At 62.3% G+C, this 56,401-nt stretch carries 57 protein-coding genes and 1 tRNA gene (1 of these 58 cut by a window edge); 27 read left to right on the top strand and 31 right to left on the bottom strand.

The window, feature by feature from the left end:
- Positions 1–123: the end of a MarR family winged helix-turn-helix transcriptional regulator gene (locus tag AKL28_RS00280; RefSeq protein WP_050466058.1), read on the top strand. It extends 384 nt beyond the left edge of the window; 123 of the gene's 507 nt are visible here — the last part of the coding sequence; its start codon lies off the left edge, out of view; its stop codon occupies positions 121–123.
- 171 nt (positions 124–294) lie between these two features.
- On the opposite strand, the gene pip is transcribed toward AKL28_RS00280, so the two are convergent.
- Both pip and AKL28_RS00270 read right to left on the bottom strand, forming a co-directional pair.
- Complete coding sequence (gene pip / locus AKL28_RS00275; protein WP_050466057.1) at positions 295–1,281, bottom strand: prolyl aminopeptidase; 987 nt, start codon at positions 1,279–1,281, stop codon at positions 295–297.
- Between the two features lie 59 nt (positions 1,282–1,340).
- Positions 1,341–1,802: an Lrp/AsnC family transcriptional regulator gene (locus AKL28_RS00270; RefSeq protein WP_050466056.1), complete on the bottom strand. Its 462-nt coding sequence runs from the start codon at positions 1,800–1,802 to the stop codon at positions 1,341–1,343.
- 194 nt (positions 1,803–1,996) lie between these two features.
- On the opposite strand from AKL28_RS00270, the gene AKL28_RS00265 reads away from it, so the two are divergent.
- The 4 genes from AKL28_RS00265 to fnr all read left to right on the top strand — a co-directional run bounded on the left by AKL28_RS00265 (position 1,997) and on the right by fnr (position 6,367).
- A complete protein-coding gene (locus tag AKL28_RS00265; RefSeq protein ID WP_050466055.1) occupies positions 1,997–3,064 on the top strand; it encodes a 1-aminocyclopropane-1-carboxylate deaminase in 1,068 nt (355 codons plus the stop codon).
- A 282-nt stretch (positions 3,065–3,346) separates the two neighbouring features.
- A complete protein-coding gene (locus tag AKL28_RS00260; protein ID WP_082221300.1) occupies positions 3,347–3,976 on the top strand; it encodes an OmpW/AlkL family protein in 630 nt (209 codons plus the stop codon).
- Positions 3,977–4,146: 170 nt separating this feature from the next.
- Positions 4,147–5,226, top strand: a complete 1,080-nt coding sequence (locus tag AKL28_RS00255; RefSeq protein WP_050466282.1) for a fatty acid desaturase — start codon at positions 4,147–4,149, stop codon at positions 5,224–5,226.
- A gap of 295 nt (positions 5,227–5,521) precedes the next feature.
- The gene (gene fnr, locus AKL28_RS00250) at positions 5,522–6,367 is read left to right on the top strand and encodes a fumarate/nitrate reduction transcriptional regulator Fnr (RefSeq protein WP_050466053.1); all 846 of its coding nucleotides are present in this window, start codon (positions 5,522–5,524) and stop codon (positions 6,365–6,367) included.
- Positions 6,368–6,376: 9 nt separating this feature from the next.
- On the opposite strand, the gene AKL28_RS00245 is transcribed toward fnr, so the two are convergent.
- The 11 genes from AKL28_RS00245 to hemN all read right to left on the bottom strand — a co-directional run bounded on the left by AKL28_RS00245 (position 6,377) and on the right by hemN (position 17,114).
- Entirely contained in the window at positions 6,377–6,631 is a 255-nt protein-coding gene (locus AKL28_RS00245; protein WP_050466052.1) for a hypothetical protein, read from the bottom strand.
- 97 nt (positions 6,632–6,728) lie between these two features.
- Positions 6,729–7,277, bottom strand: a complete 549-nt coding sequence (locus AKL28_RS00240) for a FixH family protein (protein WP_050466051.1) — start codon at positions 7,275–7,277, stop codon at positions 6,729–6,731.
- Positions 7,278–7,303: 26 nt separating this feature from the next.
- Positions 7,304–8,737 carry a cytochrome c oxidase accessory protein CcoG gene (gene ccoG / locus AKL28_RS00235; protein WP_050466050.1) on the bottom strand — a complete coding sequence of 478 codons (1,434 nt, stop codon included), beginning with the start codon at positions 8,735–8,737 and terminating at the stop codon, positions 7,304–7,306.
- Positions 8,738–8,791: 54 nt separating this feature from the next.
- On the bottom strand, positions 8,792–9,724 hold the full coding sequence (gene ccoP / locus AKL28_RS00230) for a cytochrome-c oxidase, cbb3-type subunit III (RefSeq protein ID WP_050466049.1): 933 nt from the start codon (positions 9,722–9,724) through the stop codon (positions 8,792–8,794).
- Complete coding sequence (locus tag AKL28_RS00225) at positions 9,717–9,914, bottom strand: cbb3-type cytochrome oxidase subunit 3 (protein ID WP_050466048.1); 198 nt, start codon at positions 9,912–9,914, stop codon at positions 9,717–9,719. The genes ccoP and AKL28_RS00225 overlap by 8 nt, the downstream gene beginning before the upstream one ends.
- A 4-nt stretch (positions 9,915–9,918) precedes the next feature.
- A complete protein-coding gene (ccoO, locus tag AKL28_RS00220) occupies positions 9,919–10,533 on the bottom strand; it encodes a cytochrome-c oxidase, cbb3-type subunit II (protein ID WP_050466047.1) in 615 nt (204 codons plus the stop codon).
- Between the two features lie 12 nt (positions 10,534–10,545).
- Entirely contained in the window at positions 10,546–11,973 is a 1,428-nt protein-coding gene (ccoN, locus tag AKL28_RS00215; RefSeq protein ID WP_050466046.1) for a cytochrome-c oxidase, cbb3-type subunit I, read from the bottom strand.
- Positions 11,974–12,144: 171 nt separating this feature from the next.
- On the bottom strand, positions 12,145–12,318 hold the full coding sequence (ccoS, locus tag AKL28_RS00210) for a cbb3-type cytochrome oxidase assembly protein CcoS (RefSeq protein WP_050466045.1): 174 nt from the start codon (positions 12,316–12,318) through the stop codon (positions 12,145–12,147).
- Positions 12,318–14,825 carry a heavy metal translocating P-type ATPase gene (locus AKL28_RS00205; protein WP_050466044.1) on the bottom strand — a complete coding sequence of 836 codons (2,508 nt, stop codon included), beginning with the start codon at positions 14,823–14,825 and terminating at the stop codon, positions 12,318–12,320. The genes ccoS and AKL28_RS00205 overlap by 1 nt, the downstream gene beginning before the upstream one ends.
- Positions 14,822–15,643, bottom strand: coding sequence for a sulfite exporter TauE/SafE family protein (locus AKL28_RS00200; protein WP_050466043.1), 822 nt, complete (start codon positions 15,641–15,643; stop codon positions 14,822–14,824). The genes AKL28_RS00205 and AKL28_RS00200 overlap by 4 nt, the downstream gene beginning before the upstream one ends.
- 19 nt (positions 15,644–15,662) lie before the next feature.
- A complete protein-coding gene (gene hemN / locus AKL28_RS00195) occupies positions 15,663–17,114 on the bottom strand; it encodes an oxygen-independent coproporphyrinogen III oxidase (RefSeq protein WP_050466042.1) in 1,452 nt (483 codons plus the stop codon).
- Positions 17,115–17,442: 328 nt separating this feature from the next.
- Here hemN and AKL28_RS00190 point away from each other — a divergent pair, with 328 nt between their 5' ends.
- Positions 17,443–18,099: a 7-cyano-7-deazaguanine/7-aminomethyl-7-deazaguanine transporter gene (locus AKL28_RS00190; RefSeq protein ID WP_050466041.1), complete on the top strand. Its 657-nt coding sequence runs from the start codon at positions 17,443–17,445 to the stop codon at positions 18,097–18,099.
- Between the two features lie 125 nt (positions 18,100–18,224).
- Entirely contained in the window at positions 18,225–19,382 is a 1,158-nt protein-coding gene (locus AKL28_RS00185) for an MFS transporter (protein WP_050466040.1), read from the top strand.
- A 76-nt stretch (positions 19,383–19,458) separates the two neighbouring features.
- On the opposite strand, the gene argE is transcribed toward AKL28_RS00185, so the two are convergent.
- A complete protein-coding gene (gene argE, locus AKL28_RS00180) occupies positions 19,459–20,667 on the bottom strand; it encodes an acetylornithine deacetylase (protein ID WP_050466039.1) in 1,209 nt (402 codons plus the stop codon).
- A gap of 442 nt (positions 20,668–21,109) precedes the next feature.
- On the opposite strand from argE, the gene AKL28_RS00175 reads away from it, so the two are divergent.
- Positions 21,110–22,045, top strand: a complete 936-nt coding sequence (locus tag AKL28_RS00175) for an acyltransferase family protein (protein ID WP_050466038.1) — start codon at positions 21,110–21,112, stop codon at positions 22,043–22,045.
- 150 nt (positions 22,046–22,195) lie between these two features.
- Here AKL28_RS00175 and AKL28_RS00170 read toward each other — a convergent pair whose 3' ends face one another.
- From AKL28_RS00170 to AKL28_RS00160, 3 genes are all read right to left on the bottom strand, one after another.
- Positions 22,196–22,435 (bottom strand): hypothetical protein, encoded by a 240-nt coding sequence (locus tag AKL28_RS00170; protein WP_050466037.1) that lies wholly within the window; start codon positions 22,433–22,435, stop codon positions 22,196–22,198.
- A gap of 173 nt (positions 22,436–22,608) precedes the next feature.
- Entirely contained in the window at positions 22,609–23,670 is a 1,062-nt protein-coding gene (locus tag AKL28_RS00165) for a glycosyltransferase family 8 protein (protein ID WP_082221298.1), read from the bottom strand.
- Positions 23,671–23,974: 304 nt separating this feature from the next.
- A tRNA-Met gene (locus tag AKL28_RS00160) sits at positions 23,975–24,051 on the bottom strand.
- A gap of 193 nt (positions 24,052–24,244) precedes the next feature.
- Here AKL28_RS00160 and AKL28_RS00155 point away from each other — a divergent pair.
- From AKL28_RS00155 to AKL28_RS00140, 4 genes are all read left to right on the top strand, one after another.
- Complete coding sequence (locus AKL28_RS00155; protein WP_050466035.1) at positions 24,245–24,811, top strand: NUDIX hydrolase; 567 nt, start codon at positions 24,245–24,247, stop codon at positions 24,809–24,811.
- Positions 24,812–24,829: 18 nt separating this feature from the next.
- Positions 24,830–25,573, top strand: a complete 744-nt coding sequence (aat, locus tag AKL28_RS00150; RefSeq protein ID WP_050466034.1) for a leucyl/phenylalanyl-tRNA--protein transferase — start codon at positions 24,830–24,832, stop codon at positions 25,571–25,573.
- 105 nt (positions 25,574–25,678) lie between these two features.
- Positions 25,679–26,407, top strand: coding sequence for an arginyltransferase (locus tag AKL28_RS00145; RefSeq protein ID WP_050466033.1), 729 nt, complete (start codon positions 25,679–25,681; stop codon positions 26,405–26,407).
- Between the two features lie 96 nt (positions 26,408–26,503).
- Positions 26,504–27,568, top strand: coding sequence for a quinone-dependent dihydroorotate dehydrogenase (locus tag AKL28_RS00140; RefSeq protein ID WP_050466032.1), 1,065 nt, complete (start codon positions 26,504–26,506; stop codon positions 27,566–27,568).
- A gap of 77 nt (positions 27,569–27,645) precedes the next feature.
- Here the strand turns inward: AKL28_RS00140 and AKL28_RS24275 are convergent, their stop codons facing one another.
- Together AKL28_RS24275 and AKL28_RS00135 are read right to left on the bottom strand one after the other, a co-directional pair.
- The gene (locus AKL28_RS24275; protein ID WP_156226194.1) at positions 27,646–27,789 is read right to left on the bottom strand and encodes a hypothetical protein; all 144 of its coding nucleotides are present in this window, start codon (positions 27,787–27,789) and stop codon (positions 27,646–27,648) included.
- A gap of 175 nt (positions 27,790–27,964) precedes the next feature.
- On the bottom strand, positions 27,965–29,593 hold the full coding sequence (locus AKL28_RS00135) for a methyl-accepting chemotaxis protein (protein WP_050466031.1): 1,629 nt from the start codon (positions 29,591–29,593) through the stop codon (positions 27,965–27,967).
- Positions 29,594–29,985: 392 nt separating this feature from the next.
- Here AKL28_RS00135 and AKL28_RS00130 point away from each other — a divergent pair, with 392 nt between their 5' ends.
- Together AKL28_RS00130 and AKL28_RS00125 are read left to right on the top strand one after the other, a co-directional pair.
- Complete coding sequence (locus AKL28_RS00130) at positions 29,986–30,594, top strand: gamma-glutamylcyclotransferase (RefSeq protein ID WP_050466281.1); 609 nt, start codon at positions 29,986–29,988, stop codon at positions 30,592–30,594.
- 57 nt (positions 30,595–30,651) lie between these two features.
- Positions 30,652–31,071, top strand: a complete 420-nt coding sequence (locus AKL28_RS00125; protein WP_174525371.1) for an NAD-GH domain containing protein — start codon at positions 30,652–30,654, stop codon at positions 31,069–31,071.
- A gap of 354 nt (positions 31,072–31,425) precedes the next feature.
- Here the strand turns inward: AKL28_RS00125 and AKL28_RS00120 are convergent, their stop codons facing one another.
- On the bottom strand, positions 31,426–31,608 hold the full coding sequence (locus AKL28_RS00120; protein ID WP_156484690.1) for a hypothetical protein: 183 nt from the start codon (positions 31,606–31,608) through the stop codon (positions 31,426–31,428).
- 166 nt (positions 31,609–31,774) lie between these two features.
- Between AKL28_RS00120 and AKL28_RS25265 the strand changes: the two genes are divergently transcribed.
- On the top strand, positions 31,775–31,906 hold the full coding sequence (locus AKL28_RS25265) for a hypothetical protein (RefSeq protein WP_269432155.1): 132 nt from the start codon (positions 31,775–31,777) through the stop codon (positions 31,904–31,906).
- A gap of 93 nt (positions 31,907–31,999) precedes the next feature.
- Here the strand turns inward: AKL28_RS25265 and AKL28_RS00115 are convergent, their stop codons facing one another.
- Together AKL28_RS00115 and AKL28_RS00110 are read right to left on the bottom strand one after the other, a co-directional pair.
- Entirely contained in the window at positions 32,000–32,854 is an 855-nt protein-coding gene (locus tag AKL28_RS00115) for an alpha/beta hydrolase (protein ID WP_050466280.1), read from the bottom strand.
- Positions 32,855–32,912: 58 nt separating this feature from the next.
- A complete protein-coding gene (locus tag AKL28_RS00110) occupies positions 32,913–34,385 on the bottom strand; it encodes an HdeD family acid-resistance protein (RefSeq protein ID WP_050466028.1) in 1,473 nt (490 codons plus the stop codon).
- Positions 34,386–34,548: 163 nt separating this feature from the next.
- On the opposite strand from AKL28_RS00110, the gene AKL28_RS00105 reads away from it, so the two are divergent.
- The 4 genes from AKL28_RS00105 (at position 34,549) to AKL28_RS00090 (ending at position 38,636) form a co-directional block, all read left to right on the top strand.
- A complete protein-coding gene (locus AKL28_RS00105) occupies positions 34,549–35,304 on the top strand; it encodes a YdcF family protein (RefSeq protein ID WP_050466279.1) in 756 nt (251 codons plus the stop codon).
- Between the two features lie 208 nt (positions 35,305–35,512).
- Positions 35,513–37,300: a methyl-accepting chemotaxis protein gene (locus AKL28_RS00100; protein WP_050466027.1), complete on the top strand. Its 1,788-nt coding sequence runs from the start codon at positions 35,513–35,515 to the stop codon at positions 37,298–37,300.
- Positions 37,301–37,511: 211 nt separating this feature from the next.
- Complete coding sequence (locus AKL28_RS00095) at positions 37,512–38,162, top strand: DUF1120 domain-containing protein (protein WP_050466026.1); 651 nt, start codon at positions 37,512–37,514, stop codon at positions 38,160–38,162.
- Between the two features lie 285 nt (positions 38,163–38,447).
- Positions 38,448–38,636, top strand: coding sequence for a hypothetical protein (locus AKL28_RS00090; RefSeq protein WP_050466025.1), 189 nt, complete (start codon positions 38,448–38,450; stop codon positions 38,634–38,636).
- A gap of 40 nt (positions 38,637–38,676) precedes the next feature.
- Here the strand turns inward: AKL28_RS00090 and AKL28_RS00085 are convergent, their stop codons facing one another.
- Positions 38,677–39,582, bottom strand: coding sequence for a LysR family transcriptional regulator (locus AKL28_RS00085; protein WP_050466024.1), 906 nt, complete (start codon positions 39,580–39,582; stop codon positions 38,677–38,679).
- 160 nt (positions 39,583–39,742) lie between these two features.
- Between AKL28_RS00085 and AKL28_RS00080 the strand changes: the two genes are divergently transcribed.
- A complete protein-coding gene (locus AKL28_RS00080; protein ID WP_050466023.1) occupies positions 39,743–41,125 on the top strand; it encodes an NAD(P)H-dependent oxidoreductase in 1,383 nt (460 codons plus the stop codon).
- Between the two features lie 46 nt (positions 41,126–41,171).
- Here AKL28_RS00080 and AKL28_RS00075 read toward each other — a convergent pair whose 3' ends face one another.
- The 6 genes from AKL28_RS00075 to AKL28_RS00050 form a co-directional block, all read right to left on the bottom strand.
- Positions 41,172–43,484: a TonB-dependent receptor gene (locus AKL28_RS00075; RefSeq protein ID WP_082221297.1), complete on the bottom strand. Its 2,313-nt coding sequence runs from the start codon at positions 43,482–43,484 to the stop codon at positions 41,172–41,174.
- Between the two features lie 87 nt (positions 43,485–43,571).
- On the bottom strand, positions 43,572–43,892 hold the full coding sequence (locus AKL28_RS00070) for a DUF2946 family protein (protein ID WP_050466021.1): 321 nt from the start codon (positions 43,890–43,892) through the stop codon (positions 43,572–43,574).
- Positions 43,893–44,201: 309 nt separating this feature from the next.
- Entirely contained in the window at positions 44,202–44,552 is a 351-nt protein-coding gene (locus AKL28_RS00065) for a DUF3325 domain-containing protein (protein ID WP_050466020.1), read from the bottom strand.
- Positions 44,549–46,189: a PepSY-associated TM helix domain-containing protein gene (locus AKL28_RS00060; RefSeq protein ID WP_050466019.1), complete on the bottom strand. Its 1,641-nt coding sequence runs from the start codon at positions 46,187–46,189 to the stop codon at positions 44,549–44,551. Before AKL28_RS00060 ends, AKL28_RS00065 begins: the two co-directional genes overlap by 4 nt.
- Positions 46,186–46,488, bottom strand: coding sequence for a DUF3649 domain-containing protein (locus AKL28_RS00055; protein WP_050466018.1), 303 nt, complete (start codon positions 46,486–46,488; stop codon positions 46,186–46,188). Before AKL28_RS00055 ends, AKL28_RS00060 begins: the two co-directional genes overlap by 4 nt.
- A 42-nt stretch (positions 46,489–46,530) precedes the next feature.
- Complete coding sequence (locus AKL28_RS00050; protein ID WP_050466017.1) at positions 46,531–47,253, bottom strand: cobalt ABC transporter substrate-binding protein; 723 nt, start codon at positions 47,251–47,253, stop codon at positions 46,531–46,533.
- Between the two features lie 640 nt (positions 47,254–47,893).
- Here AKL28_RS00050 and AKL28_RS00045 point away from each other — a divergent pair.
- Positions 47,894–48,454 carry a gamma carbonic anhydrase family protein gene (locus AKL28_RS00045; protein WP_050466016.1) on the top strand — a complete coding sequence of 187 codons (561 nt, stop codon included), beginning with the start codon at positions 47,894–47,896 and terminating at the stop codon, positions 48,452–48,454.
- Positions 48,455–48,527: 73 nt separating this feature from the next.
- Here the strand turns inward: AKL28_RS00045 and uraH are convergent, their stop codons facing one another.
- Positions 48,528–48,881 carry a hydroxyisourate hydrolase gene (uraH, locus tag AKL28_RS00040; RefSeq protein ID WP_050466278.1) on the bottom strand — a complete coding sequence of 118 codons (354 nt, stop codon included), beginning with the start codon at positions 48,879–48,881 and terminating at the stop codon, positions 48,528–48,530.
- 225 nt (positions 48,882–49,106) lie between these two features.
- On the opposite strand from uraH, the gene puuE reads away from it, so the two are divergent.
- From puuE to AKL28_RS00020, 4 genes are all read left to right on the top strand, one after another.
- Positions 49,107–50,063, top strand: a complete 957-nt coding sequence (gene puuE, locus AKL28_RS00035; RefSeq protein WP_050466015.1) for an allantoinase PuuE — start codon at positions 49,107–49,109, stop codon at positions 50,061–50,063.
- 197 nt (positions 50,064–50,260) lie between these two features.
- Complete coding sequence (locus AKL28_RS00030; RefSeq protein WP_050466014.1) at positions 50,261–51,079, top strand: outer envelope protein; 819 nt, start codon at positions 50,261–50,263, stop codon at positions 51,077–51,079.
- Positions 51,080–51,163: 84 nt separating this feature from the next.
- Entirely contained in the window at positions 51,164–51,922 is a 759-nt protein-coding gene (locus AKL28_RS00025; RefSeq protein ID WP_050466277.1) for a class II aldolase/adducin family protein, read from the top strand.
- 43 nt (positions 51,923–51,965) lie between these two features.
- Entirely contained in the window at positions 51,966–52,148 is a 183-nt protein-coding gene (locus tag AKL28_RS00020) for a 4-oxalocrotonate tautomerase (RefSeq protein WP_050466013.1), read from the top strand.
- 72 nt (positions 52,149–52,220) lie between these two features.
- Here the strand turns inward: AKL28_RS00020 and AKL28_RS00015 are convergent, their stop codons facing one another.
- Positions 52,221–54,434: a TonB-dependent receptor gene (locus AKL28_RS00015; protein ID WP_050466012.1), complete on the bottom strand. Its 2,214-nt coding sequence runs from the start codon at positions 54,432–54,434 to the stop codon at positions 52,221–52,223.
- 321 nt (positions 54,435–54,755) lie between these two features.
- On the opposite strand from AKL28_RS00015, the gene AKL28_RS00010 reads away from it, so the two are divergent.
- Together AKL28_RS00010 and AKL28_RS00005 are read left to right on the top strand one after the other, a co-directional pair.
- The gene (locus tag AKL28_RS00010) at positions 54,756–55,439 is read left to right on the top strand and encodes a Fe2+-dependent dioxygenase (protein ID WP_050466276.1); all 684 of its coding nucleotides are present in this window, start codon (positions 54,756–54,758) and stop codon (positions 55,437–55,439) included.
- A complete protein-coding gene (locus tag AKL28_RS00005; RefSeq protein ID WP_050466011.1) occupies positions 55,436–56,200 on the top strand; it encodes a tetratricopeptide repeat protein in 765 nt (254 codons plus the stop codon). The genes AKL28_RS00010 and AKL28_RS00005 overlap by 4 nt, the downstream gene beginning before the upstream one ends.
- Positions 56,201–56,401 lie beyond the last annotated feature (201 nt).

The following is a 56,401-nucleotide window of genomic DNA, read 5'->3' as shown; positions in this document are numbered from 1 at the left end:
ACCGCCCAGCTCGCCCAGTTGCTGGGCAAGCTCAACAGCAGGCTGGGGGAACTGGAGCAGGAGCTGGCGGAAGAGGTTGCCGCCGCAAAACCGGAAGACGGTACCCGGCGCAAGAAAAAGTAAGCGGATTGCGGCGGTGGACGTGGCCGCAATCGCTTGAGATTGTTGACAGGTCGGATGGACAGCTGTGCGCTTTGAATGCGGACAGGAGAGACGCTCAACGCCGCCGGGTCCTGACTTTCGTCAGGACGACGGCGCTTGCCGTTTGCACAGCAACGTCACATCCCCATCATTTCACCGATCCGCAAACTCATCGGTAGCCCGGATCAGCTTATCCAGTATCCCCGGTTCGCTATAGGCATGTCCGGCACTGCCGATCAGGTGCAATTGCGCATCCGGCCAGGCCTTGGCCAGATCCCATGCCGACCTTGCCGGCGTCGCCAGGTCATAACGCCCCTGCACGATCACCCCCGGTATCCCCTTCAGTCGCGAGGCATTGGCCAGCAACTGCCCTTCTTCCATGAAACCGCGATTGAAGAAGTAATGGTTCTCGATGCGCGCAAAGGCCAGTGCGAACAAGGCGTCGTTGAAGGAATCGATCATCTTCTCGTCGGGCACCAGCGTGATGGTACTGGCCTCCCAACGGCTCCAGGCGCGCGCCGCTTCCAGCTTGGCGGCCTCGTCGGCGCCGGTCAGGCGCTTGCGGTAAGCGGTCACCAGGTCGCCGCGCTCGGCCTCGGGAATCGGCGCCAGGAATTCATCCCAGCGATCCGGCGCCATCCACGACGCGCCCTCCTGGTAGTACCAATCCAGTTCTGCCTTGCGCAGCAGGAAGATGCCGCGCAACACCAGCTCGGTCACGCGCTCGGGATGGGTCTGGGCATAGGCCAGCGCCAGCGTGCTGCCCCAGGAGCCGCCGAACACTTGCCACTTCCCGATCTTGAGCATCTCGCGCAGGCGTTCGATATCGGCCACCAGATCCCAGGTGGTATTGGCTTCCAGGTAGGCATGCGGCAGCGAACGTCTGCAACCGCGCTGGTCGAACAGCACGATGCGGTATTTCTCCGGATTGAACAGGCGCCGGTGCGAAGGGCCGCTGCCACCGCCGGGGCCGCCATGCAGGAACACCACCGGCTTGCCGTGCGGATTGCCGCACACCTCCCAATACACGCGATGGCCATCGCCCACATCCAGCAAGCCCTTGTCGTAAGGCTCGATGGGCGGGTAGAACGTGCGCAGTTGCGATTCGGATGATGAGGCAGGGGTGGCGGCAGATGTCATTGGTGAAATCCTCGTGGGTGGGATACAAGCAAACAGTATAGGTCTTGTCCGCAGATCCTTCACTCGACCACAAGTTCGTAGCTGTTCTTGACTTCATTGAGCACAAAGAAGGAACGCAACTGGCGCACGCCCGGCAGGCGCAGCAGCACGTTGGCATGCAGCCGGTTGAAGGCCTGCAGGTCTTTCACGCGCAGCTTGATCCAGTAATCGAATTCGCCGGCCAGCAGCAGGCACTCCTGCACGGCCGCGATATCGCGCACTGCCTTCTCGAACTCGGCGAAGCTTTCCGGCGTCGAGCGGTCCAGCACCACACCCACAGTCACCAGTACCGGCAGCCCCAGCTTTTCCGGATCGAGGATGGCGCGCACTTCCCTCACATATCCCTCATCCATCAGCCGTTTGGTGTGGTTCCAGCAGGCCGTGGCGCTCATGCCGACCTTCTTCGCCAGCTCGGCGTTGGCAATGCGGCCGTCCTTCTGCAGCGCCTTGAGGATGCGCTTGTCCATGCGATCGAGCGACATGATGAAAATTTCCCTATTTTTTAAATTTAAGGATTTTTATTTCGACAAACTAAATTTCTTCACTTTATCAAACCAGATAATCTCATAAATTCGGAAGCACCATTTAAAACGCCAAGCGTAAAGTTGATCCCGGCGATTCGACATGGATCGGAGCCATTTTTGAACCCGAACTGAACCTGAACCGGAGCACTCTCATGCTGGCACTCGACAAACTGTTCCCGCGCAAGACGCTGGGCTTCTTCCCCTCCCCCCTCCATAAACTGGAACGCCTGTCCGCGATGCTCGACACCGAAATCTGGGCCAAGCGCGACGACGTCTCGTCCGGCCTGGCCTTCGGCGGCAACAAGATCCGCAAGCTGGAATGGCTGGTGGCCGACGCGCTGGCCAAGGGCTGCGACACCCTGGTCTCGATCGGCAACATCCAGTCCAACCACACGCGGCAGGTATGCGCCGCCGCGGCAGCGGTCGGCATGAAGTCATACACCGTGCAGGAAACCTGGCTGGAATGGGACGACCCGGTGTACGACAAGGTCGGCAATATCCTGCTGACCCGCATCATGGGCGGCAACCCGATCATGGGCGGCTACGGTTACTCGACCACGGAAAAAGACACCTGGGCCAAGGCACTGGAAGAAGTGCGCGCCAAGGGCGGCAAGCCCTACCCGATTCCTGCAGGCGCTTCGGACCACCCGCTGGGCGGCCTGGGCTACGCCAACTTCGCCGATGAAGTGGCGATGCAGGAGCAGCAGCTGGGCATCTTCTTCGACAACATCGTGGTAGCGACCTGTACCGGTTCGACGCAAGCCGGCATGGTGGTTGGCTTCGCCGCGCAGGAAAAGCGCCGCCGCGTGATCGGCATCGACACCGCCGACGACGAAGCGATGACCCGCCGCGCCGTCACCAAGATCGCCAACGACACCTGCGAGCTGATCGCTTCCAAGGGCGGCAAGAAGGTGGTGTTGAAAGACGCCGACATCGAGATCATCCCCGACTACAGCGGCCCGGCCTACGGCCTGCCGAGCGAGCAGACCATCGCCGCCATCCGCACCGCCGCCGAAATGGAAGCGATGCTGACCGACCCGGTGTATGAAGGCAAATCCATCGACGGCCTGATCGACATGGCCAAGAAGGGCCACTTCAAGGGCCAGCGCGTGCTGTACGCCCACCTCGGCGGCGCTCCGGCGCTGAACGCCTATTACAAGGCCTTCGAAGATCCGGAGAACCTGACCAAGCTGGCGCGTGAAGCGCGTTACAAGGAATAAGCGGCGAGCAGGACCTGCAAAACAAAAGCGGCCCGCAAGATTGCGGGCCGCTTTTTACATTTCCCAATGGGATTGAACTCTGTGTTCAGAAGAGCACGTCGAGGCTGCCCGTCTCCAACGTATCGAGCAAAGTGCACATCATCCTGCAGCAAAACACTACATCTTTGCCGATTGCACCGACATTTCCGTTTCCATCGAATTCCCGCCGCTTGATCAGCATCAAAGTCCCTGTCTCACTTCACGCGTACCTTTCGTCCATCATCACTCGTCAGGTAAACAGCCGTGAAAAAACTCGTGACCATCGCTGCCGCCGCTGCGGCTTTCGCTTCCTCCTTTGCCGCTCCCGCCGCCTTCGCGCAGGAAGCGCAAAGCCCCTGGCTGGTGCGCCTGCGCGCCGTCAACATCAGCCCCGACAACAAGTCCGACCCGGTCGCCGGCGTGACTACCCAATCGGACCAACTGACCGTCAGCTCCAAGACCATCCCGGAAATCGACATCAGCTACTTCTTCACCCCGAACATCGCGGCTGAGCTGATCCTGACCTATCCGCAGAAACACGACGTCCGCCTCTCCGGCCAGAACATCGGCAGCTTCAAGCAACTGCCGCCGACCCTGCTGCTGCAATACCACTTCACGCCGGAATCGCGCTTTTCGCCTTATGTCGGCGCCGGCATCAACTACACCCGCATCTCCAACGTGAACGTGCTGGGCGGCGCGGCCGAGCTGGATAACCACAGCATCGGCGGCGCCCTGCAGGCCGGCCTGGACATCAAGATCGACAAGCACTGGCTGATCAACTTCGATCTCAAGAAAGCCCAGATCCAGAGCGACGTGAAAGTCGGCGGCACCAAGGTCAGCACCGTCAAGATCGATCCGTGGCTGTTCGGCGTCGGCGTCGGCTATCGCTTCTGATCGCCAGTACCCGACGCACGACGCGGCGCGATCGGTCATTCCCGATGACCGGTCGCGCTGTTGCATATCTAAAGCGCGCGTTTCACCTGCTCCACCGTTCCATAGCAAGAAGAGGTTCCATCACGATGCCGACAACTTCGCATACCACGCCGGTGGCACCCGGCGCACCGATGCCGCACCGCAAGGTCATCCGTTCCTGGGTGATCCCGATCAGCCAGCGCAGCACCTCCATCGCGCTCTGGCTGTCGGCCATCGATTACTGCCTGTTCGGCCTCGGACTGGCAGCCATCGTCTGGATGCCGTGGATGATCGGCAAGATCCTGCTGGGCATGGCAACCGGTTTCGTCATCGGCCGCCTGTTCATCCTCGGCCACGATGCCTGCCACCAGAGCTTCACTCCCAACCGCAAACTCAATACCTGGCTGGGCCGCATCCTGTTCATGCCATCGCTGACGCCATACAGCCTGTGGGCGATCGGCCATAACGTGGTGCACCACGGCTACACCAACCTGAAGGGGTTCGACTTCGTCTGGCAACCGCGCACCATCGAGGAATTCCGCGCCCTGCCGCGCTGGCGCCAGCGCCTGGAGCGCATCTACCGCAGCGGCTGGGCGCCGGGCCTGTACTACATGGTGGATATGTGGTGGAAGCGCATGTACTTCCCCTCGAAGAAGCAGATGCCTACCCGCCGCGCCGAGTTCATGTGGGACGGTCTGCTGGTCAGCCTGGCGGCGGCGGCGTGGATCGCCGGCCTGGCCTGGGCGGCGCAGGCCACCGGCCAGTCGTTCTGGGGCCTGTTCATTACCGGTTTCGCCATTCCCATCCTGTTCTGGAAGGCGATGATCGGGTTCGTGGTCTATGTGCACCACACGCATACCTCGGTGGCGTGGTACCAGGACAAGCTCACCTGGGCCGCTGCCCAGCCCTTCGTCTCCACCACCGTGCACCTGACCTTCGGCCGCCGCTGGGGCGCGCTGCTGCACCACATCATGGAGCACACCGCGCACCACGTGGACATGAGCGTACCGCTGTACCGCCTGAAGCAGGCGCAGAAGAAACTGGAAACCATGCTGCCCGGCCGCATCGTGATCCAGAAGTTCTCGTGGCGCTGGTACTTCGACACCGCGCGCCGCTGCAAGCTGTACGACTTCAACCGCCTGTGCTGGACCGACTTCCGCGGCCGCCCCACCAGCAAGCCGTTGCCGATGCCTGACATGCCCGCGGCGGCAACCACGGCAAGCCAGGCCTGAGCAATGCCTGCAGTTTAACTTTCAACAACAAGACGGTCGCATGGAAGGGCAGTCGCGGATCCCCGGTAACCCCGCGATACCGCCCAATCCCCCCATCAAGACCGCCCCTCCCTCTTCTTTTTATTGTGCCCCCCGCACTTGCCCACCTGGCCGATAACTTCTCCCGATTACTTGCCGCTTGTTTGATCTGGAGCAAGAAATGCCGTCTGATTCCGCAATAGCACCGCTTCGCGCCTGTCCTGCAGACTTAAAATGGGGACCATCAAAGATCGCAACATGCCGCCGGGAACATCGTATGAACCAGTCTTGCCACTCCGCCCTGAACGCCGCATCTCCTGCCGTTGCCAACGCTGCCGCTCCGCTGCATCAGGTGTCGACCCTGACCGCTGCGCGCGAAGCCGCCAGCAGTTCGTCCCTGCGCAGCTGCACCGCCTGCGGCATGCACCAGTTGTGCTTGCCGATGGGCCTGGACGAGTCCGACATGAAGCGCTTGGACAAGATCATCGGCCGCCGCAAGGTGGCGCGCGACGATTTCCTGTACCGCATCGGCGACCGCTTCACGGCGCTGTACGCAGTACGCGTGGGCCACTTCAAGACCTACCAGGAAAACCTCGACGGCGACCGCCAGATCACCGGCTTCCAGATGCCCGGCGAACTGCTGGGCATGGATGCCATCAGCACCGAACGCCACCAGTGCGACGCCGTGGCCCTGCAAGACAGCGAAGTGTGCGAGATCCCGTTTGCGCGCCTGGAACAATTGTTCGGCCAGATCCCGCACCTGCTGCGCCATTTCCACCGCATCATGAGCCATGAAATCACCAGCGAGCAGAACGTCATCATGCTGCTGGGGAACATGCGCGCCGAACAGCGCTTCGCGGCCTTCCTGGTCAATTTGTCTTCGCGCTACGCGGCGCGCGGCTATTCATCGACCCGCTTCCAATTGCGCATGACGCGCCAGGATGTGGGCAACTACCTGGGCCTGACCATCGAAAGCATCAGCCGCCTGATCTCCAAATTCCGCAAGCAGGGATTATTGGCGGTGGAGCAGCGCGATGTGGAAGTGGTGGACCTCGCGGCACTGAAGAAGCTGGCTGCCGGCGTGGACGCCTGCGTACCGCCAGGCGCACGCGCGACGACCTGATCGCATCCCTTACGCCGGATGACGTGGCCGCTCCTTTGGAGCGGCTTGCGTCAGCCGCACGGCCAGCAGGCCGGACGCGGCGAAACTTCCCCAGAAACAAAAGAATCCTATCGTGTAGGCGCCCAGCGCATCCCACTCGCGGTGGCCCGCGGCCAGCGCCAGGCCGGTCGGATCGAACATGGAAAAGAACAGCCCCTCCGCTGCGATGGCCATGAGAAACGCCATCCAGCCGACGATGGCGTAATTGCGTAGATTCCTGCGCATTGCCTTCTCCTTTGCATTGTTGTCTGCGCCCGCGGTTGGGACACGTTCCGGTCTTGCCGCCGGCTTGCCGTACTTAACGCCTGTAATGCATTACCGTTTATTCCGCCGGCGCGTAAGCCTGCGCACTCATCGCCATTTCACGTTGCTGCGGCCAGGCCCAGTTGCCATGCAAGCGCCAGGCGCGGCTGCCGTCTTCGGCCACCAGGCGCCAGCGTGCCGGCTCCAGTTCGTCCAGCGGCACGGCGAAACTGCCGTCGACGGCGGGCCGGGCGACCAGCGCACGGTCGCGGGCCGGCTGGGTCGGATGCACCAGGCTCAGAAAGAGCACGCTACCCGCCTCACCCGCCGCCGGCTTTTCCGTCATGCGCAAGCGGCCGCGCAACATGCCGGCCGCCGGGTCATAGGCCAGGCGGATATCCGCGCCCAGGCGCAAGGCCTCATGGTCGCGCCGCAAGTCCTGGTTGATGGCCTTGCCCTGCTTGTAATAATCGTCGGCCACTAGCGCGTCGCCGCGCACGACCGCCAGCCAGACGGTGAACAGGCCGGCCACCACCACCACGGCCGGGCCCGCCATCAATAGCCAGGGCCAGCGGTGGCGATACCAGGGAATGGAAGCGGCGGACAGGGTCTGGACGTTCGGATGCATGGTCGGTTTTTCCTTCACGAAAATGGTCAGCGGCGCGGCACGATGAAGACGGCCTTCTCGCTCACATGCAGCGCCTGATTGTCTTCAGCCTGTAGTTCAAAGTGGATCTTGTTGGAACCTCTCTCGCCGGCTCCGTGCGGCGCACGCACACGCACCGGCACCGACAGGGTCTGGGTGGCCGCAACCTCGATCACGTCGGACGGCGCCACCGTCAACCCGGCAATGCCGCCGACGGTGATGCGGTAGCGGTGGCTGCGCTCATCGGTGTTGATGACTTGCAGCCGGTATACGTTCTCGATGATGCCCTCTTCCACTTCGCGCCCCATCGAGCCGCGATCGCGGATGACATCCAGCTTCACCGGCATGCGTACCCACAGCGATGCGGAGAACAGCGCCACTACCGCCGCCAGGATGGCGCTGTAGATAAGGATGCGCGGACGCAGCAGCCGGCGCCTGATCGCCGATGCCGGCAAGCCTTGCTCTATCGCATTCTCGGTCGAATAACGGATCAGCCCGTGCGGACGCTTGATCTTGTCCATCACGCTGTCGCAGGCATCGACGCAGGCCGCGCAGCCGATGCACATGTATTGCAAGCCCTGGCGGATATCAATGCCTGTCGGGCATACCTGCACGCACATCGTGCAATCGATGCAATCGCCCGCCCCGTCCTTCCCGGTTGCCCTGGCTTGCGGCATGCGCGGCTCGCCGCGCTGCGCGTCATAGGTGACGATGAGCGAGTCGCGGTCGAACATGGCGCTCTGGAAACGCGCATAGGGGCACATGTACTTGCACACCTGCTCGCGCATCCAGCCCGCATTGCCGTAGGTGGCGAAGCCGTAGAACAGGATCCAGAAGATTTCCCAGGGGCCGAAGGCAAAGGCCGCCAGCTCGGGCAGCAGTGCGCGCATGGGGGAGAAATAGCCGACGAAGCTGACGCCGGTCCACAGCGCCACCGCGCCCCAGGCCAGATGCTTGGCCGACTTGCGCCACAGCTTTTCAAACGACCATGGCTGGCGGTCCAGGCGCATGCGGGCGCTGCGCGTGCCTTCGATGCGGCGCTCTATCCACATGAAGATTTCTGTATAGACCGTCTGCGGGCAGGCGTAACCGCACCACACGCGCCCCGCCACTGCAGTAAACAGGAACAGGCCGAAGGCGCAGATGATCAGGAGCGCCGCCAGCCAGATGAAATCCTGCGGCCACAGCACCAGGCCGAACAGGTAGAACTTGCGCGTCACCAGGTCGAACAGCACGGCCTGGCGGCCGTTCCAGTTCACCCAAGGCAAGCCGTAGAACACCAGTTGCGTCAGAAAGACGCACAGCCAGCGCAGGCTGGCGAAACGTCCCTTGATCTCGCGCGGGTAGATCTGCTCGCGCGCCTGGTACATGCGGATGACGGCGAATTGTTCTTGTTCCTTGCCGGGAGGAGGTTCACCGCCCTTTGCTTGCTTGGAGATCATTTCTTGCCTTCAAAATACCGTCGTCCCTGCAACAGCAGGGACGACACCATGGCGTTACTTCGCCCCTGCGTTGCTCGGCCGGTTCGACAGGCTCCACACATAAGCCGCCAGCACATGCACCTTGGGCTCGCCGAGGAATTCGCCGAAGGCCGGCATGGTGTTGTCGCGCCCCTTGGTGATGGTTTCCTTGATGGTGTCGATGCTGCCGCCATAGAGCCAGATCTTGTCGGACAGGTTGGGCGCGCCCAGCATCTGGTTGCCCTTGCCGCCGGCGCCGTGGCAAGCCATGCAGGCGCCGAACTTGGACTTGCCGAGTTCGGCCTTGATCGGATCATGGGTCGAATCCGACAGGCTCAGCACATAGTTGGCGACGTTATCGACATCCTTGTCCGAACCCAGCGCGGCGCCCATCGGAGGCATCACGCCGTGGCGGCCCTTCATGATGGTTTCCTTGATGGTTTCGGGCGCGCCGCCGTGCAGCCAGTCATCGTCGGTCAGGTTGGGAAAGCCCTTGTTGCCGCGCGCGTCGGAGCCGTGGCACTGCGCGCAATAAGTCAGGAACAACCGCTCGCCGATGGCGCGCGCCTGCGGGTCGGCGGCGACCAGCTTCAGGTCCTGCTTCATGTAGTGGTCGAACAGCGGACCGTACCTGGCATTGGCCGCACGCACGTCGCCATCGTGCTCGGAGGTCGATTGCCATCCCAGCGTACCGGCGAAGTTGCCCAGGCCCGGATACACCACCAGGTAGCCGACCGAGAAGATGATGGTCAGATAGAACAGCCACATCCACCAGCGCGGCAGCGGGTTGTTCAGCTCGGTCAGGTCTTCGTCCCAGACGTGGCCGGTGGTGGAACCGGCGACAGGCTGCTCGCCCTTCTTGACCTTCCAGGTCGATTGCTGCCACAGCAGCAAGGCGCAGCCGATGATGCCCAGCACGGTGAGCACGATGATCCAGATGTTCCAGAAACCGCTGGTGAAATCAGCCATGGCGCGCCTCCCCGTCCTGCTCGGCGGCGGCCGGCTGGCCGATGTCGCCATCGGCGAAAGGCAGCATGGCGGCCTGGTTGAAATCGGCTGGCTTGTGGCTGACGTAGGCCCACCAGATGATGCCGGCGAAGGTGACAAAGCTGGCCAGCGTGATGAGGCTGCGCGCGTCGGTCAGGAAATCGATGTTCATGCTCTTATCTCTCCGCCTTGATCTGTATGCCCAGTTCCTGCAGGTAAGCGATCAGCGCGTCCTGCTCGGTCTTGCCGGCCAATGCGGCCGGGGCGTCCTTGATCTCTGCTTCGGTATAGGGGTCGCCCAGGCGCTTCAGTGCGCGCATGCGCGAGACGATGTCGTAGTTGTCCAATCGGGCCTGCTCCAGCCACGGGTAGGCCGGCATGTTGGACTCCGGCACCATGTCGCGCGGGTTGTGCAGGTGGGCGCGATGCCATTCGTCGCTGTAGCGGCCGCCCACGCGGGCGAGATCAGGGCCGGTGCGCTTGGAGCCCCACTGGAACGGGCGGTCATAGACCGACTCGCCGGCCACCGAGTAATGGCCGTAGCGCTCGGTCTCGGCGCGCAGCGGACGGATCATCTGCGAATGGCAGTTGTAGCAGCCCTCGCGGATGTAGATGTCGCGTCCGGCCAGGCGCAGCGCCGAATAAGGCTTCAAGCCGGCGATCGGCTCGGTGGTCGACTTCTGGAAGAACAGCGGCACGATCTCGGCCAGGCCGCCGATGCTCACCACCAGCACCACCAGCCCGATCAGCAGCCAGGGATTCTTTTCGATCCATTCATGCGAAAACTTCATTCTTTCCCCCAATCAGTGCGCGGTGTTGGCCACGGCAGGAATCGGCGCGTGCGCCAGCTTGGTGCCCCGCATGGTGCGCACCGTGTTGTAGGCCATGACCAGCATGCCGGACAGGTACATCAGGCCGCCGATGAGGCGGATCACGTAATACGGATAAGTGGCCTTGACGCTTTCGACGAAGGAGTAGGTCAGCGTGCCGTCGCTGTTGACCGCGCGCCACATGAGGCCCTGCATCACGCCGGCGATCCACATGGCGGCGATGTACAGCACGATGCCGATGGTGGCGACCCAGAAATGGATTTCGATCAGGTCGCGGCTCCACATCTCGGTCTTGCCGGACAGCCGGGGGATCAGGTAATACATCGACCCCATGGTGATGAAGCCGACCCAGCCTAGCGCGCCGGAATGGACGTGGCCGATGGTCCAGTCGGTGTAGTGCGACAGCGCGTTGACGGTCTTGATGGCCATCATCGGGCCTTCGAAGGTGGCCATGCCGTAGAAGGACAGCGACACCACCAGGAACTTGAGGATGGGATCGGTGCGCAACTGGTGCCAGGCGCCCGACAGCGTCATCATGCCGTTGATCATGCCGCCCCAGGACGGCGCCAGCAGGATCAGCGAGAACACCATGCCCAGCGACTGGGTCCAGTCCGGCAGCGCGGTGTAGTGAAGATGGTGCGGACCGGCCCACATGTAGGTGAAGATCAGCGCCCAGAAGTGCACGATCGACAGGCGATAGGAATACACCGGTTTATTGACCTGCTTGGGGATGAAGTAGTACATCATCCCCAGGAAGCCCGCCGTCAGGAAAAAGCCCACCGCGTTATGGCCGTACCACCACTGGATCATCGCGTCCTGCGCGCCGCTGTAGGCCGAGTAGGACTTGGTCAGCGTGGCCGGCATGCTGATACCGTTGACGATGTGCAGGATGGCCACGGCGATGATGAAAGCGCCGTAGAACCAGTTGGCCACATAAATGTGCTGCACGCGGCGCTTGACGATGGTGCCGAAAAACACCACCGCGTAGGCCACCCACACCACCGCGATCAGGATGGTGATGGGCCACTCCAGCTCGGCGTATTCCTTGCCGCGGGTCAGCCCCATCGGCAAGGTGATGGCCGCGGCCACGATCACGACCTGCCAGCCCCAGAAAGTGAAGGCGGCCAGGAAGTCGGAAAACAGCCGTACCTGGCAGGTGCGCTGCACGACATAGTAGGAAGTCGCCATCAGCGCGCTGCCGCCGAAGGCGAAGATCACCGCATTGGTATGCAAGGGCCGCAGCCGGCCGAAGCTCAGCCAGGGAATCCCCATGTTCAGTTCAGGCCACGCCAGTTGGGCGGCGATGACCACCCCCACCAGCATCCCGACTACGCCCCACAGGATGGTCGCCACCGAAAACTGGCGAACCACCTTGTAGTTGTAGCTATTTTCTTTGCTCACGAAACTCTCCCCGCTCTGTTGAGTACTTGTCCGGCACCAGCTTACGGGGCGTGTCCCGGTGCGGTATTGACGTGTATCAAAATGGGGAGAAGCGGGAAGAAAATGGTACGGAATAGGCGATGGCTCGGCCCGGACGAGGCCTATTCCGAGAGCAATGGAAACAAGAACCGGCTATCCCGCAGTCTTGTCATCGGAAACGGCCGCCCTGTCGTCGTCATGCAAGATCCTCAATGCCGGCCCTTCCAGGTCGTCGAACTGCCCACCATCGCTGGCCCGGAAGAAAACCCAGATCGCCAGGAACACCAGCAAGGTACTCAGTGGAATAAGCAGGTAAAGCGCTTCCATCAACGCCCTCCTTCGAAGGCCGGCGCCCCTGCGATGCGCTCCGCCGGCAAACCGGCCGGTACACGCCGCGCCCGGCTCAGGCGCAAGGCATTGCCCACCACCAGCAGCGAACTCAAGGACATTCCCACCGCCGACATCCAGGGATCCAGCCAGCCGAACGCCGCCGCCGGAATCGCCAGGAAATTGTAGGCTGCAGCCCACGCCAGGTTTTGCCGCACTACGCGCATGGCGCGCGCGGCCATGTCGGCGCAATCGGCCACCGACTGCAGCCGGTCCGACATCACTACCGCATCGGCGCTGGCCTGTGCCAGCGCAGCGCCGCGCCCCATCGCGAAGGAGACGTCGGCCGCGCGCAGCATGGCGGCGTCATTGATGCCGTCGCCGACGATGGCTACCACCGCTCCGCCCGCCTGCAGGGCTTTCACGTGGTCGAGCTTCTGCTGCGGCGAGCATTGTGCGATCACCTGGTCGACACCGGCCTTGGCGCCGATCTCGGCGCATACGTCAGCCTGGTCGCCGCTCAGCAGGACGGTGCGCAAACCCCGCGCGCGGAAGGCGGCGATGGTGGCGGCGGCATCTGCACGCAAGCTGTCGGCCAGGTCGAAACGCGCCAGCCAGCCATGCCCGTCGCCCAGATAAACACTGCCGGCGCCGGGCATGACCGGGGCGAGCAGGCGCGGCGGCAGCAGGTTTCCGCTCAACTCGGCGACAAAGGCTTGCGAACCGATGCGATGGCGGCGTCCGGCGATCTCGCATTGCATGCCGGCGCCGGTGAAGGACTGCAGATGCTCGCAGGGGGCGGCAGCAATCCCGCGCCGCTCAGCCTCCGCATTCAATGCCCGCGCCAGCGGATGCAGGCTGCCGCTTTCCATCGCCGCGGCAATTGCCAGCGCCTGGTCCTCATCCAGCAAGCCTGTACGTAACGATTGCATCAGATGCGGCCGCCCCTGCGTCAGCGTGCCGGTCTTGTCGAACACCACGGTATCGGCGCGGCGCAAGGTTTCCAGCACATTGCCGCGCACCACCAGCGTCCCTTCGCGCAACAGGCGATCGGTGGCGGCAGCCAATGCAGAAGGCGTGGCCAGCGACAAGGCGCACGGGCAGGACACCACCAGCACCGCAATGGCGGTCGGCCAGGCCTGCGCCGGGTCGATGAAATGCCAGGCGAGGAAAGTCATCACTGCCAGCATCAGCAGCGCCAGCACGAAACGCGAGGCCACGATGTCGGCCCACTGCGCCAGGGCCGGCTTGCCGGCGCCGGCTTGCTCGGCCAGGCGGGTAATTGCCGCCAGTGTGCTTTCCTGCGTGGCGCGGGTGACTCGCAGCAGCAGTGGATGATGCAAATTGACCGCGCCGCCCGGCGCCTCCTGTCCAGCCTGCAGGCGTTGCGGCCGGCTCTCGCCGGACAGCAGCGAGAGGTCCAGTTCGGCCGCGCCTTCGATCAGTTGCGCATCGGCGGCGATGGCGTCGCCCGGGCGCGCCAGAATGACATCGCCGGAGTTGAGCTGCGCGGCCGGCACCAGTGTGGTCTCGCGGCTATGCGGATAGTCTGCCAACAGCAGCGCCGACGCCGGGAAGGCCTGATGCATGCGCTCCAGCGCGCCGGCCGAGCGGCGCCGCGCCGCCGCTTCAAGGTAGCGGCTGGCCAGCAGCAGGAAGATGAACATGCTGACGCTGTCGAACCAGACCTCGCCTTCGCCGCGGAAGGTAGCGACCGTGCTGGCGGCGAAGGCGGCGGCGATGCCGATGGCCACAGGCAGGTCCATGCCGGGCGAGCGTGCGCGCAGCCCGGCCCAGGCGCCGGAAAAGAACGGCAGGGCCGAATAGAACACGGCAGGAATGGTCAGGAACAGGCTGGCCCAGCGCATCAGCGCCATCATGTCGGCATCGACGCCGTCGCTGCTGAGGTAGGCCGGCACCGCATACATCATCACCTGCATCATCGACATGCCGGCCACGAACATCTGGCGGAACAGCCGCCGTGTGGCGCGCCGTGCCTGCTCGCCCTGGCGCAGCGGGTCGAAGGGATAGGCCGTATAGCCGAGCCCGCGCAGGCCGCGCAGCACCGACGACGCCGGACACAAAGACGGGTCGCGTCGCACGCGCAGGCGGCCGGTGGCGACGTTCATCTCGGCCTCAAGCACGCCGGGCAGGCGCGCCAGATAACGTTCGATCAGCCAGACACAGGCCGAGCAGCGCAGGCCGTCCACCGACAGCAGCAGCTCGGCCGCCCCGCCGTCACTCGCAACGCCGGTATTGGCGGGCAAATCGGCCAGCGCCAGTTCGGCTGGCAGCAGTTGCTCCGGATCGACGCGTGCCGATGGCGCGCTGCGCCGCAGGTAGAAATCTTCGCAGCCGCTGTCGACGATCAGTTGCGCCACGCTCCGGCAGCCGACACAGCACAGCTCACGTGGCACGCCACCGATGGCCAGACGCAGCGATTCGCCGGCAGGCACCGGCTGGCCGCAATGGAAGCACAGCCGCCCACCTTCTGACACCGTACTCATCGCACACCGCCGTGCGGCGTGACGCACAGCACATCGAGCCATCCTTGGGCGATGCCAAAGCCGCCGATTCCGGCTACGCGCAACAGGCCCAGCACGCCGAAGGACAGCACCACAAACCCGGCGCCGCGACGCCAGGACGGATGCGCTGCCAGCGCACGCAAGCGCTCGCCCGAGAGGCCGGCCGCAACCAGCACCGGCAAGGTGCCGATGCCGAATACCAGCATGGTGAGCGCGCCGCTCGATGCATCGCCGGCCAGCATGGCGGTCAGCAAGACGCTGTAGACCATGCCGCACGGCAGCCAGCCCCACAGGCTGCCCAGCAGCAGGGCCTTGGCTGGCGTATCGACAGGAACCAGCCTCATGGCCAGTGGCTGCAGCCGGGCCCACAACGCCTGCCCAAGATGTTCGATGCGCACCAGTGCACTCCACCATTGCGTGAGATAGAGGCCCAGCAACACCAGGATCAGGTTGGCCGCGATGTAGGCCGCACGCTGCAGCGGCACCAGCCAGCCCAGCACATCGGCCCCGCGCAGCAGGCCGGAGGCGATGCCGCCCGCCAGCGCGCCGGCGATGGCGTAGCTGGCCAGGCGCCCGGCGTTGTAGCACAGCACGCGCGCCAGTTCGCCGGCAGCGGGGATGGCCTTGATGGAGATGACGCGGGCCGTGCCCAGCGATGCGGCGGGTGCATATTCAGGCAACCGCGCAGTAGGCGCCCGCCTGGGCGCCGCGGAACTGAGCGCTCCGACGATGCCGCCGCACATGGCGACGCAATGGACGCTGCCCATCAGGCCCACCAGAAAGACCGGGAAGAGGTTCAAGGATGACGCTCCGGCCGGCTCAGACCGTCTGCGAATAACGCTGCGGCGCATCCTTCTGTCCGCGCGCCGCCCTCTCGCGGTCCTGCGCCAGATAGCGGTCGAACACCATGCAGATGTTGCGGATCAGGAGACGCCCCTTGGGTTCGACCGTGATCCATTCCGGCTCGATCCTGATCAGGCCATCCGCTTCCAGCGCCTGCAGCTTCTCCATCTCGGCCGCGAAGTATTCACGGAAGACGATCGGATAGGCGATCTCCAGCGAGCTGATCGACAACTCGAAATTGCACATCAGGCGCTGGATGATCAGGCGCCGCAGCACATCGTCCATACCGAGCTGGATGCCGCGGGCGATCGGCAGCGTGGCGTTCTCCAGATGCGCGTAGTAGCCGTCCAGGGTCTTTTCATTCTGGCTGTAGCTGCCGCCCACGGCGCTGATGGCAGAGACGCCGCAAGCCACCAGGTCGGTTTCCGAGTGGGTTGAATACCCCTGGAAGTTGCGGTGCAGGCGGCCCTGGCGCTGGGCGATGGCGAGGTCGTCGGTAGGCTTGGCGAAATGGTCCATGCCGATGTAGACGTAACCAGCCGCGGTCAGCTGGCGGATGCACAGCGACAGCATGTCGAGCTTGCTGTCGGCGCTGGGCAGGTCGTCTTCATTGATCTGCCTTTGCGTCTTGAACAGCTGCGGCATGTGGGCATAGTTGTAGACGGCGATGCGGTCAGGGCTGGCAGCGACCACCTTGGCCAGCGTGCGCGACATCGACATCACGTTCTGCTTCGGCAGGCCGTAGATCAGGTCGATGCTGACCGAGCGGAAGCCGGCCTCGCGCGCGGCGCGGATGATCTCCAGCGTCTGCTGCTCGGATTGCACGCGGTTGACGGCGCGCTGCACGTCGGGGTCGAAATCCTGCACGCCCAGGCTGATGCGGTTGAAGCCCTGCGCGCGCAGCGACTGCACGCGCTCGACCGACACGGTGCGCGGGTCAATCTCGATGGAGTATTCGCCCACATTGTCCGGCGCCAGCGTGAAGCACTTGCGGATATGCGCCATCAGGTCGCCCATCTGCGCATCCGACAGGTAGGTCGGCGTGCCGCCGCCGAAATGCAACTGTTCGACCTGGTTCATGCCGGAGAACAGCGAGCCCTGCATGCTGATCTCGCGCTTGAGGTAACTCAGGTAGAGCGCGGCCTTGGCACGGTTCTTGGTGACGATCTTGTTGCAGGCGCAGTAGTAGCAGATGGTGTCGCAGAACGGGATGTGCAGGTACAACGACAGCGTGCGCCAGGCGCCCATGCTACGGCGGTCGGACACCGCGTGCAGGTAATCGGCAACGGCAAAGTCGCCGGAGAAGCGGTCGGCGGTCGGATAGGACGTGTAGCGCGGGCCGCGCTGGTCCATCTTGCGCAGCACGCTCTTGTTCATGCCTGCCAGGCTGGCGGAATCGGGCGTCAATGACGGATGGGCGACTTGCATGGAGTGCTCCTGGCCGGCCGCCCGGGCGTGTGGCCGGCAGGATGCGCGACAGGCGCAATGCACCGCGAGCCGCTTCGTCGAGCGAACAGGGATTGATTGGAGACTGCAGGATAGGCGCGCAGGGAAATGCGCGCCTTGATATGCATCAAAATGGCCGCTGGCCGCCAATGTGGTGTCCGGTGGGCCGATGCCGCTCCGCTTCTCTCTTCGGGGGCGCAATCCGTGAAATCGGTACGGTATGGTAAAGTAGCGACTCTTCACGTCCCGCGCTGCATGCGCGGGATTTTCGTCCATGGGTTCCCTAACCCCATTCATCAAAAAGGTCCATATGACAACTATTGATCTGCGCCGGCACACGGCCGTGCTGGCTTGGCTTTCGCTATTCCATCTGCTGGTGATTACCTCCAGCAATTATCTGGTGCAGTTGCCGGTGTCTATCTTCGGCTTCCATACCACCTGGGGCGCATTCAGCTTTCCGTTCATCTTCCTGGCGACCGACCTGACGGTGCGCTTCTTCGGCGCGCCGCTGGCCCGGCGCATCATCCTGGCGGTGATGTTGCCGGCGTTGCTAGTTTCCTATGTGGTGTCGTCGCTGTTCTATATGGGCCAGTGGCAAGGCTTCGACGCGCTGACGCATTTCAACCTGTTCGTGGCGCGTATCGCGGCGGCCAGTTTCATGGCTTATGCGCTGGGCCAGATCCTTGACGTGCATGTATTCAACCGCCTGCGCGCCAGCCGGCGCTGGTGGCTGGCGCCTTCGGTGTCCATGCTGTTCGGCAACGCCAGCGATACGCTGGCCTTCTTCTCGATCGCCTTCTGGCGCAGCAGCGACGCCTTCATGGCCGAGCATTGGGTGGAAATCGCGGTGGTCGACTACTGTTTCAAGATCATCATCAGCCTGGTGTTCTTCCTGCCGGCATATGGCGCGATGCTGTCCATGCTCAAGAACTGGATGGCGCGGCCGCTGGCGGCCGACCCGGCCTGAATCCCGTCCCTGTTGTTAAATGGCGGCGGGCTTGCTTACCGGCCTGCAATATTTCCCGCCAGACGGTAAACTTGCGGCTTCGCGCGGCGATTCCCGCTGCGCTTTCCTTCCTCCCTGGAATCCGCATGAACTGGCCCTTGTTCGCCCTCGCCGTTGCCGCCTTCGGCATCGGCACCACTGAATTCGTCATCATGGGCCTGTTGCCCGATGTCGCAAGCGATCTCGGCGTCTCGGCGCCGGCGGCCGGCATGCTGGTGTCGGGCTATGCGCTGGGGGTGGCCGCCGGGGCCCCGATCCTGGCCATCCTGACGGCCAAGTGGCCGCGCAAGCAGGCGCTGGTCGGGCTGATGAGCCTGTTCATTCTTGGCAATATCCTGTGCGCGATCGCGCCCAATTACGGTTTCCTGATGGTGGCGCGCGTCGTCACGGCGTTCTGCCACGCGGCGTTCTTCGGCATCGGGTCGGTGGTGGCGGCCGAGCTGGTAGCGCCCGACAAGCGCGCCCAGGCGGTGGCGCTGATGTTCACCGGGCTGACGGTGGCCAACATTCTCGGCGTCCCCCTGGGTACGGCCTTCGGCCATGCAACCGGCTGGCGCTCGACCTTCGGTGCGGTGACCGTCATCGGCGTACTGGCGGCGATCATGCTGTGGACCATGCTGCCGAAAAAGATCGCCATGCAAAGCGGCAACATCTTCCAGGAGTTCCGCGCCATCATGGCCACGCAGGTGCAGCTCTCGCTGCTGACCTCGACGCTGGCCTCGATCAGCATGTTCAGCGTGATCACTTACATCGCCTACATCCTGCTGGACGTGACCGGCTTCACCGCACAGCAGGAGAGCTGGGTGCTGCTGCTGTTCGGCGCCGGCATCACCGTAGGCGGCCTGGTCGGCGGCAAGCTGGCGGACTGGAAACTGATGCCGGTGATGTGCGCGATCTTCCTGTGCATCGCCATCGTGCTGGGCTTGTTCTCCTGGACCAGCCACTACAAATGGCCGACGCTGGTGACCATGTTCGCCTGGGGCGCATTCGCTTTCGCGGTGGTGCCGGCGGCACAAGTGCGGGTGCTGGATACCGCACGCGGCGCCCCCAACCTTGCCTCGACCTTGAACCAGGGCGCATTCAATCTCGGCAATGCCACCGGCGCCTGGCTGGGCGGGGTGGCGATTTCCATCGGCTTGCCGTTGACCGACTTGCCGCTGATCGGCTCGGCCGTCGCCTTGCTGGGATTGGCCACCGTGGCGTTGTCGGCATCGCTGGATAAACGCCCCAAGCTTGCCGCCTGACGCCAGTCCGGCGAAATGAAAAAGGCGCTTGCCCTGGATGGGGCAAGCGCCTTTGCTTATTGGGCGTTGATAAAAATCAGGCCGCGTTCAGATTGGCCGACGCCAGATAGTTGTCGAAGAAGCTTTCGCAACGCGCCAACTGTTCCAGCGTGACGAACTCGTTGGGCTTGTGGGCATGGACGATGTCCCCCGGACCGCAGATCACGGCCGGCATGCCGGCTTCGCCGAACAGGCCTCCTTCGGTGCCGAAGCCGACCTTGCGCGCGCGCTCGTTGCCGAGGATGCGCAGCGCGGCAGCGACGATGGGATCGTCGGCCGGAGTACTCATGCCGGGGTACGCGGTCAGGGTCTCGAATTCGATGCTGCCTTGGGCGCCTTCGATGGCCATCTGCGGCATGATTTCCTGTTGCGCATACGACTTCACTTCCTCGAATACCTGTTGCGGATCGACACCCGGCAGGAAGCGGTGTTCGAACACGAACTCGGCCTTGTCGGGAATGATATTGGGGGCATTGCCGCCATTGGACATGGTGGTGACGATGGAGGAATACGGCACATCGAAGTCGTAGTCCTTGGCCTCCGAATCGCGCACGCGCATGGCGATCTCGCGGATCTTCAACTGCATCATCGCGGCGAAGTCGATGCTGTTGATGCCCAGGTGCGGACACGAGGAGTGTGCCGCATGGCCATGCACCGAGCAGCGGTAGGAGCGCTTGCCCTTATGCGCGATCACGGCCTGCATCGAGGTCGGCTCGCCGATGATGACGCCGGTCGGCCTGATGTCGTTCTGCTTCAGGTCGGCCAGCAATTCGCGTACGCCCAGGCAGCCCACTTCCTCATCGTACGAGAACGAGAAATGCAGCGGCGTGTGCAAGCGGCCCTGGTCGAGCGCGGGCAGGCGCGACAGGCAGACGGCAATGAAGCCCTTCATGTCGCAGGCGCCGCGGCCGAACAGCTTGCCGTCGGCGACGTGGGCGACGAAGGGATCGGTGTCCCAGTTCTGGCCCTTGACCGGCACCACGTCGGTGTGGCCCGAAAATACGGTGCCGAATGTGGCCTTGCCTTCCGCTGCGCCCGAGATGGTCGCAAACAGGTTGGCTTTGCGCCTTTCGGCATCGTAGGTCAGGCGGGTCCTGGCGCCGTAGCGTTCGAGGTAATCGCGAACCCATTCGATCAATCCAAGGTTGGATTCGCGGCTGATGGTGTTGAAACCGATGAGGGTCTTGAGGATATCCAGCGTTTGCTTCGTTGGTTCCGAAGCGGCTGTTTTGAGATGTGCGTTCATGATGATGTTTGCCTGTTCAATTCCGGAATCTTCCCCGCCTGTGGCGGCGACAGATTCCGCCAACTCAGCAGCAAGCCCCGTGCCACGGCAGAGCCGGGGCGGCGGCAGAGCTTGCCGAACCCGATTTCCCTGGCCGCTTGTTGAACATCGGGCTGTGCCGCCTGATATCGGAAACGCGGTGCCGCCCGTATAGGAATGCGTGCCCGCCGTATGCAACACAGCGACATTACACCTCATTTCCGGCAGCGACGCTCGGCCCCTCTGAAAAAATCTCTCATGCCGGACAAGCTCGACAATGGCGCTCCGATTCACAAACATTCGTGATTCGTAAATTGGCGCACTGCAAAACTATGTAAGTATTTTCAGAACGAATTCGGTCGGCCGCCGGTCAATGCCCATGGCACGCGCCATCAATCATGCCAGCAGAGAGGAACCACCGACTATGAGAAACGCATCTATCGACGTGCTGAAAGTATCGCTGGCGCTGATGGTAGTGGCGCTGCATTGCTACATTTTCCGCGAGTTCAGCAAGGCTGGCTCCTATTATCTCTACAATGGCTTTCTGCGCGTGGCGGTACCGATGTTCTTCATCCTCAACGGCTATTTCATGCCCAGGACCGGATCGGTGAAAGACAACGTGCTGTGGTTCCAGCGCGTGCTCCTGCTCTACCTGTTCTGGATGGCGGTGTATTCGCCGCTCTATGTACCGCAGGCGAGCAACTATGCGTTCCCATTCAACCTGGCCTATCTTGCCGGCGAAATCGTGTTCGGCCACTGGCACCTGTGGTACCTGTCGGCCCTGATCATGGCGGGCGCGATCGTCATCGGCATCCGCGAACGCGGCAGCAAATTCGCACTGGGACTGGCGCTGCTGCTTTACGTAACGGGCTGCGCGATCCAGTACATCGCCCACTACGCGTACAACGGCGCCCTGTCCTATGCGCTGTACCGCAACGTACTGTTCTTCGGATTACCCTTCGTCATCATCGGCTATCACTATGAGGCCATCAGCGGCTATGTGGAGCGCCACGCCAATGCGATCCTGGCGCTGGGCCTGGGGCTGATGTTCATCGAAATATCGTTCGCCTGGTTCCACGCCGAAAACCGCCGCGGCTTCGACATGTACGCCGGCCTGCTGCTGGTATGCCCCGCCTTCTTCGCCAAGGTCAGGCAAGCCAGGCCATTCCAGACTACGTGGCCATTGGGCAAGATCTCCTCGGCACTGTACCTGCTGCATCCGGGGTGCATGGTGATCGGCAGCAAACTGGGGATCCCGGACGGCACGCGCATGTTCCTCTTTGCGCTGACGCTGAGTCTGGCGTTGACCTTGCCGGTCCTTTACCTGTCGCGTCGCAAGCGCTTTGGATTTGTCCTGTAGCGGCAATTGCCCGAAAAAAACAAAGGCGGCGTTCCGTGTAAACCGGAACCCGCCTTTCTGATGCATACCGCTTCTCCATATACCCTGTCGAAGCGACAATTTGCCTCGCCCGACGGCCAGTCACGCCTTGGCGCCGGCGAGGTCGAACGCTTACTTCTCGCGCGAACTGATGTACGAATCGAATTCGCGTTGCGCCGCTTCAAGATTCCTCAAGGCAGTCTGCCAGGGCTCGTAATCGGCCATGGTCAGCCACGACCCCGTGGGATTCTGCTTCCATTGGTCCAGTTTGGCGATCATCAGCTCATACTCGTTAAGCTGGTTTTCCAACAAAACCTCAATTTGCGCTTTCAGTTCCTCGGCGCGTTGAATCCATGGATCCTGTGTTTCCATTGATGCCTCCCTAAAGATGCGGGCATGCTAACACGGCCAGGGGCATTTCCTAAGCCCGGTCGGACTCTCCCACTCCTTCTTCAAGACGGATCGCATGAGCTGCCCATGGTGTCCCCTCGAAAAAAAACCTGCCACGGCAGGTTTTCAGGAAACAATCAGCACTCGGCATCCCCTCAAGCCATACCCAGCACCCTGCCTGCCCAGGAAGCAATATCGGTAAGTCCGCCAGAAAAAACTCCCGCCGCGAGCAAGGCCGACGCCATTGCTCCCCGAACCATGAAGGAGAGCTTCTTGCGCAGGTAGGCGCCATACCAGACGATGGCACTGGTGTATTTTCCATGGTTACGATGATAAGTGGCGCATTGATGCATCTGCTTGTAGGTGCGGGGCGCATCCAATGGGACATCCCCCCATCCCGATCTCTCTTGGTAGCGCAGGAACATTTGCTGCGCGCAAGAATGGGACCAGCTATGCCATGGTTTCAGCGGCCCGCCGAAGTGCAGCATCACGGCATCGTCGGAAATACTCAGCTTCTGTCGACATGTGCGCAAACTGCTCAGCAGCGAGAACATCACGTTCCACTTCGGATGCAACTTCATCACCCGGTGCTCGGCGACCTTATTCAAGGCGTCCTGATCGGGATAATCCAATACAAACTCATCACTGCCGATGAGCTCGATGGCGCGCTCGGTGATGCGGGCCCGATTCCAGTTGGCCACGTCGATCAGCAGCAGCCCGGAATTGAAATAGAAATCGCCCTCCAGCGCCATCGCGCCGATGCGCCGCTGGGCAATAGTATGAACGTCTGCAACCGCCGCCGCTACGCACTCTCCGAGATCCAAGCCGGCCAGCTCCGCCAGACTCCCCCGGCACAGAATATCGGAGTCGACATACAACACCCTGTCAGTGATGTCATTGAGCACCTCGGGCATCAAGATGCGGGTGAAAATGGCATTTGAATAGTTTCCCCGCGGGTTATGCCGGTAGCGCGCAAAGGCGCCTTCGTCCAGCAGATGCACATGCATGGGCACGCCGCGCGCCTGAGACATGCTTGCCAGGCGAACACGACTTTGTTCGCTGCAGCCGAAGGTAAATACATGGAAGACCAGATCGAGGTCTGGATTATGCTCAAGAATGGAAGCGATGCAGACGCCAGCGCCCCGGAAAAAATTCTCGTCCACCCCAAATGCAATATGCAATGCCAGGCGATTGCCGTTCATGACTGTTTTTTTCATCGATATGGTCCCCCAACCAAGGTGTCGGATCTTAACATTCGATGTTGGCCGAATTGTGACAAGCAGAAAAAAATACTCGCTTATTTCAATGGAAATAGTTGCCTTTTGATGGGCCAAATCAAGTTAATACCAAAAAAAGCTTGTGTTTTATTGAGGCAATGCCACTGCGCAATCGAACGAAATCGCGCATATGCAGAGAGCGAAAAGAGAGGGAATGTAAAGAAATATGGGAGGGTGAAGCGGATGATGGCGCAGAAAACGCAAAAGCCGTTGAATGCATGCACATTCAACGGCTTTTTCGATCTGGTTGCGGGGGCAGGATTTGAACCTACGACCTTCGGGTTATGAGCCCGACGAGCTGCCAGACTGCTCCACCCCGCGTCTGAAGAAAAAGATTATATGACACTTCCATAGGGAATGCAAACATTCTCTGGCATCTTTTTACAGTGATACACTTCTACCCGCACATGCCACTGTCTGCGCGCAACTATGTCAGTGCCGCGGAGTCGGCCAATGGAGTGAGACGCGCATGCATGCCGATAACAACCAAATCAAGCCACGACGATCCTCTTCTATGAAATTCTGCTCTGAATGCGGTCAGCCTGTGTCGCTGCAAATTCCCCAGGACGACACGCGCCAGCGTTTCGTCTGCGGTAGCTGCGGCACGATCCATTACCAGAATCCCAAGATGGTGGTCGGTTCATTACCCGTATGGGAACAAGACGGCCAGCTCAAGGTATTGCTATGTAAACGCGCCATCGAGCCGCGCCTGGGTTATTGGACGCTGCCGGCAGGATTCATGGAGAACGACGAGACCACCGAGGATGCGGCCGTGCGTGAGACCGAGGAAGAAGCCGGCGCACGCATCAAGCTGCATGAGTTGTTCTCGCTGGTCAATGTGCCGCATGTGCACCAGGTACACCTGTTCTACCGTGCTACCCTGCTCGACCTCGATTACCAGGCCGGCATCGAGAGCCTGGAAGTCGCACTGTATACAGAGGAGCAGATTCCCTGGGAGGATATCGCCTTTCCGACGGTGGAATTCACGCTGCGCGCGTTCTTCTCGGATCGGAAGAAGCTGCGTACCGGTGATGGCGGCTTCACGCTGCACACCGAAGACATCCGACGCCGCATGATCTGATCCGCCGAAAGTTCGCGGATGATCGCCTGGCTCAACATCGACACCCCCTTCCCCGACGTCTCGCGCGCGCTCAAAGATCCCGCCGGGCTGCTCGCGGCCGGGGCCGACCTGTCGCCGCCGCGCCTGCTGGAAGCCTACCGCCAGGGCATCTTCCCCTGGTTCTCGGACGGCCAGCCCATTCTCTGGTGGAGCACCGATCCGCGCATGGTCCTGCGCACGTCGCAGTTCGTGATCTCGGACAGCCTCAGGAAAACCCTGCGCCGCATCGAACGCAGCCGCCACGGCGATGGATTGTGGAAAATCACATTCGATACGGCATTCGAAGAAGTCATGCGCGGCTGCGCCGAACCACGCCGGCATGAGCAAGGCACCTGGATCTCGCCGCAAATCATCGAGGGCTACACCGGCCTGCACCAGGCCGGCTATGCCCATTCGTCGGAAGTATGGCTCAATGGCGAACTGGTCGGCGGTGCTTATGGCGTGTCGATCGGGAAGATGTTTTACGGCGAATCGATGTTCGCCCGCGTCAGCGATGCCTCCAAGGTGGCGCTGGCGCACCTGGTGCTCTTCCTGCGCAGCCATGGCGTCGACATGATCGACTGCCAGCAGGAAACCGCCCACCTGGCCTCGCTGGGGGCCAGCCCCATTGCGCGCGACGATTTCCTGCGCCACTTGCACGCCGCCATCCGCGCACCGCAAATTACCCGCTGGCAGCCGCTGGACCTGCTGGAAACCGGCATTCCGTACGCCGGGCGTTCCTGAGCTACCAAGACATCATCCAAATAGTGTAAATTAGTGCCATGGCTCACTGCCCGGTGGCCGTCGCTCTCCTGCCGCCGGGTTTCCGTACGACAGGACAGGACGCACATGACGCATCTCAAAGACTTGCCGTTCTCTACGCTGCAGTTCTATGCGACCGCGCCCTATCCGTGCAGCTATCTCGATCACCAGCAAGCCCGTTCGCAAGTGGCTACGCCTTCCCACCTGATCAATGCGGATGTGTATTCCGAACTGGTCAAGACAGGATTTCGCCGCAGCGGCATCTTCACCTACCGCCCTTATTGCGATGGCTGCAGCGCCTGCACTCCGGTGCGCATCCGCGTAGCCGAGTTCGTGCGCAACCGCAGCCAGCGCCGCGCCTGGGAGCGCAACCGGCACCTGGTGGCGCTGGTGACGAACCTGACCTACGCGCATGAGCACTACGAGCTGTACTTGCGCTACCAGTCGGTGCGCCACGCCGGTGGCGGCATGGACCAGGACAGCCGCGACCAGTACGCGCAGTTCCTCCTGCAAAGCAAGGTCAACACCCGCCTGGTCGAGTTCCGCGAACCCGATGGCGTCCTGCGCATGGTCAGCATCATCGATGTGCTCAACGACGGCCTGTCGTCGGTCTATACCTTCTTCGATCCGGATATGCCGGGGGCGTCCTTCGGCACCTACAACATCCTGTGGCAGATCGAACAGGCACGCCAGCTGGACATGCCTTATGTCTATCTCGGCTACTGGATCAAGGAAAGCCCGAAAATGGCCTACAAGACCAACTTCCAGCCACTGGAAGCCCTGCACAAGGGCGAATGGACGCCGCTGGAAGCCTGAGCGCCGATACCACACCCGCCATCGCCAAATGGCGGAAAAGCAGCCTGGGCAAGTTAAAATAGCGGCACTTTTTCACCGCCATCCGCCATTTCCATCGTGTCCGATAAATTCCTCTACGCGCTCGCGCGGCCGTTGCTGTTTTCCCTCGAACCCGAGACCGCCCACCACCTGACGCTGCCAGCGCTGCGCTGCGCCGCGCATTACAGCCTGACCGACATCATCGCCAAGCCGGCCCGCGACCCGCGCACCGTGATGGGCATTGAATTCCCCAATCCGGTCGGCATGGCCGCCGGGCTGGACAAGGATGGCGCCTACATCGACGGCCTGGCCGCGCTGGGATTCGGCTTCATCGAGGTCGGCACGGTCACCCCGCGCGCGCAGCCTGGCAATCCGCTACCCCGCATGTTCCGCCTGCCGGCAGCCGGCGCGGTGATCAACCGCATGGGCTTCAACAACGGCGGTGTCGATGCCTTCGTGGCCAACGTCCAGGCCTCGCGCTTCTACCAGGAAAAGCAGGGCGTGCTCGGCCTGAACATCGGCAAGAATGCCGACACGCCGATCGAGCGCGCCGCCGAGGACTATGTGCATTGCCTGGAAAAGGTCTATCCCTATGCCAGTTATGTGACGGTCAACATCTCCTCCCCCAACACCAAGAACCTGCGCCAGTTGCAGGGCGCCTCCGAGCTGGATGCGCTGTTGTCGCAACTGAAATCGGCGCAGCGCCGCCTGGCCGACCGCTACGGCCGCTATGTGCCGGTGACCCTGAAGATCGCACCGGACATGGATGCCGAACAGGTCAAGAACGTAGCCGACGCGCTATTGCGCCACCACATCGACGGCGTCATCGGCACCAACACCACCATCACGCGCGATGCCGTCAACGGCATGCCGCATGGCGATGAAGCCGGCGGCCTGTCGGGCAAGCCGGTCTTCGCCTTGTCCAACAATGTGATCCGCGGCCTGAAGGCCGAACTGGGCGATGCCCTGCCGATCATCGGCGTGGGCGGCATTTTCAATGGCGCCGATGCGCGCGCCAAGATCGATGCCGGCGCCTCGCTGGTGCAGCTCTATACCGGTTTGATCTACCAGGGCCCGGCGCTGGTGCGCGAATGCGCCGAGGCGCTGCGTGCTCCGGCTGCTACGGCATCGGCGCATCACTGACCCTCGCCACGCATCTCCGGCACGAAAAAAAACAGCAGGCGCAAGCCTGCTGTTTTGCATTCCGGGACGCGAAGATATCAGTCCTTGGACGCCTCGCGCTTGAGATTGAAAATCCGCCTCGCATTCGCGTCGGACTCGGATTTCTTTTCAAAATCGGTTTTCTCGCAGCCGGCCAGCACCACACCGACCACCAGCGTCAACAACATGACAGCTACACGCATGATATTCCCCTGAAAATTCGGATGAAGCATTCTCGACTGCCTGCCGGCAAACGCGCCAACCCTGCGCACCGAGCGCCGGCAGGCGCCATTTTATGCTCAAACAGGATGCCGCGACGCCAAGTGTAAAGAAGATTTTGACGCAGCGCCGGGCACCATGACCGGCCAATCATCCAACTCACCCCTCCAGCCTGGGGTTAGGTTGCGGCATCTCGATCGTGCGTCCGTCATCGGCGCCATTCGCCCCATATTCCAGGCTGCCCTGCAAGCGGAACACGCTCACCAGCGATGCCAAATCCGCAGCCTGGTCCTGCATCGAGCGCGCAGCGGCTGCGGCCTGTTCCACCAATGCGGCATTTTGCTGCGTGCTTTCGTCCATCAGGGTAATGGCGCGGTTGATCTCTTCGATGCCGGTGCTCTGTTCCTGGCTGGCGGCAGTAATCTCGGCCACCACGTCGGTCACGCGCCTGACACTCTCAACCACCTCGGCCATGGTTTGCCCCGCCTGTTCCACCAGGCGGCTGCCGGCGCCGACCTTATCGACCGAGTCGTCGATCAGTTCCTTGATCTCCTTGGCCGCCGCCGCGGAACGTTGTGCCAGCGAACGCACTTCGGACGCCACCACCGCGAAGCCGCGGCCCTGTTCACCGGCGCGCGCCGCTTCCACCGCAGCGTTGAGCGCCAGAATATTGGTCTGGAAAGCGATGCCGTCGATCACGCTGATAATGTCCACGATCTTGCGCGAAGAATCATTGATCGAGCTCATGGTCTGCACCACCTGCCCCACCACGCTGCCGCCCTGCATCGCCACGGCCGAAGCCGAATTGGCCAACTGGTTGGCCTGGCGGGCGTTATCGGCATTTTGCTTGACGGTAGAGGTCAGCTCCTCCATCGCCGATGCAGTCTCCTCCAGTGAACCGGCCTGCTGCTCGGTGCGCGCCGACAGGTCGAGGTTGCCGCTGGCGATTTCACCCGAGGCATTGGCAATGGTGTCGGTACCGTTGCGTACCTGGCTGACAATATTGCGCAGGCTGTCGTTCATGTCTTTCAGCGCCGCCAGCAACTGGCCGGTTTCATCCCGGCTTTCTGCCTTGAATTGCGCGCTCAGATCGCCTTGTGCCACCCGACGCGAGACATCGACCGCAGTGCGCAATGGCTTGATGATGCTGGCCGTGAGCCACCACGAGCACAACACGCCGAAGGCCAGGATCAATATTTCCAGCCCCAGCATCAGCATCTTGCTGCGGGCGGCGATGGCATCGATATCCTGCGCCATGTGGTCGATCGCATCGCGCTGGATCTGCTGCAGCTTCTGCATCGCATCCAGGTAGCGGTTGGCGGCCGGCACGAACACCTGGTCCAGCACGCGGTTGCTCTCGGCCAGGTCGCCGGTGTCCTTGACCTTGTTGATCTCGTCGCGGCCGGCGAGATACGCCTTGCGCTCCACCGCAATCTGGGCAAAAGCCGCCCTCTCCTCCTCGCTCTTGATCAAGGGTTCAATCTTGCTCTGGGTTTCGGCGGAGTTCTTGGAAGAAGTCGCTGCATCCTGTGCGAAGTATTCGGTCAGTGAAGGATCGGCGCTCTTGGCGATGGCCAGGGTACGGCGGATACCTCCGTACAGGTTGGCATACCAGTCCGAAATCAGGCGTTCCTTGACCAGCGGCTGGCGCATCATTTCGTGGGTCGCCTCGGACAAGGCCTGCAGGCGCCAGAAGCCGATGCTGGTGATGACGATCGATAGCGCCAGGATCAGGCCGAAACCCAATGCCAGGCGTTTGCCTATCGACATATTGCTGATGATTTTCATGTTCTCTTCCAGAGTTTCTTGATGTTGTTCGTGTGGTCTCGCCTGCGGTCCGATAGAGGCCGGCCGCGTAATTTTGTTGCTGCGCAGAAAATCCTCACGGGCGATATTAAAAGCCAAAATTGATTGGTCTGACCAGTGAAAATTGCACATTGGAAAAATTTGTGGATTCCCAGGCTTCGTCGAACAAAGGAATGCCATCAAAAAAACGGGAGAAACCGCGCTTTTCCGGCCTGTTCCGGGCTGATCGGACGCTGGCGGCATTAACAAAAGCGTTGCGCCGATGGAACGTTTTGTCGCGCCAACAACTCCGTCCCGGAGTTCGAACGCGATGCCATGGCCGGTTTTATAATGGATGGCTTGGGACGGCCATGCCGTCCGCTTGCCTCGAAACCATGTCCATCAACACGATCTCCATCAACCAGCAGATGGCCCACTTCGAAGGCCAAGACAGCGTCTGGCTGTTCGGCTACGGCTCCATCATCTTCAAGACCGATTTCCCCTTCATTGAACGGCGCCCCGCCCATATCGTCGGCTGGGCGCGCCGCTTCTGGCAGGGATCGCACGACCATCGCGGCACTGCCGAGGCGCCAGGCCGGGTGGTCACGCTGGTGCCGCAAGCCGGGACAACCTGCTGCGGCATGGCCTACCTGATCACCCCGGAGGTCTTCGCCCATCTCGACCATCGCGAAAAGAACGGCTACCTGCGGCTGGTGACGGACATTCACTTCGGCGACGCGGAAAAAGCCGAAGGCCTGATCTACATCGCTTCAGAAGAAAACGCCGCCTTCGCCGGTCCCGCCAGCGAGAAGGAAATCGCGCGCCAGATCTTCCGCGCAGCAGGCCCCAGCGGGCGCAACAGCGAATACCTGCTACTGCTGGCACAGGCGCTGCGTGAGCTGGGTACCGACGACGCCCATGTCTTCGAGATAGAAAAACACCTGCTGCAACTGGAACGGGAAGCGGCGGCAGAGCACCAAACCGCAGGCGGCAACGGGGCGTGACGTGCTATCTTTGCCGGCTCCAGCAGCAACACCATTAAAAACACAAGGATGAGGAACATGATCAAAGCGCTCGCAGCATGTGCAACCGTGATCGCCCTGGCGGGGTGCGCGACTCCGGTCGAACGGACCGCCAGCGGGGACGTTCCGCCGTCACGCGTCTATATCAAGAGCATGACGCAGCAAGAAAGCGGACTGAACCGGATCGAGTTCACCCGCGACAGCGGCATGTTCAACCATGACATGATGGAACTGGCCATCAACGACGTGGTGCTCGCGCAGATCACCGACGGCGAACATCTTGCGATCTGGCTCAAGCCGGGAAGTTATGTATTCAGCGTCAAACCGGTCCATACCCTCAACTCGCCCAGCTATACCGAGCAAAACAGGATTACGCTGGATGTGAAGAACGGTGCCGCCTACAAGGTCCGCATCGCCTCCGATATACGCGGTCTGAAGATGGGCCTGGTCGGGCAATAAGTCCCTTCTGCGCCCCTAACGCTTGCATGTCGCGCGGATGAAACACCGCGCGACAATGTATTGTTTGTGGCGCATCGCTGCATTGGCCCTTTTCCCTTCGCAAGGCCTTCCTCGCAAGCCATTGATATCAAAGGGGTTTCAGGCAAACGAGCATGATTCGCATATGGCCTGGCTCAGTTATTCAAGAAATCGATAACTGATATTGGGATTCAAAATTGGCCGCCTCTCGATGAAACACATATATTGCAACGCAACAGATCAACTTTTTTGCGGAGCTCAATATGAACATCGTTACCGACTTCCTGCCTTACACCCTGCTGATCGGCGCAATGGTCGCCCGCTACCTGATTTCGGTCAAGTAATCAGCGCCCCGGTTTGCCGGTTCTCCTTGTTTTCAAGGAGATGGGGAAAGAAAACGGCAACTCTGAAAAAGCGGTAATTGTCGCATTGCAATGCGGACAATCCGCTTTTTTCTTTTTCCTCCACCAATCCATTTCTCTTCCCATATTGCCTTCTTATCATCCAGATTGATAACAAGGTTTCTTTTCCTTCGAGCGTGTTTGTTTGCCGTTCCGGCAAGGCCGCCCCCGACAAAAATGAAAAGACTGTGTGCCGCCGGGTTTGCCCCTCGCCCCCGGCATCTTGCAAAAGCCCGACGGGCCATTACACTCGCAGGTTTGCAAACCGGAACGAAAGAATACGCATGATGCGTCTTGCCTCCACTGTCGCTGCAATCGCGCTGCTGCTGGCGCTGGGCGGCTGCGCCTGTGCGCCGGGATTCGTCGGATTCGACAGTCGTTGCGCCTTCAGCAATGTTCCAAGCGGACAACCCTGAGGCCGATTCATGGGCGTGGAACCGCCCGAAACCCTCTTTACACGGGTAATTTATTGTTAATTTCCGAACCCGTGCCTATTTGCCATCTTTGCTTCATGCATCCGTCGGCAATTGCGCCAGCCATTGGCGCAGATCATTTTTGGCCTGGTTCCGGATTCCCGGCTCTTCATTGAAGATCTCGTGGTAGGCCGTGCCGTACCAATGCATGGTCTTGCGGCCGACCGGCAATGCATCGAAAAAGTCGCGGCTGCCACGCGGAGCGACAAACGCATCGTCGCCCGCCACTTGCATCAGCACCGGTTTGTCGAACCGGCTGGCCTCGCGCGCGGCCTGCTGCATGGCATCCAGCATGAAATTGAGCATGCGCGGCGCGATCTTGCCGTGATTGAGCGGATCGCGGCGATAGGCTGCGATTTGTTCGGGATCATGCGAAATGCGGCTGGCCGGCAGTGCCGTTGGCAGCGAATAGCCCGGCGCCAAACGGCTCGATACCGCCAGCAATAGTTTCTGCCAGCCTTGCATATCCAGCGCCAATGCCGGCGATGACAACGCCAGCGCACGCACCGGGCTGAACCTGCCGGTGGCAAAGCGCGCTGCCACCAGCCCGCCCATACTGTGGCCGAACAGGATCGGCATGCACTGCGTACGGCGCGTGAAGTCATCGAAGGTGCGCTTCAGGTCTTGCAGCAGATCGTCGGGACGCGACAAGCTGCCCTGGCGGCCGCCTGAATTGCCGTGGCCGCGATGGTCGCACACGCGCACCGACATTCCGGATTCATTGAACAGCCGCGCCAGTTCCGCATAGCGTCCGCCATGCTCCCCCAGCCCGTGCACCATTTGCACCGCCGCCGTCGCACCGGGCAACAGCCAGTCGCGGCAAAACAGACGGGTACCGTCGGCGGCTTCCAACCAATGTTCCTGAGGCGCCAGCGGCGCTGCCTGCGGCATGTTCATGCTGTCTCCGTTTTCAGGCCCGTACGCGGGCGCCGTCATGCATATTCAAAGCTCAGGGCTCGCGCCGTTCGTCGTCACTGCTGCGCGTTCGCCATATTTCCCGGAGCCGCCGGCTCTGGCGCAAGGCCAGTTGGAGCGACGCCGCCCAGGACAATGGGCGCGGATGCACCACCGCCCGCAATGCACGCGAGTAATCCAGCACCAGCCCCGGCGTCCAGGCCATCGTCTGCGCACGCTTGTGGATCTGGCTGGCCACCCAGATTTCCGGCGTCAACATCATCCTGATCGCATTGAACCAGTGCCGGTCGCGCGCACCGACCACGCCCTCCAGCGCAGCCTCCAATGCATGTGCCACGGTACTGGAACAATTGCGGTAGGTCAGGTTGTAGATTTCCTTCTGGCGATAGCGGCGCCAGAAGCCATCCAGCCGCTGGCGGCTGTAGTCGCGAAAGACGATCTTCTCGGTCGACTCGCACCATGACGCCGCTTCGCTCGGGTAGTCGGTCAGGTAGCGTCCTTTGACATCATTGTCGACGGTGGCGCGCAACAGACGGGCGAACTGGTCGGGCGAGCGGTCGATCTCTTCGGCCGGATACAGACTGATGTACAAGTCGGGGCGCACTTCCAGCGCGGCATGGCCGGTGGAGATCACGCCGTTGGTGTCGACCGCGGCAATGTAGCGGTCGATCACCGGCTGGCGCCGCGCCGGACCTTTGGCACTGCCGGCGGGCGTCCACACGTGCACTGTCATGGAAGGCCTGTCGCCGTCTTGCGGCAACACTTCTCCTTCGCCCATCTGCTGGCCGGAGACCGTTTCCCCGGCCGCCGCCGGCGCTTTCCATCCCTTGCCCAGCATGCCGCCGCCGGCTTGCAGCATCGGCTTCATCGTTTCATCTCCGCGATACAGGCCGGCATCGAATGGACGTCCATCCGCGGTATTGCGCTGGGCCAGCATATCGACCGACACACGCTGCGGCAGCATGCGCGTGCGCAGCGCCAGCCAGATCATGTTCCAGCCGCCGAAGATCAGGCCCAGCGCCAGGCAGAACGGGACCGTGCCCTTATAGTGGGTAGGGTAAGGCTGGAAAAATATGATGGCGAGAATGATCTGGACGCCGCCGCCAGCGACGGCCGCACGCCAGCGCGGGAAGCGCACTACCAACGCCGATGTGATCTGCAGCCCGCCGCCGATGGCAAAGGCGGTGCCGAACAGCATGGCCAGCGCCATGCTGCTGGCGTGGTACGGCGTGATGATGAGCAGCGCGATCAGCAGGAAGATCGCCCCCTTGACGTAGCGCAAGGTTTTTTGTGCGCCGATGCCGCTGTTGGCCACCCAGAGGGTGGCCAGGCTTTCCAGCAACAGCAGGTAGCCGAACAGGGACAATGGAAAATTGAGCACGCCATCCAGGGCATCGATCATCAGCGAAACGCCGATGGTGCCCCAGGCCAGGCCGACGATGGCCAGCACATGCCAATTACGGCGGATGAAATCCGCCCCCAGCAACAACAAGACAAGACGTATCACTCTGCTCCCCGGGGCATTCGCCCTTCCCTTTGTAATGACGCGATTTTGCGGTGTTAAGTGCGGCAAGGCAACCTGCGCTCTCCTCTTCGCCGCGGCAATGGTAGATCAAAACACCGGGATGGCCGACAATGAAACGACTTTTGCCTCCCGACTGCCGCCACCGATGCCTTTTTCCGTCCTGCTTTCCGCTATCGCCAGTGCCCTGCTGCTTCCTCCCGCCAACTCGCTCCTGCTTTGCGCGGCGGGTTTCTTGCTGCGCCGGCGCATGCGCAAAACCGGCAATCTGATGATCTTTCTGGGCGTAGCCATGCTGCTGGTGCTAAGCACGCGCCTCGGCGCCATGCTGCTGGTGCGGCCGCTGGAGAACCAATATCCGCCGCTGGCGGCGGCAGGCGATGCGCAAGCCATCGTCATCCTGGGCGCCGGGCGCATGGGTAACGCGCCGGAATATGGGCATGACGACGAAGCCAGCATGATAGGCATGAAGCGCCTGCAATACGGCGCCTATCTGCAGCGGAAGACCGGGTTGCCCATCCTGGTCACCGGCGGCAGTCCCGATGGATCGCCCGAAAGCGAAGCCGCGCTCATGGCCCGGACCTTGCGCCGCGATCTTGGCGCCGAGGTGCGCTGGGAAGAAAAGCGCTCCAACACTACCTACGACAATGCCGTCATGTCGGCCGACATGCTCAAGCAAGACAACATCGGCCGCATCTTGCTGGTCACCGATGCCATCCACATGCCGCGTTCGGTGCGCGTCTTTTCCAGCACCGGGCTGAAAGTCACGCCTGCGCCAACGGTCTTCACCGGCATGGCAAGCTCCCGGATAACCGACTATTTCCCTGCCGCATCTAATCTGCAGCTATCCAGTTACGCCATGCATGAATGGATAGGACAAGCCTGGTATTGGGTCCGCCATTGAGCCGGCTCACGCTTTTTTTCAATTCGACGAAATGCCTCGTCATTACGGTGTTGTTTCCCCGCCCTTAATGCCCGCCTCCTGCGATAAAGTTCCCTGGATGCTGCGCCGATAACAGTGTTACGCTGATTCGAGCCCACGCAAGTGCAATGGAATTTCCACGGTGCAAAGACACCGATACGACATCACTCAATCCAGGGGAGACTCCACCATGAGCCAGCTGTCATTCAGTAAAAAACTTTGGCTGCCACTTGTCCTGAGCTTGATCGCACTGTTTGCCATCTCGATATTCAGTGCGGTGACCATGCGCAATATCCGGCTGGAGGAACGCAAGAACGACCTCACCAACATCGGCCAGACCGCCCTCTCACTGGTCAAAGGCTATGGCGCGCAAGCCGACAGCGGCGCCCTGAGCAAGGAAGAGGCCCAGAAACGCGCCATCGCCGCCGTCAAGAGCATCCGCTACGGCACCGACGGCTACTTCTCGGTCTCGACGTCAAAACAGATCATCGTGATGCACCCGATCAAGCCCGAGCTTGACGGCAAGGACCTGTCCAACTTCAAGGACCCGGCCGGCACGCTCCTGTTCGTGGAAATCTCGAAAGCCGGAGCGTCGCCCGAAGGCGGCTTCGTCAACTACCTGTGGCCCAAGGTAGGCGCTTCGGCGCCGGTGCCCAAAACCTCCTTCGTGGTCGCCTACCGGCCTTGGGACTGGAACATGACTACCGGGGCCTACACCGACGACATCAATGCTGCCTTCATGCGTACGCTGTGGCAGATGATCGCGCTGTTTGCCGTGGTGTCGCTGGCGCTGGTATCGCTGGTGGTCTACATCAACCGCGGCATCATGCGCACCATCGGCGGCGATCCGGCGCGTGCGGCCGATGTCGCCAACCGCATCGCACAGGGCGACCTGACGCCCAACATCGAGACCCGGCCGGGCGACACCGGCAGCCTGCTGTTCTCGGTGCGCAGCATGCGCGACTCGCTGCTGTCGACCATCTCCAACATCAAGATCTCGGCCGATACCATCGCCACCGCCTCCGGCGAAATCGCCAGCGGCAACCTCGATTTGTCCGGCCGCACCGAACAGCAGGCGGGCTCGCTGGAAGAAACCGCCTCGGCGATGGAAGAGCTGACCTCTACCGTCAAGCAAAATGCCGATAACGCCCGCCAGGCCAACCAGTTGGCCGAATCGGCGTCGGAAGTGGCGATCCAGGGCGGCAGCGTGGTCAGCCAGGTAGTGCAGACCATGGAAGGCATCACCGAAAGCTCGCGCAAGATTGCGGACATCATCGGCGTGATCGACGGCATCGCCTTCCAGACCAACATCCTGGCGCTCAATGCTGCGGTGGAAGCGGCGCGGGCCGGTGAACAAGGCCGCGGCTTCGCCGTGGTGGCTTCCGAAGTGCGCTCGCTGGCGCAACGTTCGGCATCGGCGGCCAAGGAGATCAAGGCCTTGATCGACGACTCGGTGGCCAAGGTAGATACCGGCAGCAAGCTGGTCGAGCAAGCCGGCGCGACCATGACCGAGGTCGTGGCCAGCGTCAAACGCGTGACCGATATCGTCGGCGAGATCAGTTCGGCCAGCCAGGAACAAAGCGCCGGGATTGCCGAAGTGGGCAGCGCCATCTCGCAAATGGATGAAAGCACGCAACAGAATGCCGCGCTGGTCGAACAGGCCGCAGCGGCTGCACAATCGCTGCAGGATCAGGCGTCCACGCTGGCGGGCTTGGTCAGCAGCTTCCGCATCGATGCCGAGCAGGCGCACAGCGTCCAGACATCCGCACCGGCGGCACCGCCGCGTCCGAAAGCGAGCGCCCCGGCGGCCATCAGGAAACCTGTAGCGGCGGCCCGGCCAGCCCCGACAAAACCAGCTGCGGCCGCGGCCGCCAAAGCGAATACGTCTGCGGCAGCAAAACCGGCAGCCCAACCCGCGGCAAAATCGCCCTCGCGCCTGCCGGCCGGTGACAATGAAGGGGATTGGGAAACGTTCTGACCCGTTCTTTGTTGCCAGGCCGACATCGTCCGGCCAGGCACCGCAACCCTCAAGCCCGCCCAGTGCGGGCTTTTTCATGGGAAAAGCCCTGCATGAAAGAATCTGGATCTCAGAATATTTTTGAGACTTTTCCCATATAACCGGGAGGCACGGATCGGGAGAATGGCTACATCGCGCAACACATTGCGCTTACCGACAAACCGAGCCGACGATGAAACGCCTCCTGAACATGCTGATCCTGGTTACCGCTGCAAGCGCAGCAAGCCTGTCGCATGCGGCGCCGTCGGTAGAGCTGAAGGTCACCGGCGTGATCCGCCCGGCAGCCTGCACCCCGACCCTGGCCGCCGATGGCGTGGTCGACTATGGCAGCATTTCGGCCGGCGCCTTGCGCAACGGCCAGACTACCGCCCTGCCGGCCCGCCAGATCGCCCTGACCGTGAGCTGCAACGCAGCCGCCAAGATCGCCCTGACCGTCGTCGACAATCGCGCCTCCTCCCGCGTGGCCGGCATTACCGACAGCATCCAGGCCGGCAGCGAATACAACTTCGGCCTGGGCGCCGTGGCCGGCAAGAAGGTCGGCGGCTACGTACTGTCCTTCGAACAAGGCGCCACCGCGGACGGCCGCAGCGTCACCAGCATCGTCTCCGCCGACAAGGGCAACAGCTGGAATACCGCCACCGGCTACATCCAGCACGGCGGCCACTATTTCTCCTTCACCGACAACGGTGCACAACCGGCTGCGCAAAAGGTGCTGTCGACCCAGATCAAGGTGCGTCCGGTGCTGAACAAGGCCGAAGAACTGCCGCTGAACCAGGATGTGCCGCTGGACGGCTCGGCCACCATCGAAGTGAAATACCTGTAAGCCGGACCTCTCGCCGGGACTTCTATCCTGCAATGGCAAGCCCGGAGTTCATGCATTGCCGGTTGCGCAAGCCAAGAGCGTTCACTCTTGCCATATCGCAAAGAAATCCTCCTTCTTCTTACATTTTCCTTCTGCACCTTTGATACGCCCAACAGTCCAACGAATATTCGTCATAGAATAATCAGGAATATGCAACGTAATCGGTTTGTACCTGCTTTGCTGGCGCCGTACTGAATTACCGGACATGCCAACAGGGGGGGATCGCACTCTGAAAAGGAAGCAGCCATGGCCCAATCTCCGAAAAACATATCCGCCTTGATGTGCGAACTCAGCGTGGCCCTGGCCGAGCTGTCGGAAAAGATGAGCAACCTTGCCGTGACGCTGGAAAACCATTATCTGGAATCCAACGCCCCCGAACCTGCCGCGATGCTGGAAGCAGCGCGCGAAACCATTGAGAAAGCGCGCAGCAGCTAAAAGCCTGCGCTTTACCACCGCCCTGCGGATGCTCCCCCGGTTACGCCGTATCCATCCAGAAATCCCCGCCACGCGCAGCCAGACGGCTGACAATGAAGTCCGCCACCACCTGTACCCGCACCAGATCGCGTGCATCGGCATGCGTCAGCAGCCAATAAGAGCGCGTGAGGCTGATCTCGCCAGGCAAGACCCTGACCAGCCCCGGTTCCCGCCGTGCCAGAAAACATGGCAGCACGCCCAGGCCGATGCCTGCGGCCACCGCCTGCACCTGGCTGATCACATTGGAAATCCGGATCTGCGGCACCAGCGACGCTGAAATTTCTCCCAGATAATCCAGCTCGGAAGACCACATCAGGTCTTCGATATAGCCGACCCAGCGATGCTGCTCCAGTTGCCGGCGCCCGGTCACGTCGCCATGTTCGGCCAGATAGCCGGGCGCGGCGTAGATGCCCAGTTCGTAGTCGTTGAGGCGGCGCGCGATCAGCCGGCCTTTTTCCGGCCGCGTCATGCTCACCGCGATGTCCGCTTCCCGCTTGGAAATGCTGAACATGCGCGGATTGGCCACCAGTTCCACCTCCAGCTCGGGATGCAATCGGGACAGTTCTTTCAACTCAGGCGCCAGGAAATAGGTACCCCATGCTTCAGGCGTACCGATACGCACCGACCCGGTCAGCCCCTGGGCCGCATCGTCCTGGCGCGAGCGGATGCGGATCGCCAGGTTTTCCATCGCCTCGGCATCCGGCACCAGGCGCTCGCCTTCGGCCGTCAAGGCATAACCGGCCGCACGGCGGTCGAACAATGTGGCCCCGATCGCCTCCTCCAGCCCGGCGATGCGCCGGCTCAATGTGGAATGGTCCACCCCAAGCTTGCGCGCCGCCACCGTCAGGCGTCCGGCACGTACCACCGCGAGGAAGGCTTGCAGGTCGTCCCAGTCGAATTTCCTCATCTTTTCAGCCCTGTTCGATATGTGATTTATCGCACGATGAATGTGCAAATTTCGACATTTACGCGTGAAAATCCCAATGCTACTCTTTTCGCCACAACGATGGCCGGATAGCGGCAAACGCACCGGTCCCCAGGTTTACAGATCAACGCGAGGAGACGGCATGGCAACGATGTTCAATCAACTGAAGGCGCTGGCCGAACAAGGCAAGCCGGTGCGGGTGGGCCTGATCGGGGCCGGCAAGTTCGGATCGATGTTCCTGTCGCAGGTGCCGCGCACGCCGGGCGTACACCTGCTGGGCATCGCCGACCTGTCGCCGCAGCGCGCGCAGCAATCGCTGCAGCGGGTCGGTTGGAAAGCCGAGCAGTATGCTGCGCGCTCGTGGGACGAAGCGCTGCGGCACGGCAGTACCTTCGTGCAGGACGACGCCGAGGCGCTGATCTCGCGGCCCGAGCTCGATATCGTGATCGACGCCACCGGCAGCCCGGCAGCCGGTATCCGCCACACGCTGCTGTGCTGCGAGCACAAGAAGCACATCATCATGGTCAACGTCGAAGCCGATGCGCTGGCCGGTCCGCTGCTGGCGCGGCGCGCGGCCGAAGCCGGGATCATCTACTCGATGGCCTACGGCGACCAGCCGGCACTGATCGCCGAGATGGTGGACTGGGCGCGCACCTCCGGCTTCGAGGTGGTCTGTGCCGGCAAGGGCACCAAGTACCTGCCGGTCTACCACCAGTCCACGCCGGACACGGTGTGGGGCCATTACGGCTTCTCGGAAGAACAGGTGGCCGGCGGCGACTTCAACCCGCAGATGTTCAACTCCTTCCTCGACGGCACCAAATCGGCGCTGGAAATGGCCGCCGTCTCCAACGCCTGCGGCCTGCGCCCGGCCGACAGCGGACTGGCCTTCCCGCCCTGCGGCGTGGACGACCTGCCGACCATCCTGCGCCCGCAATCTGCCGGCGGCATCCTGCCGCATTCGGGCACGGTGGAAGTGGTGTCCTCGCTGGAACGCGACGGCCGCCCGGTGTTCCGCGACCTGCGCTGGGGCGTCTACGTTACCTTTGAAGCGCCCACCGACTACGTGCGCGACTGCTTCGCCCAGTACGGCTTGAAGACCGACGCCAGCGGCCGCTTCGCCTCGATGTACAAGCCCTATCACCTGATCGGCCTGGAACTGGGCTACTCGGTCGCCAGCATCGCGGTGCGCGGCCAGCCGACCGGCGACACGCGGGGCTTCGCCGGCGACACGGTGGCGGTCGCCAAGCGCGACCTCAAGCCGGGCGAAAAGCTCGACGGCGAAGGCGGCTACATGGTCTACGGCAAGCTGATGCCGGCCGCCGCCTCGCTCAATCACGAAGCGTTGCCCATCGGGCTGGCGCATGGCATTGTGCTGCAACGGCCGGTAGCCGCCGGCCAGACGGTGAGCTGGGCGGACGTGGCCATCGATGCTTCGCGCGAGGCAATCCGCGTGCGGCGCGAGATGGAGGATATCTTCCGCAAGGAAATGGGACTGGGCGAACCGCGCAAGGAAAAGGCCGCCTGACCCCACCGCCGTCGTCCTGACGAAAGTCAGGACCCGGCGTCGCCGGTCAGAAGTCGTACTTCAACTCCGCAAACACCGTCCGCTGCGGGAACGGATGGAACAGGAAATAATCCCGGTTGGTCAGGTTATCCACGCCGACTGCTCCGCTCCAATGCCGGTCGAAGCGATACCGCACACGCGCATCGAACACGGTATAGCCGTCGAAGCCCTGGTAGGTGTGGCTGTTGACATCGGTGTTGTCCACCGTGGCATACACCCGGCCGCTGTAACGGCCGGCCAGGGTGTAGCTCCAGCGGTCGTCCGGCTTATAGGTCGCCACCAGCGTCGCGCGCCATTCCGGCACATAGGGCGTGCGCTTGCCCACCGAAGTGGCGCCGGCGGCGGTCGGCACATAACCGCTGTTGGCCAGGATGCGGGCATCCACATACGTCACGCTGCCGTTCAATGAAAACCCGCGCAGCACCAGGTCGTTGCGCTCGAAGGCAGCCTCGATGCCGCGCTGGCGGGTCTTGTCGACGTTCTGCGTGAATGACACCACGTTATTGCCCAGCGTCGACGACTGCGAGATCAGCGCATCCGACACCTGCTCCTCGAACAGCGAAACGCGCCACTTGCCGCGCCCTTCGGCCAGCGCACGCTCGATGGCCAGTTCGGTCGACCACACTTTTTCCGGCTTCAGGTAGGGATTCGCCTGCAGATAGACGCCGCCGGCCAGCACGTTCTGGTACAGCTCGCCCACGGTCGGGAAACGCAAGGCGCGGCCGGTCGACAGCGTGGCCAGCCAATCGTCGTTGACGGCCCAGGCCAGCGACACCTTGGGCGACACGCCATTCTGCGTGACCTGCGGCTGGTTCACCGGAAAGCCGGTGCCGCCGGTGGTGGAAAAGTTATAGCCACCGAATGCGCGCCACCACTCGTAGCGCGCACCCAGCGTGGCCTTGAGCGCCGGCGCCAGGCGCCATACATCTTGCGCCCACAGCGCCGAGGTCTCGGTCTTGCCGCGCGAGTCGGATGCCAGCGTACCGTTGCTGCCGGAGATCCAGTTCGTGGTGTTCCAGGTCGGTGTGGCCAGCGTGTAGCGGTCGTAATGCGCGCCGAAGCTGACCGTATGCGTGCCGCGCTTGCCGCTGCCGTCTTCCGGCCGCCAGATCCCCTTGGCGTCGAGCGTGCTCCAGCCGGTGCCGCTGGCATCGGCGATGGTGCCCGCACCGCCGCTCTGCCCGGCCGGGAAGGCGGTAGTGGAAGTGCGCGTCAGGTCGCGCGATGCCGACATGGTGCTGGCCGCGACTTGCCAGTCCCACGCGCCGCCGGTCTTGCTGCGCAGCTCCAGGCCCTGCATCCATTGCTGCTGGTCCACGCTGTTGCTGGAAAAGCCGCTGCCATAAGCCGGCGCGCCGGCCGCATTCTTGAGGAAAGTTTGCGGGTTGGCATTGGCCTGGTTTTGCCACAGGCCCAATGTGTAAGTGGCCGTGAGCGTAGGCGTGAAGTCATAGGAGAGCTTCAGCCGCGCGGCATCCTGCACGGTATGCGTGAGGTTGCCGGCGCCCAGCACGTAGATGGGCTTGCCGGTGCGGTCCTGCGTCGCCACCGCGCCGGTGGCGACGGCCGGGATTGTGCCGGAGGTGACATAGGTCACCGGCGGCGAAAAACTGTCCAGGTGGTTGGCAGAGAAGCGCCATGCCAGCGCGCCGCTGCGGTTGCCCAGCGAGACGTTGTACTCCTGCGCCCGGTAGGTGCCGCCGTTGCCGTACTGGTTGAAGTCCTGCTGGGAATACAGTGCCTTGACGCTGGCCTCAACATGGTCCGGCATGCGCGTGGTGATCTCGGTCACCGCACCGTAGGAATTGCCGGGATATTCGGCGGCAAACGGGCCGTACATGACATCGATGCGTTCGATCTCTTCCGGCGCCACCATGAACCAGCGCGGCGAACCGTTGCCGTTGTTGTTGTTCACCAGCGCCGAGAGCAGGATGCCGTCGGCGTACACCAGGCTGCGCGCGCTGGCGTTCACGCCGGTGGTGCGCGTGGCCAGCGGCGCCTGGGTGTCGCCGATGTAGCGCTTGCGCACCGACAGGCTGGGCAAATATTTCAATGCATCGGAAGTGTCGGTGACATTGATGCCATCGGCAGCAGTCGCAGCCGTGACGCTGGCGCTGGTCTGCGGCAGCTGCTTGCGCTCGGGAACCGAGGCGGCCTCGCGCACTTCGATGACTGGCAAGGCATCGGCGCCCTGGGGTACAGCGTCAGCCTGTGCGACTTGCGCCAGCGCGGCGCCGCTCCAGGCGGAGAGCAAGGCCAGCATCAGCGGGCGCGGTTTGAATCGGAGGGATGACGAATGGACGACTGGTAGTTGGCTCATGGCGAACGGCGAAAATACGGTGGGCGGGATTGCGCATGCAACCCCGCCTTGATGGTCGGCTGAAAGAATCAGGAAAAAGAGGAAGGATCAGGCAGCCGGCGGCGCGCGCGACAAGGCGTTGATCCAGGAGAACAACGGGGATGGCGCCAGATGGAACAGGCGCGGCAGGAAGTACAACGGTTGCAGGACCACGGCGGCAAGCGCCGATGGCTGGAGCGGATAAGGCAACTCGGCCTGCAGCAGGCAATAAGGACATGCCGTCATTGCCTTCATCGGGGCAGGCGCGTCATTGCCATCGGCAGCCGAAGAAGCGGTGCAGATTTCCTGCAAGAAGATCAGCTGGCCATTGGTCATCGCCGTGGCCAGGCGCGATACGGTCGGCAGCAGCGCAACGGCAAGCATCAGCACGACAGCGCTCCATACGGCAGGCGCCGAGAGCAGGATGCGTGTGCGCCGATGATTGTGTCCGTTCCCCATCGCGCGAATCTAGCATGGCCGCCGCGGCGTGCGAGGGGGCCTTCCCCACGTCGCCTGCGGGCATCTTCACAGCTGTGAAGAAAAGCCCTTTCGGCACAAGCACTTAGCCACGCCTGCCGGGATAAAAAAAGGGCTGCGACATATTGCCGCAGCCCTTAAAAACAACAGAGAGAAGAATGGATTTCAAACCAAATCCTGGCATGCCGCCTTAATCCATATCAAGCGCCGATACGCACAGGATCAGAACAGCCACAGCACCGCCAGTACCGGCGCCGCATACGCCAGCCAGCGCGAAAAAACCGGAACGCGGACCGGCACATACGTCAGCGACAGCACCTGCAGCACGCCCGCCATGGTCAGGAAACCGATGCAGCCGACCGGCCCGATGGTCCAGCCTTGCATCGCCACCGCCACGGCGAAAGTCAGGACGATGCCCAGCGCACCCAGCCAGCGCAGGCGCCTGCGCTGCGCAGCGCCGGGTTCTGCGCCGCGGCCGTGGATATCCGCGTAATGCCGGCCCATTGCCATGGACAACGCACTCCAGGCGCAATAACCCAGCACCATCGCCAGCGCAAAACCGAAGGGATTCATGCTGCCTCCCTGAGCTTGCCCTGCTCGGTCTTGATTCCCGCGGCAGCGGCCTTGGCCTGTTTCTTTTCACGCTTGTTGAGCGCGCGCACCACCATCGCCAGCGCGATACCCAGCAGCAGCACGGTGATGTCGAAGCCGGCGACCTGCCAGGGGCCGCGCCCCTGCAACAGCGTCACGCCCAGATGGGAGTGCGTGGTGAAGACGTTGAGAATGGGAATGCCGATGAACATCGCCGCCCCCACCGACAACTGGAAGCGCCACATGCCCATCGTGGGACGGATCTGCGCCAGCACCGCGGCAATAGCCCAGGCCGCGAAGAACCAGGTGATTTCCATCTGCGGCCGCTGCGGCAAACCGACCGGCAGCAGGCGGTTGGCCCAGAAATAGGCGGCGAAGGCGATCGGCAAACCGGCGATGGCGCCAATGTTGAGCGCATCGACCAGGCGCAGCCCGAACGTGCGGCGCGCGCCCTGCGCCAGGGCCTTGGCCTGCTTCTGGCGCGTCTTGACGGCCCACAGCAACGCGCCGCTGGCGACCATCACGCACCCGGACAAGCCGCACAGGAAGAACAGCACACGCAACCACGGGTCGGCGAAATGCCCCATATGCAAGCCGTACAGCGCGCCGCGGGTGACTGCCGTGGCGCTGGGGTCGTCGCCCATCGCCGAAGTCAGCGCACCGGTGGTGCCGTTGAATATCATGCCCGGCTGCAGGTAAGACAAGGTGCGCGTTTTCTGGCGGGTGACGACGATGGTGGCATTGGCGTCGCCCGGATTGTTGATCACGATGGTAGCCAGTGGCGCACCGTTCCAATGCTGCCGGGCCTGCTCGACGATCGGCTTCAGCGGCGCCAGCGGTGCAGGCACACCGGCCGGCTGGATGCGCCCGGCGCCGACCGGGAAGACTTCTTCGAAGAAAGCGGATTCGCCACCCTTGTCCTTATAGGCAGTCTGAACGCCCCACGGCATGATCATGAACATCAGCGTGACCAGCCCGGTATAGGTGATCATCAGATGGAACGGCAAGGCCAGCACGGCAGTGGCATTGTGCGCATCCAGCCAGGAACGCTGCCCCTTGCCCGGACGGAAGGTGAAGAAATCCTTGAAGATGCGCTTGTGCGTGATGATGCCGCTGACGATCGCCACCAGCATGAACATCGCACAGATGCTGACAATCCAGCGCGCCCAGATGACGGGCATGTAGTGCAGGTCGAAATGCAGGCGGTAGAGGAACTCGCCGCCACGGGTTTCGCGCACGGCGGCCATCTTCCGGCCGCTGGCGGGATCGAGGGTCTCGCTCTTGAAGCGGCTGCGCGGCGCCCCCTTGGCGCCGTCCTTGGGCGGCGGGCTGATCCAGCCCACCCGCATGGCGCCACTGCGTTCGGACGGCAGGCTGATGAACCAGCGCTCGGCCTGCGGCTCCTGTTCCTGCAAATGCGCTACCGCATGCTGCAAGGCCACCTCCGGCGCCACTTGTTCACGTGCGCCGGCATGCAGTTCCGGCGTCATCCAGAACGTAATCTCATCCTTGAAATAGCTGGCGGTGCCGCCGGCGAACACCAGCAGCAATACCCAGCACACCAACAGGCCGCTCCAAGTGTGCAGCCATGCCATCGATTGGCGAAAACCTTCCCTCATGACACGCTCCGGCCCAGCCAATACGCCGCCGCCAGCGCCAGCGTGGGCAAGCCCAGGCCGATCCAGGCGCGCCAGGCGTCGCGCGCGGCGAACACCCAGATCACGGCACAGGCATAGATGGCGAATGACAGCATGGTGGCCGTCATCACCGCATCGGCCCGCGCCATCGGCAACCATATGGCCAACAGTGCGGTGCACAGGCCGGCCAACGCGTAACCGCCGCAAATGGCGGCGGTTACGCGCGAAAGAACGGCCAGGCGATACATCGCCGTCGGGCCGGATTGCGTCGTTGATTTCATGATTTTCGCTTGCTTCTTACTCGCCGCGCTTGTTTGCCGCCATTACTTGTTGGGCTTGGCAGCAGGGCCTGCCGGCAGTGCCTTGATGCCCTTGGGCTGCACCAGCGACAGCGTGGTCACGAAGCTGGCGGTATCGAAGGCCTTGCCGTCGCGCTCGCCGCTCACCTTGTCGGTGTGGTGCACTTCAGCCACGTACGCGCCTTGCCACGGCATGTCGAAATGCACCAGCCCTTGTTCGTCCGAATAGGCTTCCTTCATCCAGCCCGATTGCACCACGAGGCCGACCTTGGCCTTGGGCAGCGGCGCGTTCTTGTACGTCACCTTGAATTCACCCGGCTTGCCGGTGGGCAGCAGGTCCAGCGTCAGGCGCGGCTCCTGGGCCGCGTTGGAAGTCACCAGGCGCGCCGCCGGGGTCCACGCGGTGCGGGTAGGCGTGCCGCCGCCATGCTTGTTCTCGAACACCGGATAGTGCGCTTCTTCAGCCACGATGGACTCGCCACTGCCGGCCCTGGCCGACAAATCGAAGGCGTTGGACTTCTTGCTCAACTCCAGTGTGCGGTCACCGTTGGAACCGATCAGTACGGCGCTCGGGCTCACGAACTTGTCGAGCAGGCCGGGCGAGGCTTCACGCAGGTTTTCGCCGAACTCGCCGAAGTAGAGCTGCGCCCCCTTGGCATCCTGTTGCAGCCAGATCTGGTGCGCCGAGGCCGGCACTGCCAGCACGAGGGTGGAAAGCAGGCTCGATACGATTGCCAAACGCTTCATGAACTTATTCCTTTCGATGTTTGCGATGCTTGTTTTCTGATGACACTCTGGATGACATTCAGCCAGGGGAAACGGCACACGTATGCAATGGGCATGGACGCCCGTACGGATGCCGTTTCGTTTGGCGCGAATCGGACACCGGGGCCTGTAACAGGCCCCGGGCTGCTGGAAGGGATGTTCTCTGCGGGCTAGACGGCCGATAGTGATGGCCGCCATGACTGGCTGATGAAGCGAGAGCAGATGGACGAGGCGAACGCCTCGTGTTGTATCCGGCGGATATGCCTGGCCCTCGCCTGCACGTTTGTCGAACTGCCGACCGTTTCCCGATGGCTGGCGTCCTGCACCGCTGCCGGCATCAGCCGGTGGCCGGGCGAAACGCTCTGTTTTTGACGCTCTTATTGGCTCTACTATTCACTCTCTTATTTTGAGAATGATTATCATTATATTACCTGCCCGTGCTTCGGACAAGGAAAACGGCGATCACGCCCCGAACGCTCCGCACACGATATAACCAACATCCCGTGCTTGCGCGGCCATGTGCCAAACAAGGTATGATCGCTACCCGGTTTGCCCGGCTGAACGCGAGTCGGCCGGTGCAAACCGCAGCCTGCCCATTCCAGACCAAGGAGAGCGCTTCCTCATGCTTCGCCGCAACCCATCAGGCCACCGGCCCCAAGTCCACGAATCCGCCTATGTCGACCAGACCGCCATCCTGTGCGGCAAGGTCATCGTCCATGAGAACGTCTTCATCGGCCCCTATGCCGTGATCCGCGCCGACGAAGTCGACGCCAACGGCGAGATGGAACCCATCATCATCGGCGCCCACTCCAACATCCAGGACGGCGTGGTGATCCACTCCAAGTCCGGCGCCGCCGTCACCATCGGCGAACGCACCTCCATCGCCCACCGCGCCATCGTGCACGGCCCCTGCACTGTAGGCGACGAAGCCTTCATCGGTTTCAACAGCGTGCTGTTCAACTGCAGCATCGGCAAAGGCTGCGTGGTGCGCCACAACGCCGTGGTCGACGGCTGCGACCTGCCGCCGGGTTTCTACGTCCCGTCGACCGAGCGCATCGGCCCCAAGACCGACCTCTCGACCATCGCCCGCGTATCGGTGGCTGCGTCCGAATTCTCCGAAGACGTCGCCCGCACCAACAACGAGCTGGTGCAGGGATACAAGAAACTGCAGAACGAGTTCTGACTCCCTTGCCCCACCAAGCGAAACGGCCGCTTCCGGATTCCGGAAGCGGCCGTTTTCGTCAGGGCGGTAAAGGTCAGCTGCCGCGATACGTCGAATACGCCCAGGGCGACACCACCAGCGGCACGTGGTAGTTCTGCGCCGGATCGGCGATGCCGAAGGCGATCACCACTTCGTCGACAAAACGCGGCGACGGCACATCCACACCTTGCGCGGCGAAATAGTCGCCGGCGGCGAACACCAGTTCGTACTTGCCGGTGCGCACCTCTTCGCCGGCCAGCAGCGGTTCGTCGCAACGGCCGTCGCTGTTGGTGACGGCATTCTTGAGCAGCCTCTTCTGGCCGCCTTCGACCGCATACAGCGCCAGCCTCACGCCGACGCCCGGCTTGCCTTTGGTGATGTCCAGCACGTGCGTGCTCAGTTTGCCCATGGTGTATTCCTTTCCCTTGTTCGTTTCGTGGCGGTTGTGCGGTCCGATGCCGATGGCATGCGATGACGGCAAATGATATACCGCAGCCTTTCAAGTCCATATACGAGCCACCTTATACCACCCATCCATTCTGCGGACATAATGCCTTACCCGTGCAATCCGCCCCAAACAAGTGCACGCGCAATCGCCGCAAACACAGCAGAAAACCAAGACGAGGCAGGAGACATGAAAGACCCCAACTATCCCCGCGACCTGACCGGCTATGGCCGCCATGTGCCGCATGCGCGCTGGCCGGGCGGCGCGCGCATCGCCGTGCAGTTCGTGCTGAACTATGAAGAAGGCGCGGAAAACTGCGTGCTCGACGGCGATGCCGGTTCCGAGACTTTCCTCTCCGAAATCATCGGCGCGCAAAGCTTCCCGGCGCGCCACATGAGCATGGAATCGATCTATGAATACGGCTCGCGCGCGGGACTATGGCGCCTGCTGCGCATGTTCGAAGAACGCCGCCTGCCGCTGACCGTGTTCGGCGTGGCGCGCGCCCTGCAGCGCAACCGCGAGGCCACCGCCGCCTTCCTCGAACTGGGCCATGAGATCGCCTGCCACGGCCTGCGCTGGATCAGCTACCAGAATGTCGACGAAGCCACCGAGCGCCGCCATCTCGCCGAAGCGGTGCAGATCATCCGCGAGCTGACCGGCGCGCCGCCGCTGGGCTGGTACACCGGACGCGACTCGCCCAACACGCGTCGACTGGTGGCCGAGCACGGCGGCTTCGCCTACGACGCCGACAGCTATGCCGACGACCTGCCCTACTGGGAAAACGTCGCCCTTTCCAATGGATCGGACTTGCCTCAACTGATCGTGCCCTACACGCTGGACACCAACGACATGCGCTTCGCCGCGCCGCAGGGCTTCAACTCCGGCACGCAGTTCTTCGATTACCTGAAGGACGCCTTCGACACGCTGTACCGCGAAGGCGACCCGAACGGACTGGATCGCCCCAAGATGCTGTCGGTCGGCCTGCATTGCCGGCTGGCCGGACGCCCGGCGCGCGCCGCATCGCTGGCGCGCTTCCTCGACTACATTGGCGGCCACGACAACGTCTGGGTCACGCGCCGCATCGATATCGCCCAGCACTGGCGCAAGACTCACCCATACGCCCCCTCCGCTTCCAACCGAAGCTGAGGCCGGGCATTGACGCCGGCCTACCCCCACGCCGGCCCTCCACCGCATCCTGCCTGACCCGCCTGCCCCTCCTATTGGGCAGGCACGGGATGCGCGCATCCCGCACGTCCGATTTTTGCCTGACCGCCGTGGCGGAACCACGGAACTGCGCATTCAAACAACAACGCGCAGCCACAACCAACAATGGAGGAGACACCATGCAACAAACATCCCGGCGTATTCACGGCGCCATTGCAGCCGGCCTGCTGGCCGCATCCGGCGCGGCAGCCGCAGCCGACTGGTCCGACAATTCGATCGGCTACCGCTACGGCACCCGTTTCGCCGAGCCTTACAACTCGCAGGACATCACCAAGAGCATCATCAACTTCACCCACAGCAGCGGCTACAAATACGGCACCAACTTCCTCAACGTCGACCTGCTGATGTCCAACAGCAAGGATGACAACGCGCAGGAAGCCTACATCACCTACCGCCATACGCTGGACATCGGCAAGATCGCGGGCAAGGACCTGTCCTTCGGCCCGGCACGCGGCGTCGGCCTGACGCTGGGCTTCGACTGGAACACCAAGAACGACAACAGCTACGCCTCCAAGAAGCGCATGTGGGTCGTCGGCCCCACATTGATGATGGATGTGCCGGGCTTCCTCAACATCAGCGTTCTGGCGCTGTTCGAGAGCAACCAGCCCAAGGGCATCACCAGCCGCTACAGCTATGACACGCACCCGATGCTGAGCCTGGCCTGGGGCATTCCCTTCGGCTCGTCGGGTTTCGCCTTCGAAGGCTACATGAACTACATCGCCTCCAAGGGCAAGAACGAATTCGGTGGCCCGACTTCGCCCGAGCTGAACTTCGACGGCCAGGTCATGTACGACCTCGGCAGCACCATGGGCATGGGCAAGAACACGCTGCGCGTAGGCCTGGAATACCAGTACTGGCGCAACAAGTTCGGCAACCCGTCCTATGTGCCGGGCTCGCTGGCCAAGACGCCGATGATTCGCGCCGAATACCATTTCTGAACTAGGCCACAACCTGGCTGGAAACGGCCGGGGGAATCGCGTAATCTGCAGCTTTCCCCCGCCGGTTTCCGCCAGCTTTTGATCATGCAAGCCAATGACGCCCCACCGGCCGGCATCAGCCCGGCCGAATGGCAGGTCCGCCGCGACCTCGCCGCCTGCTATCGCCTGTGCGCCATCAATGGCTGGGACGATGTGGTCTACACCCACATCTCGGCCACGGTGCCGGGCGAGCCGCAGCATTTCCTGATCAATGAATTCGGCCTGGCCTTCGACGAGATTTGCGCGTCCAGCCTGGTCAAGATTTCGCTCGCCGGCGAAGTCGTCGACGGCAGCGGGCGCCGCGTCAATGCCGGCGGCTTCGCCATCCATGCCGCAGTGCATGCCGCCCGGCCCGATGCGCATTGCGTCCTGCACCTGCACAACCTCAACGCCATCGCGGTCGGTATCCAGCCGCAAGGCCTGCTGCCCCTGTCGCAACATGCGCTGCGCTTTTACGAACTGCTGGGCTACCACGACTACGAAGGGCTGGCGCTCACGCCGGCCGAGCAACAGCGGCTGGTGGCGGCACTTGGCAATTACCCCGCCATGCTCCTGCGCAACCACGGCAGCCTGGTATGCGGACGCACCGTGGCCGAAGCCTTCGTGCTGCTCGATACGCTGGACAAGGCCTGCGCCATCCAGGTCAAGGCACTGGCCGGCACGCTCTACCCGCACCAGCCGCCGGCGGCGGTATGCCGCAAGACGCGCGACCAGTTGCTGGGCGACGGCAGCCCGGAAGGCGTACTCGAATGGCCTGCCCTGCTGCGCAAGCTGGAGCGGCTGGATGCCAGTTACAAAAACTGAAAACCGGGGATCGGCCGATCCCATCCATCTCAAGGAGAACCGCATGCCCACATTCAACATCCAGCTGTTCGAAGGACGCAGCGTGGAACAAAAACGCGAACTGGTGAAAGCCATCACCGAAGCCACCTGCAAGACACTGCAATGCCCGCCGGAATCGGTGGATATCATCATCCAGGATGTGAAGAAAGAGAACTGGGCAACCGCCGGGAAGCTCTGGTCGGATTGATGCCACGGAAAAAGCGGCAGGCAAAAAAATAGCCCCTTGCGGGGCTATTTTCTTTCTTGCGGCAGCTTTGGATCAGAAGCGGATGTTGGCGCTCAGGACAGCCGAGCGGCCAGGTCCCATGTGCGCATAGTGCGTGGTGAAAGCCTGGTCGTAGTACAGCTTGTCGGTCAGGTTCTGCACGTTCAGTTGCAGGGTCACGTTCTTGTCCACGGCGTAGGTCGCCATGGCATCGTAACGAACGTAGGACGGCACAAACAGGCTGTTGGCCGGGTTGCCGAATACGCGCGAGACGTAAAACGCGCCGCCGCCGATGGTCAGCTTGGGCAGGACCTGGTAGGTCGTCCACAGGCTGGCGCTGTCCTTGGGCGTGTTGGGGAACTGGTTGCCGTTGTTGACCGAGTTCGCTGCCAGAGGACCGTTGTCGACCAGCTTGGCATCCAGGTGCGTATAGCCGCCGAACACGGTCCACTTGCGGGTCAGGTTGCCCGAAATCCCCAGCTCGAAACCGTTCACGCGCTGGGTGCCGGCCACGGCCTGGGTCGTCGCATCCACTGCCACGCGCGCATTGTTCTTCTCGATGCGGAACACCGCACCGGTCAGCGACAGTTGCTTGTTCAGCAGATCCCACTTGGCGCCGACTTCAGCCGTCTTGGTGCGCTCAGCCGGCAACGCCTGGTTGGCGGCCGACAGGTTGTCGCCGCCATCGCCCACGCTGGCGCCCGACGGGGTCGATGCAGTACCGTAGGAGACATAAACACTGGCTTCAGGCGTGATCTTGTAGACCAGACCGGCCGTGTAATTTCGGAAACTGTCGTTGTTGGAGAAATTGTTGGCGCCGGTGTTCTGCACCGAATGGGTCGAGTAGTTGTCCCAACGCAGGCCCAGGTTCAGGAACAATTGCTTGGTCAGCTCCATGGTGTCGAAGCCGTATACCGACTTGGTGATCACGGTGGTATTGGTGACCGTCGGCGAACGGGTCACGGTGCCGTAGAAAGGATCGCCCGAGTTGGAACGATAGAGGCTGGTACAAGCATAGCTGGCCAGCAGCGCGGCATTGCAGACGCGCCCGGAAATCGGCACCCCGCTGGCGCTGGTCTGCGTCACCACATAGCTGCCGATATTGGTTTCTTCATGGGTCAGTTCAAGGCCGGTCGCAAATTTGTGCTTGAACGGGCCGGTCATGAACTCACCGGTCAGGTCGGTCTGGTTGGTAATGGTCGTGGTATCCGAGATGCGGGTCTTGGGCGAGCGGAACACATAGCCGTTGGCGACGTTGCCGGCGCTGTCGTCCGGGTTGGTGACGATGTAATCCTGGCTGCTCTTGCCATAGCGCGTGGTGTTGCGCAGCGACAGTTGCTTGCTGAAGTCATGCTGGAACTGCACGGTGCCGATATCGGTCTGGGTGTTGCGGAAATCCAGCGCCGTACGGCCATAAAACTGGCGGCCCACATTGACCGGGCTATCCGGGTTGGCCTTGCTGCGCGCGGTTCCGCTATTGCGGTACGGCGTGCTGTAGTCGGGCATGTCGTCCGATTGCAGATGGTAGTAGCTCAGCGTGACCGAGGTCGGGCCTTCCAGGCCGAACTTGATCGATGGCGCAATACCCCAGCGGCTGACATCGACCGCGCTCGGGCGTCCCGGCACGCCGCTGTCGTAGTACAGCGCGTTGAGGCGGAAGGCCAGGTTGTCGCCCAGCAGCATGTTGCTGTCCAGCGTGGTGCGCTTGTAGCTGTCGGTGCCCAGGCCGACGTTGACTTCATTGAACGCTTCCTTCTTTGGCAGCTTGGACACCAGGTTGATGCTGCCGCCCGGGCCGCCGCGGCCACCCGCGGTACTGTCGGAACCGCGCGTGACTTCGATCGATTCGATGTTGAACATGTCGCGCGTCTGCGCGCCGGTGTCGCGCACGCCATCGATGTAGGTCGCGCTTTGTGCGTCGAAACCGCGGATCAAAGGACGGTCGCCCAGCGGAGTGCCGCCTTCGCCTGCCGAAAAGGTAATGCCGGGCGTGGTGCGCAGCGCTTCCTGCAGCGAAGTCGAGCCGGTCTGGGTGAGGATTTCGGAAGGGATGACGGTGATCGACTTGGGCGTATCGAGCAGCGGCGCGGTCGACTTCACCGAGGAAGTCTGGTCGACCTTCACAGTGCTGGCCGCATTGTCGGTCACAACCACGTCAGGCAGGCTGGCGTCTTTGGAGGAATCCTTGGCGGCGCTGGTCTGCGCCATGCCAGGAGTACTGATCGCGGCGAACAGGGTCGCGACGACGGGAGTGAACCGGCGGTCCATATTTTTCCTTTTTTATTGGTGAAGACTGATGCAGCGAAGGCCATGGCATGGCATTCGCCGCTTCCCCGAGGGTGATAGGGCTGGCGGTTCGTGCAGAACGAAGTGGCTGGCAGAAATACGTTAACGTGAGGTTCCGCCTGGATCTGAATGCTTGATGAGCATCAAGCGGCAACCTGTTAATTATTGTTAGGCCGAATTATAAATGACAATCGTTCTTGTTATCATTAAAATCCTTTAAAACTTTTTACATTGTTGCGCTGGCACCATAGCCCGCCGCGCCTGCATAACAGATCCCAGATCCAGATCCGCCGAAAGAACAACATGCTGGTTCGCATTCCAGAAGTACTCGACCAAAACGAACTCAAGGCCCTCCGGGACAAGCTCGAATCCGCCGGCCCCGCCTGGGTGGATGGCCGCGTTACCGCCGGCTACCAGGGTGCGCCGGTCAAGTTCAACCAACAGATCGACGAGCGTTCTGAAGTGGCGCGCCAATGCCAGCAAATCGTGCTGGCAGCGGTCGAAGGCCATTCCACGTTCATCAGCGCCGCCCTGCCCAATGCCGTCTACCCGCCCATGTTCAACCGCTATGGCGAAGGGATGACCTTTGGCGACCATATCGACGGCAGCATCCGCATACTGCCCGACGGCCACAAGCTGCGCACCGACCTGTCTGCCACCTTGTTCCTGAGCGAGCCCGACGAGTACGATGGCGGCGAGCTGGAAATCCACGACACCTACGGCCTGCATCGCGCCAAGTTCGCGGCCGGCGATATGGTGCTCTACCCCGCCACCAGCCTGCATCGCGTCACCCCGATCACGCGCGGCATACGCGTTGCCTGCTTTTTCTGGACGCAAAGCCTGGTACGCGACGATACCCAGCGCGCCCTGCTGTTCGACCTCGATAACGCCATCCAGAAACTCAATGCCACCGGAGCTGACGAAGTGGCCCGACGCACGCTGATCGGCGTGTACCACAACCTGATCCGCCAGTGGAGCGCCACATGACCGGCCGCCCCGCCCCTCCGCGCAGCCGTGCGGAACTGGATGCCGTGACGGCGCAGCAATGGAAGGCCCTGTTCGCGGGACCGGTGGAAGAGCTGGCGCACTGGCTGCAAGCCGCCGCCGCATTGGAAGACCCGCAAGCGCAAGCCATGCTTGGGCAACTGCTGCTGGATGGCCGGGGCATTGCGCAAGATGCTGCGCGCGCTTTCGACTGCTTCGCGCGCGCTGCGGACCAGGGCCTGCCGATAGCGATGAACATGCGCGCCCGCTGCCTCGAACATGGCTGGGGCATAGCGCCGGATCCGGCGCAAGCCGCCCACTGGTACCTGCAGGCGGCGCAAGCCGGTCTCGACTGGGGCATGTACAACTACGCGAACTTCCTCTCCAGCGGCCGCGTACTGGAGCAAAACCACGCACTGGCGCTGGAGTGGTACCGCAAGGCGGCTGCCCTGGGCCATGCCAAGTCGCTCAACCTGGTGGGACGCTATTACGAAGATGGCGTCGTGGTCGAAGCAGACCGCGCCACCGCGTTCAAGTATTACCGCGCATCGGCCGAGGGCGGCGACTTCCGCGGCCAATACAGCTACGCCTGCATGCTGGCCGAACGCGGACGCATCGACGATGGCAACTTCTGGCTGGAAAAGATTGCCGGCAGCGCTACCGCAGCCTTCATGAAAAAGATCGGCAACGAATTGCAGCTTTCCGGCCATCCCAGTTTTCGCCAGATAGGTGACCGCATGTTGCAGCTGGCAGCATCGCGCTGAAATCCGAAAACAAAACGCCCGGACTCATCCGGGCGTTTTTCATTGCAACGATAAACAGCGCCTCACACGAACTGCCCGATGGACGCCACCACCGCATTGCGCACCGAACCGCTGACCACGAAGTCATGTGCGGCCCGGATGTCGTTGTGGAACCAGCGGTCGCCCTCCAGGCAAGCCGGGATCTGGCGGCGGATCTCGTCA

This window comes from Herbaspirillum chlorophenolicum (genome assembly GCF_001189955.1).
GTDB lineage: Bacteria > Pseudomonadota > Gammaproteobacteria > Burkholderiales > Burkholderiaceae_D > Herbaspirillum > Herbaspirillum chlorophenolicum.
Note: the sequence above shows the minus strand (reverse complement) of the source record. Positions and strands in the feature narration are given on the sequence as shown.

Coding starts and splice junctions, on each gene's coding strand:
- AKL28_RS00165 (WP_082221298.1), bottom strand. CDS start 23,670: ATGAAAAAAACAGTCATGAACGGCAATCGCCTGGCATTGCATATTGCA.
- ccoS (WP_050466045.1), bottom strand. CDS start 12,318: ATGGAAGCGCTTTACCTGCTTATTCCACTGAGTACCTTGCTGGTGTTC.
- AKL28_RS00015 (WP_050466012.1), bottom strand. CDS start 54,434: ATGGACCGCCGGTTCACTCCCGTCGTCGCGACCCTGTTCGCCGCGATC.
- AKL28_RS00050 (WP_050466017.1), bottom strand. CDS start 47,253: ATGAAGCGTTTGGCAATCGTATCGAGCCTGCTTTCCACCCTCGTGCTG.
- ccoG (WP_050466050.1), bottom strand. CDS start 8,737: ATGATCTCCAAGCAAGCAAAGGGCGGTGAACCTCCTCCCGGCAAGGAA.
- AKL28_RS00170 (WP_050466037.1), bottom strand. CDS start 22,435: ATGGAAACACAGGATCCATGGATTCAACGCGCCGAGGAACTGAAAGCG.
- AKL28_RS25265 (WP_269432155.1), top strand. CDS start 31,775: ATGATGCGTCTTGCCTCCACTGTCGCTGCAATCGCGCTGCTGCTGGCG.
- AKL28_RS00025 (WP_050466277.1), top strand. CDS start 51,164: ATGCAAGCCAATGACGCCCCACCGGCCGGCATCAGCCCGGCCGAATGG.
- AKL28_RS00030 (WP_050466014.1), top strand. CDS start 50,261: ATGCAACAAACATCCCGGCGTATTCACGGCGCCATTGCAGCCGGCCTG.
- aat (WP_050466034.1), top strand. CDS start 24,830: ATGATCGCCTGGCTCAACATCGACACCCCCTTCCCCGACGTCTCGCGC.
- AKL28_RS00155 (WP_050466035.1), top strand. CDS start 24,245: ATGAAATTCTGCTCTGAATGCGGTCAGCCTGTGTCGCTGCAAATTCCC.
- AKL28_RS00240 (WP_050466051.1), bottom strand. CDS start 7,277: ATGCATCCGAACGTCCAGACCCTGTCCGCCGCTTCCATTCCCTGGTAT.
- AKL28_RS00005 (WP_050466011.1), top strand. CDS start 55,436: ATGACCGGCCGCCCCGCCCCTCCGCGCAGCCGTGCGGAACTGGATGCC.
- AKL28_RS00225 (WP_050466048.1), bottom strand. CDS start 9,914: ATGAACATCGATTTCCTGACCGACGCGCGCAGCCTCATCACGCTGGCC.
- AKL28_RS00205 (WP_050466044.1), bottom strand. CDS start 14,825: ATGAGTACGGTGTCAGAAGGTGGGCGGCTGTGCTTCCATTGCGGCCAG.
- ccoP (WP_050466049.1), bottom strand. CDS start 9,724: ATGGCTGATTTCACCAGCGGTTTCTGGAACATCTGGATCATCGTGCTC.
- AKL28_RS00085 (WP_050466024.1), bottom strand. CDS start 39,582: ATGAGGAAATTCGACTGGGACGACCTGCAAGCCTTCCTCGCGGTGGTA.
- AKL28_RS00115 (WP_050466280.1), bottom strand. CDS start 32,854: ATGCCGCAGGCAGCGCCGCTGGCGCCTCAGGAACATTGGTTGGAAGCC.
- AKL28_RS00255 (WP_050466282.1), top strand. CDS start 4,147: ATGCCGCACCGCAAGGTCATCCGTTCCTGGGTGATCCCGATCAGCCAG.
- uraH (WP_050466278.1), bottom strand. CDS start 48,881: ATGGGCAAACTGAGCACGCACGTGCTGGACATCACCAAAGGCAAGCCG.
- AKL28_RS00135 (WP_050466031.1), bottom strand. CDS start 29,593: ATGAAAATCATCAGCAATATGTCGATAGGCAAACGCCTGGCATTGGGT.
- AKL28_RS00100 (WP_050466027.1), top strand. CDS start 35,513: ATGAGCCAGCTGTCATTCAGTAAAAAACTTTGGCTGCCACTTGTCCTG.
- argE (WP_050466039.1), bottom strand. CDS start 20,667: ATGAACGCACATCTCAAAACAGCCGCTTCGGAACCAACGAAGCAAACG.
- fnr (WP_050466053.1), top strand. CDS start 5,522: ATGAACCAGTCTTGCCACTCCGCCCTGAACGCCGCATCTCCTGCCGTT.
- ccoO (WP_050466047.1), bottom strand. CDS start 10,533: ATGAAGTTTTCGCATGAATGGATCGAAAAGAATCCCTGGCTGCTGATC.
- pip (WP_050466057.1), bottom strand. CDS start 1,281: ATGACATCTGCCGCCACCCCTGCCTCATCATCCGAATCGCAACTGCGC.
- AKL28_RS00010 (WP_050466276.1), top strand. CDS start 54,756: ATGCTGGTTCGCATTCCAGAAGTACTCGACCAAAACGAACTCAAGGCC.
- AKL28_RS00190 (WP_050466041.1), top strand. CDS start 17,443: ATGACAACTATTGATCTGCGCCGGCACACGGCCGTGCTGGCTTGGCTT.
- puuE (WP_050466015.1), top strand. CDS start 49,107: ATGAAAGACCCCAACTATCCCCGCGACCTGACCGGCTATGGCCGCCAT.
- AKL28_RS00080 (WP_050466023.1), top strand. CDS start 39,743: ATGGCAACGATGTTCAATCAACTGAAGGCGCTGGCCGAACAAGGCAAG.
- AKL28_RS00125 (WP_174525371.1), top strand. CDS start 30,652: ATGATCAAAGCGCTCGCAGCATGTGCAACCGTGATCGCCCTGGCGGGG.
- AKL28_RS00175 (WP_050466038.1), top strand. CDS start 21,110: ATGAGAAACGCATCTATCGACGTGCTGAAAGTATCGCTGGCGCTGATG.
- AKL28_RS00075 (WP_082221297.1), bottom strand. CDS start 43,484: ATGAGCCAACTACCAGTCGTCCATTCGTCATCCCTCCGATTCAAACCG.
- AKL28_RS00020 (WP_050466013.1), top strand. CDS start 51,966: ATGCCCACATTCAACATCCAGCTGTTCGAAGGACGCAGCGTGGAACAA.
- AKL28_RS00065 (WP_050466020.1), bottom strand. CDS start 44,552: ATGAATCCCTTCGGTTTTGCGCTGGCGATGGTGCTGGGTTATTGCGCC.
- hemN (WP_050466042.1), bottom strand. CDS start 17,114: ATGCAAGTCGCCCATCCGTCATTGACGCCCGATTCCGCCAGCCTGGCA.
- AKL28_RS00090 (WP_050466025.1), top strand. CDS start 38,448: ATGGCCCAATCTCCGAAAAACATATCCGCCTTGATGTGCGAACTCAGC.
- AKL28_RS00145 (WP_050466033.1), top strand. CDS start 25,679: ATGACGCATCTCAAAGACTTGCCGTTCTCTACGCTGCAGTTCTATGCG.
- AKL28_RS00265 (WP_050466055.1), top strand. CDS start 1,997: ATGCTGGCACTCGACAAACTGTTCCCGCGCAAGACGCTGGGCTTCTTC.
- AKL28_RS00105 (WP_050466279.1), top strand. CDS start 34,549: ATGCCTTTTTCCGTCCTGCTTTCCGCTATCGCCAGTGCCCTGCTGCTT.
- AKL28_RS00095 (WP_050466026.1), top strand. CDS start 37,512: ATGAAACGCCTCCTGAACATGCTGATCCTGGTTACCGCTGCAAGCGCA.
- AKL28_RS00045 (WP_050466016.1), top strand. CDS start 47,894: ATGCTTCGCCGCAACCCATCAGGCCACCGGCCCCAAGTCCACGAATCC.
- AKL28_RS24275 (WP_156226194.1), bottom strand. CDS start 27,789: ATGCGTGTAGCTGTCATGTTGTTGACGCTGGTGGTCGGTGTGGTGCTG.
- AKL28_RS00055 (WP_050466018.1), bottom strand. CDS start 46,488: ATGAAATCAACGACGCAATCCGGCCCGACGGCGATGTATCGCCTGGCC.
- AKL28_RS00130 (WP_050466281.1), top strand. CDS start 29,986: ATGTCCATCAACACGATCTCCATCAACCAGCAGATGGCCCACTTCGAA.
- AKL28_RS00270 (WP_050466056.1), bottom strand. CDS start 1,802: ATGTCGCTCGATCGCATGGACAAGCGCATCCTCAAGGCGCTGCAGAAG.
- AKL28_RS00245 (WP_050466052.1), bottom strand. CDS start 6,631: ATGCGCAGGAATCTACGCAATTACGCCATCGTCGGCTGGATGGCGTTT.
- AKL28_RS00185 (WP_050466040.1), top strand. CDS start 18,225: ATGAACTGGCCCTTGTTCGCCCTCGCCGTTGCCGCCTTCGGCATCGGC.
- AKL28_RS00060 (WP_050466019.1), bottom strand. CDS start 46,189: ATGAGGGAAGGTTTTCGCCAATCGATGGCATGGCTGCACACTTGGAGC.